This window comes from Legionella sp. km535 (genome assembly GCF_003990085.1).
GTDB lineage: Bacteria > Pseudomonadota > Gammaproteobacteria > Legionellales > Legionellaceae > Legionella > Legionella moravica.
Map to the genome: position 1 here is coordinate 1 of NZ_RZGU01000028.1, position 42192 is coordinate 42192.

Sequence of the window (42192 nt, forward strand, 5' to 3'; positions counted from 1 at the left end):
TAAAACTATTGTTTGTGCTGTAATGCGCAAATTAGCTCATATCATCTTTGGAGTTTTAAAAAGTAAACTGCCTTTTAATGAAAATTTATCTTGCGTTTAAAGACAGTATCTACGCCGGCTGTGAATTTAAATCAATAATTCAAAGTTCAAGCCCTGACCCTATATGTCCTTCACAAAAAAGGTATCGATCCCTCTGCTCGTTTCGACCCAACCTTGCTAATTCATATCAGCCTTAACTATTGAAGTATTATATCTCTTATATAGTCAGACATTTTATGAATATTAGTTAATACTACGTGAGCTTCTTTAATATCATAAATATGACTTCTCTCTAACTTAAATTGTTTTATTCTCAGTTTCGGAAATTTATAAGTCTTGTCATTGTTATGATTGCTGATTTCGCTATTAGTTAACACACTATTTTTCTTCAATATATTGAAATGCGTTACATCAGTAAACAAATAATTAAGCGCTTGCTGAAATTCAGAATCTACCCGCAGCTGATCGGCACCTTCCATCATCGCCTCATCTGTAAGTTCTACCAATCTCATCAACCGTTCTATTATAAAAAATCTCAATTCAGCAATAGATGACAGAATTTTTTGTTTTTCTGATTCATTATTAAGATACAGGCAATCAGTAATATCATTCTCATCAGCATTCTGATTAACAGAAGGTTTTACAAGCCAGTTTGATGTATCTTGTGCATCAGGAAGCTGCTGCTTAACAAGAGTGACTGCTCTCTCAATATCTTGAAGTGCCTTTTCAGCATTAGCCGTGGTCTTTAAATTTATCCCTTTTAGTCCCAGGCTATCCATATCAAGATGCTTCAGTGAAGTGAATACCCATTCACCAGTAGCTGTCTTCGTAGTTATTTCTATATTATTATCAGGTGAAGGAGTAAGATATAAGTGTTGATCTGCTTTTATAAGCTGTTTTAATGCCTCCAGTTTCGATTGATAATTTACATCAAACTCATATCGCTCATTTGTTGAATTTGATGCGTTCGCTGACTTTACGGCATCATCTTGCATTTTCATTAAAATATTATCAATCTCTATCAACTGTTTATAAGAAGAATAAATCATATCTTTAGAGAGATTTTTATTTGTATAACAAACAGTAATACTCCCTTGTACATGTCTATCAGCATACGCCAAAGGACATGTAAGCATAAAAAACAAAGCACCAGTAAAAATCCTTTTCATAGAGCCTCCAAAATAAATTTAAAATTGTATTATTTCATCTGAATTTCAAGACATCTGATAAAAAATAACCCTTCTATTTATATAGGGAATATGGAGGGTTGTCTACCTTGTGCTTTCTTCGTGAATTTTTGTGCCCTTTTTACAGGCTTGCAGAAAACACACAATTTTTTATTAAAATCGTCCTCATCAAATTTGTGAGATTCTCGGATGCACCAAAATACAAATTATTCTATGTATGCAGGACCAGAAAATACTAGAAAATAATTAGTCCCTACATAGCAATTGAAGTGGCTTGTAATCTCAGGATAGTTTTCTATTTCCGAGACAACTTGACTGTACTCCGACCAATCAGCTGGCGTAGCCTGGGAGCAGGCCCAAAGGGCCGTATCCCAGGGTTTCTTTTAAGTTGAAAATGGATTATTACCATAAAACTAGTGAAAGAGATTGGTCTAAGTGAGTTTGGAGAGTAAATGAGTGGCGCACTTAAGCTGGCATAACAATAAAACCTGGGATACGGCCCTTTGGGCCTACTCCCAGGCTACGCCGGCTATATGTTGTGAATACATAATAGGAATATTGAATTTGAAAATAATTGCTGCATACCAATATAATCCCAGACTGTAAGCAATAATATTTCTGTCTACCGAGGACATTCATGAAAAAGGGTAAAGACATCTCGGTAAGTTTTGATGGTCTATATCTGATTCATCAAAATCTTCCAGGAAAGCAGGTTCAGCAAATCACGTTGCAAGAAGCACTTTTATTTATCCCTTTGCAAGGAGAAATCAGCATTATTTTAGAGGAGAAAGCTCTGCAATTGGGTGTGGGTAAAATGTTATACCTGCCGCCGAATCTGACGCATTCATTTTCTTCCACTACTAAAAGTGGCGAGCGGCTAATTGCTTTGGTTGATTCTAGCAAATACAAAGTAAGCTTTCTTTCTTCAGTACCCTTAATTCTTTCAGTAGATCATTTGATAAAGGAGCTACTGTTTTATTTATTACTCCACCCGAAAACAAACAATGCGCAATCGTTAATTCAGGTATTTTGTGAAACGTTGCATGAGATATTTATGCAGGCTTCCTCCAATTACATACAATCAGTGGAGCATTTAGAAGCAAAAGCGAGCGATCCACGATTAAAAAAAGCCTTAAATTACATGCGGGAGCACTTAGCAGAAAATATTAATATGATTGATGTGGCACGTCATTCCGGATTAAGTACTCGTAGTCTTAATAGATTGGCAGTGATTGAAACGGGACTACAACCCAAGCAGTGGCTGATTCATTATCGAGTAGCAAAAGCAAAGGAACTTCTACGCCTATCTGGAAACTCCGTTACTCAGGTAGCCCTTGCGGTAGGCTATAACTCCTTAAGTCAATTCATTACAACCTTTCGTACTCATACCGGACAATTGCCTTCTGAATATCATAATATGGCTAAAAACTCAAAATTAATGGCGAGTTTTTAGAATCATTTCTTCCTCCATGCTCATAAACTGCCTAAGCGAAACAACAAACCGTGAGGAGAAAAGAAGATGATACAAAAACAAACAAGTAACTGGTCAAGAAATATAATTCTTTGCTTTACAATGATCTTTCAGAGCGTGGCTGCCCATGCTTACAATATTCCGAAGGCAACGCAGTCTGAAAGCGAAATTCAAATAGTACAAAAATATTTTGAAGCTCTAGCCACCAGTGACATGGTCTTGCTCGATAGCCTGCTTTCTGAAAATATCATTTGGCATCAACCTGGAAATGGTTCTTTGTCGAAAACTTATTACGGCAAACAGGAAGTATTTTCACTGTTTGGTCAATTTATGAAAATCAGTGAAAACACTTTCAAAATCGATGAAGTAAAAAATATCATGGCGAATAACTTCTTAGTAGCCGCTACCCTTCATTTCTCCGCCCATAAATCCAATGGCAGCAGACTGTCTATGGACGGAACTGACTTAATGAAAATTAAAAATGGTCAAATTGTCGAGGTCTATCTTTTTTCAGCAAACCAACCCGAAGAAGATGCTTTTTGGACATCTGAAACGAATTAAAACACTAGAGTCCGTTGGCAATTCGCCTAATGGTTATGCTCTGCTGCATGTCCTCAGGGTCCATTGATTCAGTGGACATGCAATGAAATCTAGCCGCGGTACGGTTTCTAGCGCAAATGTCAACTCATCACGAAGAAACGACATGTGTTTTTGAGACCTGAGATTGTTTAAGAGATTCATCAGGATCAGGTCTTGCTTTTTGCTTTTCTCTGTCTTAAAACAAAAGACAAGATCTGACCTCTTCTGTGCTGTTATCAATTTTAGAACCAAACAACGTGACATCCTCTTATATAAAAATGAGGATGTCCTTTTTTGCTAGTTTTTATATTTATCATAAAATTCACTCAAGGATGATAAATTTTTCTTTAGAATCCCGGCCGCCCCTCAAACTAATCAATCAGCAACCATTTGTTTCATAATGCGAGCTGTAGCTCCCCATATAAATTCTCTATTTGTAATAAATTCACATGTTCTTATGTGGATTCCATAGCGTTTAACAGTGATATCACGATAGTTTTTTGCCGCATGGACTAAGGGCATTGGAATGGAGATAAGACCAGTAACTTCATCAAGATTTAACTTATAGGGATCTACAGACTCTATTTGACCGAACCATGGATGGATAATAATACCCGATAAAGTGCGCTCTTCTCTGAGCTCCTTTATCAAAGTCACCCTTTCTTTTCTTATCCCTAATTCTTCATACAGCTCTCTTAAGGCCGTATTAGCGTATGTTAGGTCACTTTCTTCCCATTTGCCTCCAGGAAAACTGATTTCTCCAGGATGATTTCTTAATTGCTCGCTTCGTTTTGTTAAAATTAATGAATCCGTGGCGAGTTCATGTAAAACAAGGACTGCTGAATGAGTTGTATCATTTTGTGATAAGTTATTTAAGCCCATTAATTATCGCTGCAATTTTTGTATAACATTCACGATATTCATCTTCGCAATCCGAGTCAATAAGAATTCCACCTCCTGCTGCCAGATGCAATATGTTATTTTTGGCGGTGACGGTACGAATGGCAATGTTGGTATCAAATCGGCCATGGCTTGAAAAATAGCCTATGCTGCCACAATAGATACCGCGAGCGTACTGTTCTTGCTCATTAATAATGTTCATAGCTTCCAATTTTGGAGCGCCTGTTATTGAACCACCAGGAAAACAGGAGAGAAAAATATCAAATGGATTCAAATGATCCTGGCAGAGTGCATTGATATCGCTCACCAGATGATGTACTGAATTATAACTTTGTACTTCGCAAAGATTGCTCACTCTCACCGAGCCAGGTGTCGCAATTTTTCCTAAATCATTACGCATCAAATCAACAATCATCACATTTTCCGCGCGATTTTTTTCACAAGACATCAATTGATTTTTCAATTGCTCGTCTTTAGCGGGATCCGCTGATCGTCCGATTGTCCCTTTAATTGGAGATGCCAGGATAGATCCCTGATCGTATTGTAGGAATCGCTCCGGTGAAAAGCTGAGGATATCTGTATCATTATGTCTTATAAATGCAGAAAATGGGACTGGATTTTTAGCGCTAATTGTTCTGTAAATAGACCAGGAGTCCCCCGAAAAACCGGCATGAAATGGCTGAGTCAAATTAACCTGATAGGTTCTTCCTTCCTTTAAATACTGATTTATTGCGGTAAATGAATCGATATATTGCTGTTTTGAAATAAGAGGACGAAACTCGCCATCTAGTTTAAATGACTGTGGTTCACGTTGAGGCTCATTCCATAAACGAATCATTTTATCCACAATGTCTTTGGTCTCGGGTTGACGATTAGCTGCGAATAGCGTCACTTTTCTTAAGTGATGATCCGCAATGATAGACCAATCATATAATCCCATATCTAATAGTGGTACTTCGGATAGAGAGTATTGTGGTTTAGTTTTTAAACCGTATAACTGAGCACCAAAATCATAAGAAACATAACCTATAGCACCACCCTGAAAAGGAAGTTCATTAATTGACTGAGGTTCTGACATGAGTTCACGAATTCTATCTAAAGCAAAACATTCTGACTCCGGATGAGAGCTGATAACAACGCGATCATAAGGGTAAGCGCTTAAAATATCATAGCGTCCACGCACTCTGTCCTTACTTTCGAGCAGAACAAAACCTGGTAAATCACAGAACTTTTGATACAAATCCTGCAAACAAGGTTGGTAATTTAGATCCAGTGTCATATATTTGCTCAAAATACCCCCTAATAATACTATTTTTTTTGAATATATCTTTACATAAAAGTTAATAAATTGTACAGTGCTGTTTTCCTCAAACCCAGATTCTATAAGCCTCATGTACATTTTTTTCCAAGGTATAACCTATCATTCCAAACACATCGTCTGGTCACTCCCCGAAGCCTCCCCCTCTGCTGAATGCTGTTATAAATTGGCGGGCGAAAAAGAACCTGTCGATCACCTACTCATCAATGATGCTTTAGCTGGAATTGGCGGAATAGAAATTAAAGACGGTATCGCAATAGTTACTGATGTCGAAGTGTTTCGACTTCAACACCCATTTAATATACTTCTTCCATTGGAAGATCAAAAACCTTTGCAGCTCAATTTGAACCTGGTCAGAGGCCCCTCTTTTTTTAGAAGCGAAGCCGATCATAGTCTACAAATGCCTGCTTCATCCAGCACTTCACCCAGATCAGATGTAGCGCCACCACCCAGCACTCCCGGAACACCCCGATCACCCAGGGTTCATTTTGCATTGACATTTAGCTCTCTGCTAGCACCATTTCACGGAGAAACACTGGTCTATGATGCTGATGCTGAATTGAACATCCTAAGTAATAACGAGATTAATCTAAGAAAATTATCAACTCTTCAAGTTCATTCTGCTCTTTCGATCAATATAGCCATACACGTTATTAAAAATGTAACACTATATTTTCTTCGCCAACATCAAATCAGCATGGCGAAAAAGTTGTTCGATCAGGAACTAATACCAGCGATTCAGGAATTTCAGAAAGGCCAGCCAATACCCAAGTATGTTTTGGATTATTTTGCTCAGGCCGTACGAAAAATCATGGTTAATAGTAAATACAATTGTAAAGATACTCTTTTTGAAGAGTATTTCATTCAGGAACATGAGCCGATCCCGATACATTCCAACTATGAAGTTCGCGCCGCTTATGCAAGATCAATGTTATCTTATTTATTATCTTTAACTAAAGGCTATCCTCTTCCAGACACGAACAATCCTGAGTTAGACATGTGGCTTAAAGAGTTTAAAGCTCACCTTCATCTGGATGAAGAATCAATCAGAGAACGCTCACTTCGTACCAAGAATTGGGAGCTAATTCATTCGATTCTTGCCTTTCTAGAACAATCCATAACTTGCTCTGGTTTAATGGATCATGGCTACAAACCTCTTCAATTCAGTTCTATACTTCATAGCGGACAAGTACACTTCAGCTTGCTTGTTGCCGCAATTAAATCGATGCATGAAGGAAAAACAACACTCAATTACGCACTGAGCAAGTTAGATGGAGATTATAAACTACCTGAAACCAGCGAATTAAGCCTTCCACCTGTTTTAACACCACTGTCGACAATTATGTTTCACTGGTACCAAACAGCATTATCCCCAGAAAATAAAGTAAAAGTAAAAGAACACGGTATTACTGAGTTGATTACTGATACCATGAAATCAGTTCTGCCTTTATTTTTTGAGACGACTCAAGGAGACGCTCACTCGGCTTCTGCAAAGTATATTTCCCATACCATTCGTCCTGGTGACAATGAACTTTATATTAGTCCCCCATGGAAAAAGGCATTGGATGACAAATTTACCGATAAAACCCAATACTTGAATAGAAATAGAAAAGACAAGACGAAACCTAAAAAATTAAAAATGGAAATTTGTAGCGTAATTAAAGAGGTATTAGTCGAACAATTGGCTTTAATGTGTACAGCAGACGAACAGCGCAAAGAAGCCACGCTGTCTCAAACTCATGCATCATCGTCCAATTCGTTTTCATATTCAATGTGAGCCAGGGGATCCTGATTAGAGCAGAACAATAAATAGTGTAGCTCTTTAAAGAGAGATACACGCCCACCGCGAAGTGTTCCAAAGTCACTTCGTCAAGTTACGTAATTTCATTCTAATTCACTGGTTTTTAAATTAATTTGTGAGTATTCTATGGCAACGCGTTGTTGACAAGGAGCCATGTAATGACAACAGTTGCTCAATTTGATATTACTTTCACACAGTTTTTAAATGAGCAAGGCGAGTTAGTAGGTAAACTACCCTCCTTTGCAGAAGATCATTCAGCTTTAAAAGATTTATACAAAACAATGGTACTTACTCGTACCTTTGACAAGAAAGCAATTGCCTTGCAAAGAACTGGCAAAATGGGAACCTATGCTCCTATTAATGGCCAGGAAGCAATTTCTACGGCAATTGGCCACGCAATGAAACCCGATGATGTCTTCGTACCCTATTACCGTGATTATGCCGCTCAATTGCAGCGTGGCGTTAAAATGTCTGAAATTCTTGCATTTTGGGGTGGTGATGAGCGTGGAAGCAATTTTTCCGGCAACTCTCAGGATCTGCCGATCTGCGTGCCTATAGCCTCTCAATGCCTTCATGCAGCAGGTGTTGCCTTTGCATTTAAATACAGAAATCAAAATCGTGTTGCGGTTGTCTGTATTGGTGAAGGAGGAACATCTGAGGGCGATTTTTATGAAGCAATGAATGTCGCAGGAACCTGGAATTTACCCATAGTTTTTGTTGTTAATAACAATCAGTGGGCCATTTCCGTTCCTCGAGACAAGCAAACAGGCACTCAAACTATTGCTCAAAAAGCGATTGCAGCAGGATTCACGGGACTACAAATCGATGGCAATGACATGCTCGCAACACGTCAAATTATTGGTGAAGCTATAGAAAAAGCACGTCGAGGCGAAGGACCTACTTTGATAGAAGCGTTAACATACCGTCTCTGCGATCACACGACCGCTGATGATGCGACACGATACCAACCATCTGAAGAAGTTGAATGCGCAAAACCCAAAGAACCAATAGCCCGATTCAAAAATTTTCTGATGGGTCAGAAGCTATGGACTTCCGATGAAGAAGAACAGTTGGTTATGGAATGTTCCGAAAAAGTAGAACAAGCAGTTGATGAGTATTTAAGTACTGCCCCTCAACCTACAAGCAGTATATTCGATTATCACTATGCTGAGTTGCCTGAGTATCTTGTGGAACAACGTGCAATAGCCATGGAGGAAGCGGGTCATGCCTGATATCACCTTAATTGAAGCAGTAACTCAGGCTCTGGCTTATGAGTTAGCGCATGATGAAAACGTCGTCGTATTTGGAGAGGATGTAGGAAAAAACGGTGGGGTGTTCCGTGCCACAGCCGGATTGCAGGAACGTTTTGGTGAGAAACGTGTTTTTGATACTCCCCTTGCAGAATCCATGATAGCCGGTTTGGCAATAGGAATGTCACTTCAGGGTTTAAAACCTGTCGCTGAATTCCAGTTTATGGGTTTTATCTATCCTGCGATGAATCAGATAATTTCTCATGCAGCTCGTATGCGAAACAGAACTCGTGGACGATTACATTGCCCACTGGTTTATAGAGCCCCCTTTGGGGGAGGTATCAGAGCACCAGAGCATCATTCAGAAAGTACAGAGGCGTTATTCGCTCATATTCCCGGGTTGCAAGTGGTTATCCCTTCATCTCCCAAACGTGCGTATGGTTTATTACTTGCCGCAATGCGAAATCCTGATCCTGTTATTTTTCTGGAGCCTAAACGCATTTATCGCCTGGTGAAACAACCCGTTGCTGATGATGGACAGGCCTTACCCATAGGTAAATGTTTTACATTGCAACAAGGCGATGATCTGACGCTGATTAGTTGGGGGGCGAGCATGCACGAAACCCTGCAAGCCGCGAAACAATTGAGTGATGAAGGCATTTCCTGTGATGTGATTGATGTCGCGACTATCAAGCCATTAGATATTGAAACCATAATTGCTTCAGTAGAAAAAACAGGCCGCTGTGTCATTGTTCATGAAGGAGCAAAAACATGTGGCGTTGGAGCTGAGATATCTGCTCAAATTATGGAACAGTGTATGGCTGATCTTCTTGCACCGGTTCAGAGAGTCACTGGTTATGATACCGTTATGCCTTACTTCCAGCTTGAAAAACAGTACATACCAAGTGTTACACGCATTAAAAACAGTGTTATGAGCATAATGGAGTGATAATGAATATTTTTAATCTACCTGATTTAGGTGAAGGATTGCCTGATGCTGAAATTCATGAATGGTTTGTTAAAGAAGGAGACACCGTAAAAGCGGATCAACCGCTAGTCTCTATGGAAACAGCCAAAGCTGTAGTCGATGTGCCCTGCCCTCAGAGTGGTACAATTGGCAAATTATATGGTAAACCTGGTGATGTGATTAAAACTGGCGAACCGTTGGTTGCCTTCGTGTCGACAAGTTCCAAACCTGCTGATAAAGGTACTGTAGTGGGTAATCTTGAAGAAAGCACTGAAGTCAGTGAGGATAATTTTGTTATTGGCACACAAAACTCAAGTAGAACGCAAGTCAAGACAACTCCAGCTGTTCGAATGTTGGCGAAAAAACTGGGCGTGGATTTAACCACCTTAAAGGGAACTGGTGAACATGGTGTCATTACCCGGCATGATGTTCAGAGTCAGGCAGACAAAGACTCACAACCCCCTGTTGGGTTTGAACCATTGCGAGGGGTCAGAAGAGCCATGTTAAATAGTATGGTTCAATCGCATGCTGAAATAGTACCCGTCAGTATTTTTGATGAAGCAGACATTAACAACTGGAACTCTGGAACCGACATCACTGTTCGATTAATAAGAGCGATAATCCACGCATCTAAACTGGAACCAGCCCTTAATGCGTGGTTTGATACTCGACATGGTGCCCGTCAATGTTTTGAAGAAGTTCATCTGGGACTGGCAATGGATAATGACGAAGGTTTATTTGTTCCAGTTATTCACAACGCCGGCAAACATTCTGATAGTGAATTACGCCAAATAATAAATGAGTTCAAAGAATCGGTCAGGAATCGAGCCGTAACTGCGGATAAGTTGAAAGGTGCAACGATTACTTTATCTAACTTTGGAAAATTTGCAGGACGTTTTGCCAGCCCAATTATTGTTCCTCCTATGGTATCAATTCTGGCTGTTGGACGACTTTATAAAAGTGCTGTTGTGACCCCTGAGGGTTCAATAGAAGCACATAACATGCTCCCTCTCTCTCTCAGCTTTGATCACAGAGCCGTCACTGGAGGCGAGGCGACTCGATTCCTCGGTGCGGTCATCGAATCATTACAAAACCCTTGATTAGAAAATGCTCTCAATACCGGTTGGTACTGAGAGCAGCTGTCCACATCAAATTGAACCATAATCTATATTTCTACTACGGAATAATTCAAATACCAACCCACTCACCGCCATACCTTTTCTCTCACTTAAGTGAAAATTGATTTAGAGAAAACTATTGCACATATCGGTTAATATTTCTTTAATAATTGAAGTCTATAATCAACATATAAGTTAATTAATTGGTTTTCTCATATGAATCTAAATAAAGAACAGTTTGATATTTTATTTGGTCGTTACAGGAATAAAAATACCAATTATCCAAACAATGATGCTTCGAGAAAGCAATTTAAACTTGCCATTGAATTTCTAGAAAAGAAATTTCAATCTGAATTTATACACTTGGCTGGCCTAAGCAGTGCTAACGAACAAACTTTTGCTGACCATAAGTTAGATTGGGATTTAGCATGCCAAATACTGGACGCCAGTTTACCAGCTCAAAACAACTTTAAATTTGATTCAAACAGAGCAGAATTAGAAAAAATTAAAGTAGATCAAAAAATAGTTCGTACCTCCCTGATATCAATCCACGGGATGACCAGCAACCTGGGTTTAAGGGAAAAATTAATCAAAGGGAACTTAACACAATCAGAATGGCTAACAGATATTGATTTGCAACGAATGCTCGAGTTGACTCAAACACAGGATAAAGTTCATATCCTGAGCTTTAATGCCCCTTCAATTGGTACAGCGCTGCATTTTGAACGTGAACAACATACCAATGGTTTACCCTATACTATTCCTATTTTGCTTAATAAAGGAAGTAGCGGCACCAATCAGGGAGTACATTGGCTTGCAGCACAGATTACCGTAGATCCAACAGCTCGTACAGTATCTTATAAGATTACAGACAGTATGAAGCTATCAAAAGAACAAGAAAAAGCCTATAAAGAATTGATCGAAGAGGCCATTAATTATCAGGAAAATAACTCGCCGGATCTTATTTCATTCAAAGGTTTTCCCGCAAGCGAGGGATGGACCATTAAAAGAACCGACAAAGACGTAGTAAGTCAAAATCAAAATGATGGATTTTCTTGTGGATACAGAGCCTTACACAATCTATTTCAGATTGACGGACTTGTTGGTGATAATGAAGTTGCAGGCAGATACAAACAAATCAAAGGCAAAGATGGCATAGCACCAGAAAACAGTAGTGCTTTAGTACAGGCATTTTATGAAGCTCAACTGGAAAATTTAACAATCGATGAATCCGTCTTTGATGCAATTAATCACAAACAAAAAGGACTATTTGAACCTGATCAGGATAAAAAACGCATAAAAAAGGCGGCATTACAGGACATATTATCGCCACAACAACCCGTAACTACCGAAGATCCTGGATTTTTAGTCAATCCAGCGGTTAGTGAGGCGGTAAACAAATTAAATGGATTTTCAAAAGTTTTTTCATTCCCTGGCACAAGCGATCCCTCATTAACCGCAACAGACTATGAGTATTTATTCACTCAGCTTCAGGTAAAACTGGATAAATTAAATATTAATCTGGGCATATTGACCTTGACCCCCTGTAATTCCGAAATGTTGGATGGGTTAAATGCCTATTGTGGGTTAAATGCGGGAATAAGAGCCGATAAGCTAAAAATAGATCTCGATCCATCCGTTAACCCGGCTGTCTTTGTTGCCAAATTAAAATTAGCACTAAATAATCTTTCAGAAAATAATTTAGCAGAGATCGTAATCTCGGACAAAGGGAATGTTCTTAATGAAGAACACTGGCTGCAAATTTACGATTTTATTGAAAAGAAACACATATCAATTGCAATTACTCTCCCAGATAATTTTATCAATACAACATTACAACACCAAATTGATGATGTCGTTTCTGCAAACCAACGTTTAAAAAATGAAAAGGAACTGAATTCAGAACAAAAAGAAAGAATTGCATTGGAATTAGAAAACAAAGGGATTCGTAAAAGACCTAAACTAAAGGATGCGCGTTCCGGAATCAATATAGACATAGAACTCCAACAAGAACAACAAGTTGAGGTAGAAGTAGCGGTTCAAAAAACACGTGAGACAGAAGAGGAAGAAATAGGATTTGGCGAAATCCATGCTCTGGATTTTAACGGCTTAATGAACCTATTTATGAACAAAAGCGGATTGAGTCTTACCCCTGAAGCTCAATTAATCTCCAACAGCGAGTTAAAGAAAAACTGGCATGCATGGATGGGAAACATCGTTTATGTGGAGCACGATGGTGTCCGCTACGATCCGCTTAAAGCAGTCAACGTTCCCGAGGGAAAAGAAGTAATCATCCCTGGAACACAATTTGGCAAAATAAGCATAGAAGCTGCTGAACAACTGATGAATCATAGAGAGTTGTTCCAATACGGTTTGAACTCAGATTATCTCCCTCCTGGATTCGCGCTGGTTCCTGATCCGAGTGATTCAGAGAGCCTGGTGTTGCATTTTGATAGGAACGCTGCTGCAAACGTTAGTGTCATAGCACCTCAACTGCAAGAACATACGTCCCTAAAACCACCCTCAGCAGATGTTTTTGCTGAAATGCTCCTTACATTAAAACCAAATGAAAATGCACGGGATGAGCTTTTGTTGAAACAATGGAACGCACTCAATAGTTCCACCTATTCAAGAGAAGCTATTTTTGAGTTCCGAAGTCAATTTCCTAAATTGTTAATGCTGAATACAGCTCAACTGGATCAGGTATTCAATCTGTGTAATGCAGAAGGTACATTCAATGCTAAATTGCTGCATTACATTATGCAGAATACACAACGCACCGATTCACTTTTTAAAGGAAATGTGAACAGAACAGAAGACAACTCTGTTGCCCTGGACACTATAATTAAACAATTTCACGGTTCAGAAGAACTAGCCAAAAACTATATTGAGTTATCTCATGATATCTCAACTGCTGCTCCTGATAAAAATCCACATATTCTCTTGGCACTGTTAGCAGATAATCCTGAATTAAAAGGTCAAGTAGAAAGCTGGGCTAAGCAGCTGTCCTTTGATAACCAACAGATGAATGCACTACTCCAGGTGTATACTGAGTACTCAGGAGCAGGATTATCAAAATTATTCTCAGTATGGAACGATATAGATATAAGTTTACTAAAAGAATTAAACAATACCCTCTTCAAAAAAACAGACTCATTTGTTCCCATGTTTAAGAACGAAAAAATGCAAGAAGCATTAAAAGTTCTTAGTGGAATTAGTCAGGATAAAAACAAATATGCATGGTGGTCCAGATTGTTGGCACAACATGCTTCTGCTGTGGGTTATGATAGTTTGCCCGAACTCGTAAGTGCTTTTAATTCATTTGCCAAGCAAATAGATGACATGCACTTAACCTTTTACCCTGACGTATCATTCAACGATGTCAAAAGCATGCCGACTGCATTGGGTCGAATGCTGACGATACTTAAGAATACAGCTCCTGTAGACAGGGCGGAGCAATGGAAAGAAATAACGTCCATTTCATTAGAACCTAATGGCGCAGTACGAGAATTTACTCGACAGGAACAACTGGGTAAACAGGGAAAACTCCAGCCATTTGTTATCCCTGAAATGAGAGTTACTCCCCTTGAATACTCAGCTACTGATTATTCAACAAAAGGGAAATGGAAAACCATTGCGAAACAAGACAACCTGGCTGAAACGCGAAAAGAATTTTATCGCTATATCGCTCACCAGAAAGATCGTTTGCCTTTGAAATTTTATCAAGAAATGGATGCCAAAATTGTATCATCAAAATGTACTGATACAGAAAAAGCACAATTATTTGCTTTACTGGCAGACAGCACAACGGGTTTAACCAATACAGAATTAACCAGCAACATCGAGCAAGCAAAAGAAGATTGGAATCATATTGTTAATAGCTTAAACGATATACCTTTGCCTCTTATTTTAAAAGTACTTGAAAGTAAAATCAGAAAAGAACTTGTCGAGCGGTTATATGATTTAGGCAACGCACCTGCATTGCCTGTGTTAAAAAAACTACTGGATTTAATCAGTTCAGCCTTAAAGATTGAAGGCAGCTACCTCCAGGCAAAAAGCGAATTAGAAACAAAAGCTCAGCGTCTTGATAAAACGTGCTTTATTCTTGGGAGAATAACCGCTCTTTTCGGGGATTCAATCTATTCCGGTATGAGATTCTACACAGACACCACCTATAAAGAACCCGGCGAATCAATATTTTATCGGCACTTGGATACAGCAGTAGCACTTATTAACGGGCCTATGAACATAGGTTTCGATGACAACGAATACGGTAAAAAAATACTGGCGCTTATTAGTACTTTCGGGTTAGCAAATGGTGACAAAGAACAAAACCAAGCCAATGCATATAAAATTAGAATGATCTTCGATGCCGGGTTAGCAACCAGTAATGGGGCTGTTAATAAAGCACTGGATATGCTTCAATCTATGGATAAAAATGGTCCTCCACCATTAACGCCAGATAATTTGTATCTGTTTCTGAGTGCGTTTGCTGAGAAGTACATTAGTTCCAGAGACACCGCCCAAATTCAAAATGTGGTAAAACAACATTTTGAGGGTTACTTTCCGGATAACTATTTTAAATTACTGCAAGCAGAAGGAATACCTGAAGAGGCACAACAGCTACTCAATTCTAAATTCAGTGAGAATGAAAATGAGCGTAAATCAATTGAACAACTACTCTCTCATTATACTGAACCAGGTGACTCACTACAGTATTTGGATGTCATCAAAAAGCTTATAGCCATTACCCGGGATTTATCAAAATCAGAGCGTGAAACCTTTTTACAAAAATTAAATACTCCAGTACTTCTGGAACAAACTACTATAGATGATTTGACTCAGCTTTTAGAAGGCATTAAAAAAAGCGGCGCCCCAAATGACTTTTTGTTCTTCCTTAACAAGGCAGAGCATTTCCAGGGGAATGTACATGGTTTAATGCAAAAGTCTCAAGTTTATTTGAATACAATTCTGCCTTCAATGGATCAAACGAAGAGCAAAGTAGTATCCAAAATGGACTCTCTGAATCTCGTTATCGATCTGCTTTTATCAACAGATCCTGCAAAATTAGGCTCTGCACCTGAAGTTACGCGCCCTGATGATAACGATTATCTTGATTTTCAAAGGCAACTTGCTGTGTCACCTGACAGCGCAGATCCCAAACTTCTTGAAACACAAATTCAAACATTTATTGACAAGAATCCTGGGGCAAACAATCTTATTGCGCTCAAGAATTTACGCGACCATTTGCAAGAATTCAACAGACCCGAACCAGTTGATGCCCAACCGGAGCAGATACAACCTGTTGAGCAAAGCAATCCTGTCATAAGAACGGTGAAGGCAGTTGGTGGAGCTTTTAGTCGGGCAGTTGGTGGACTGTTTGGCTTTATGTATAAAACAATAGCTGGTGCCAAATCTGAGGAGACCCCAGTTGAAGACAGTCAAGAACAACAAATTCAACCTGTAACAGCTGTTGTCAAAAAACCTAAAACATTTGACACTGATTTGTTAACTAAAGCCAGTTCTGAACTCACAACAATTATTGAAAAACGAAAACAATTCGATCAGGTTTTTGCTGATTTATTTAAGAGCATCAATCAGGCAGCCGAACATTATCCTGGTGATAAAACCACGATTATTAACTATCTGAGACATTTTCTTTCTAATAATTACTCAGAACAGGATCAAATCGTTTTTTCATGGAATAACATTAACTTACTCAAAGATGAATTCATTGCTCTGGACGATCCTGATATTGTTCGCTCTCTATGCAATCACTTCAGTAATGAGGATGGAGAATTTACTCATGAATCACTCTTAAAATTATTGTCATCAAAAGAATATTCAGCATTTCCCAAAGAAGATAAAAAATTATTTTTAAATCTGTTAACTTCATTAATTAACAACGATAAACCCTGCACTCTTGATGAACTTAACAGTTTAATGGCTCGCTGTACCGATAAGGATAAAGGTCCAGTTCTTCTTCAAACTTTAAAAAACATCTATCAATCAGCACCATACCCTACTCTTGAACAGTTTCAAGAATGGGAAGACAATTGCCCAGAGAATGTTGATTTAGCGCAACATCTGGCTGAATGCTATGCACGGTTTGATAAAGCGCCTTGTGCACGAGAAAGTGTTAATGGATTTGACCTGGAATATGCAAAAGTTCAGGCAGCTCAAATGGGTGGAGTAGCCTACAGCGATGAAGAATTAGAAGCACTTGATAAAGAAGTTACGGCAGTAAAAAAATTATCTACTGATGAGATCAAAAATGAACTGCTGAGTCTAAGGAATAAAACTAGAGAATTAAGCACAGAACGTCTTGTTGCATTATCTGCTGAACTGATGCATCGCACTAAAGGTATGCCAGCCCTTTTTGATGAGAAAGGAAGGCAAAAACTGGGACGCTCTTTTGAAATTCATACAACCCAATATTTAGCAATTCACTCCATGCTAAAATCGGGTACTCACGTGACGAGCGAAATAGGTACCGGTGAAGGCAAGTCACGTATTATGATGCTCACGAATTTATGCCTATATGCACAAGGAAAGACAGTTGACTTCGTCACAGCTGATGTGCAACTGGCAACACGAGATTACTTGTCCTTCAGATCACTGTTTCAATCTCTGGGCGCCAAAACAAACCTGATTTATCAAAATACTCCGGCAAATGAATATGCTCTTGACGGTATTAATTTCTCTGATGCAGCCAACTTAAGTTTATTCCGTAATAAAGCACGAAGTGAAGGTAAAGCGCACCTCGTTATTGCTGAAAATCCTGAAGACAGAGCCATGACGCTGGACGAAGCAGATCGAACTTACTTCGATATGTCCGATACTCGATTTAATTATTCTGCAATGGCCGATGAAACCATTCGAGACATGCCATGGGCTTATGAGGTACTGGTTGGATTTTTCTCGCAGGATAACCCTGAAATTATGAGGTTATACCAGGAAGATATAGACGCATGTAATCGTTTATTAATACAGTATGCCTATAAAGAAGTGGGACCAGAAAAAGCAAAACGTCTGGAGTCAGTCGCTCAATCTCAACTGGAATCTTGGCAACAATCTGCCTTGACAGCATTAGTACTGGAGCTGGATAAGGACTTTGTGATTAAACCAGATATAGAAATTGAAACAGCGAAAGGCCCGCTGATGGTCAGTGAGGCACGCTTGTTAATCGGTAATCGTGAAGATCGCAGCTCGAAGTTTTCTTTTGGTGTACATCAATGCTTGCATGCGCGTTTGAATATGCTAAAAAACAAACCGGATGCGGCTCAACCTGGTGATGAGCAATTAATAGCACGTTTGAGTGAGTGTGAAAACGACTTTTTTATTGATAATGAAAAGCAAATCATTTATTCATCTACCAGTAAATCCATGATGGATGAATACGAAGAAGGTACGGTCTGTGCTGTTTCAGGAACAGTAGGTTCAATAAGGGAACAAGAAGAAGGAACAGCCTTATACGGAAACAGTAAAGCCAATGAAGAAATGCGTTTTATTTCGGTTCCAAGGCATAGAGGATTAAATCGAATGGATTACCCTCTTTACCTAGCTGCTAATAAGCAATCGCAACAAGAATTGTTTGCTCAACAAATACGTGAAGCACGAGCAGCCAATCAGCCTGTCGCGATCATTTGCGAAAATGATATAGAAAGTCAGGCAATGATGGACTATTTACAATCAATTTTCCCAAATGATCCCGCTATGGTTCGTATCAGCTCACAAACAAGCTCAACTGATGAAGCAGAGCATATAGAAAACCATGCCGGGCTTCCTGGAATGGTTACTGTATCTACAGGCATGATAGGTCGAGGAACAGACATCCCCTTAAAAGGTCAGGCTTCCGAACATGGATTAAAAGTACTTGTGAATTATTTACCACGTGAACGTGAGCTGAATCAAATAATAGGCCGTGCCGGTCGGTTTGGTGCAGAAGGAGATACCCGTATAATTCTTAATAAAGTAGATTTGAAAAAACTATTCGGAAAATCAAGTCTCAATGATGGTTTTTATACAGCTACAGAAGCTTACATCAAGCAACAACATGCCATTATGGATAGAAAAGCGCAGGTTGAACGTATAATAAAATTTACGGTTGCTGATTTCAGACGCGATTTAACCAATAATTATTTTGACCAATTTTTTAATGAAGTGGTTCCCCATCAACAACCACAGCTTAGTGCTCCATGGAAAAAATTCTTTGATGAAACGGATAAGAAATGGACTGAAACATGGCAAGCTATTAAAGGCGAAATGGATAATGTAAATCCTGATGTCCATGTCATTAACAAACATCTTGATAACTATCAAAAGGTAGTTCAGGCAAAATGGAATGACTTAAGAGATGAAACCAAATTATTGAATGTTACAGGCAAAACAATGGACTCCCCTGCCGATGTGTTGAAATCTGATATTGGCCCCTTGGCTTTGTCAGAGAAATCAAAAACCATATTGGCCGGATTCAGGCCTGAACGAATTGCTCCATTAAAAACGGCTGTGTATGAAAAATACGATCCAGCACACGATGGTAAGGCAGTATTATATACTCGACCCTTTGAAAAACTCCGTGCTGTCTTCCGAGGAGAGCGTTCTCTGTTTGCTGATTTTAACGCCTGGATGGATAATCGCGGAATATTGTTTCCTAATCTTCGTGCCTGGTGGAATGGACATATGACCTTTGGACAGCTTTTATTCGGTGGTGCAACGAAAGACAGCGTAATTATCTCTGATAAAGGCCGGGAGATAAGAGCAGAACAAGCTCCGCCTAAGATGACCAATAATGGTGGACCTTCTGCACTGGTTGCCGGTCTTGGAGTAAAAGCGGTACCGACTACGAAGACTACTGACCTGGACAACGACGTTCAGAGCGAACTGTCATCCACTGCTGCTGTGGCTAAAACATCAGTAAGGTCCATAACAGAACCAACTGATATACCACCAGTGCATGAACATGAACCAGAATCACAGAGATCGTTAACACATTGAATAAAATGAGTGCTTGGTTATAATGAGCAAATAAGGTTTAACACTTTATGTACCTAAATAACAGGACTTTTCTATGAAAGAAACAATCATAAAATTAGCACAAGATGGGAATGAATCTACCTTGTTGGAATTACTGGTAGGTACTCGCTTTTATTATGATGCCATCAAAGAGGCAGCTAAATTTAATCATACCCTGCTTGTAAACAAACTATTTAAACAGTTAAACTTTGATCCATACAATGTAGTAAGCATGAGTATTGGCCAACTGGCTTTGCTTAATAATGCACTTGAAGGGTACACATCCGGTTTACATTTTGATCATGTAAAACAGATGGTGTCTTTGGGCGGCAATATTTTTTACGGTTTAAATGCATTGGTATCAGAGGACCTCTTAACCAAAGAAAATGCCTTAAAGCTTATTGATTGTGCTAAAGATGAAGTACAAAAAACCGCATTATGCGACAGAATTGAACAAACTTTCGACATACCCTGTCATCAGGGTACAGAACCATCTGAAATCAGGGACACTTCCGTTAGAGTAAATCATTAATCTGCTGTGCCGCAATACTATTAAGTACTGTGGCAAGGCGACATCCCGCCAACGCTATTTGCTTTTGAGATATATTCTGAGCTTCCAATTGATATCGTTTACCAGGAACTCTATTCTGAGCAGTCTTGTAGACCTTGCTTAAGGCAAGTTGATGCGATTGATTGATCCATTTTCTGGGATTAATTTTTTTAACTTCATTAGAACAGGCCCAATTATGTTCCAATTGACGGGCTTTATTTTTTATCTGAAAAGACTTACCTTGTCCGGTCAGACTTCCTGCTCCATTGTCCCAATACTTATGTAAATTATCACCAATTGAATTATGGGCTAATGGAAACAGGTTTCCTCCCAAATCTCCTTTTGGAAAATGCTTACTGACTTTGGTAACGGTATGTAGGGGTTGGTGTACATCACCAATTAAATGAGTCAGTATACGAAGGCTTAGGCCTTTGTCAGCCAGACTTGATTTATCGGAAGACAAAACTTTTATTGCCTGCTTGATACCCCATAAAGCATTCACTTCCTGTACAGGAGGAAGCGGTGTTTCATCTAGTGAAAAGGGTTTGTCCATATAATGCAATGAATCGAACCAATGAACATCATTTGCTCGTATCGCATCCAACCAGGTAGCTGCCTGAATAAAACTGGATGCTGATCCGCTTAAATTATTATAAGCACTAGTATATTTATTACACATTTTTTTTGCCGCAGGGGATAAATTGTCGTAAGCGATTTGAGCGACCAATTGATGTCCAATAGCATTCCATGCAAAGCCAATACAACTATTGAACACCAGAACAAATGTGATAATTATTCGCATTGTAATTAACTCAGATAAGGGGACCATGCCGGCTCTTGAACGTCACCCTCACGAGCAGGAAGCTTCATTCGTATTCTACCGTCTATAGAAACAATGCCTAATACCCCTTTATCCTGAATTCGTGTCGCATAAAGAACCAATCGACTGTTTGGAGATACTGAGGGAGATTCATCCAGACCAGAGAATGTCAGGCTGGCAATTGGACCACCTGAAGCATTTTGCAAACCAATATTAAAATTACGATCGTCTCGATGCAGCATCACAATGTTTTTCATATCCGGTGTGAATGATGCACGAGCATTATAATTTCCTTCAAAGGTTACTCGGCTTACCTGTCCATCAGCAAGTGATAAACGATAAACCTGAGGAGATCCCCCTCTTCCCGACGTAAACAGTAAACTGCGTCCATCCGGTGCAAAGCGAGGCTCTGTATCAATGGCATCACCAAAAGTGAGTTGTTTCATTGAACCAGAACTTAAATCAATACTGTAAATTTTGGGCGTGCCGGTCTTGGATAAAACAACTGCTAATTGGCGTCCATCGGGCGACCAGGCAGGTGCACCATTAATTCCAGGGAAACTGGTGATTAGACGACGCTGGCCTGATTCAACAGAAACAGTAAATATCTGTGCGCGTTTCTTTTCAAAAGAGACATAAGATATTGATCGGCCATCAGGAGACCACGAAGGAGACATTATCGGTTCGGAGGACACCAGCAAACTTTGAGGATTATGTCCATCTGCATCTGCTACCTCAAGTGAATAACGACTTCTTTGTCCGCCTCTTTGAACGGAAATGTAAGCAATGCGAGTAGAAAATATTCCGCGCTCACCAGTTAACTTCTGATACACTTCATCACTAATGTGATGTGCCAGTGGCCTGATCTCGTTAGCGCCTATCTGGTATGTTTTGGTAAGAAGGACATTCCCATTTGCAACCGCATCAGCAAGAGTAAAGCTGACTTCATAACGGTTACCCACTCTATTCACTCGACCTGTAACGACACTATCAGCACCCAGTTGGCGCAATACACCAATAGAGGATTGAGAATTGGCACCTTGTGGGCCGGAAACAATTTTAAATTGCCCCGACAGCGTCAAATCGTTTTCAATTACATGGGATATTTCTTCTGCGCCAGCATCTGATCCAAATGAATTAATCGCAATAGGTAAGGCAGAATTAATACCCTGAGTAAGTTCCAGATCCAGAGCATAAATCTGACTGGTACATAACATGAAAATAAGTGTTATCAATCGGTTAATCACGAGTTTTATCCCCTAACTTGTTCTGGTCGAACGGTTAAACTGATTTCACGAAACAAATTAAATGTTTCTGCGTCTGTTGGTACAGGAAGCGGTGATGCTTTATATATTGCTGTTTGTGCGGATCGGTCCAAAAGCGGATCGCCACTGCCACGAGTTAAAGTGACTTCTAACACTGTTCCATCAGGAGCAAGCCGAATTCGGAATTGGCTTGACATACTGCTGTCAGCATTTTCTGGTAAAATCCAGTTTTTACCAATCGCATTAACAATGAGTGCTTTATATTTATCAACTTCTCCGGCGATACGCGCCTGATTTTCTGCATTTTGTGCTGCTTGTTGCGCAGCCGCTGCCTCCGATTGTTTTTTTCGCTCCATATCCGCTTTTGCTTGTGCAGCACGTGCCTGATCGGCTCGAAGTTTCTCTGCTTTTGCTTGTTCTGATTTTAATTGCTCTGCTTTGGCTTTTTCTTCCAGTTTTTTCTTATTCAACTCTGCGAGCTTTTTTGCTTCCAGTGCTTGCTGCTTTACCAAAGCTTCTTTCTGTTTTTTTAGTTCTTCGATTCGTTTTGCTTCTAGAGCCTTTTGTTCAGCAAGTTCTTTTAAACGCTTCTTTTCTTCCTCTGCTTGCTTTTTACGTGCAATTGCAATTTTATTAGCCTCTTCCTTTAGCTTGGCAAGATGCTGTTGTTCTTTGATTCGTTGTTGTTTTGCGGCTTCAGCCTGACGTTTAAGCTCATTTTGGTGTTTTATTTCAGCTCTTTGCTTTTGTTCACGTTCCTGTTTTAATCGATTCACGGTATCCATTATTTCTTTATTATCAACACTCACTGCTTTTACCGCTTCCTGTTGCGGAACATTTGCCACAGGAAGCTGCATACCGGGAGTGGTTTTATGTTCAGCAGTTAACACGGGGCGCTGAGTTGATGAATCAGTCAATAATAAAATCACTAAAAAAAGATGAAGTGTTACTGCTGAAATGAATGCGTTACGATAACTGTTTGTGCCTATCATGCTTGACCCTCTGAAGGTTCATCCGATGAGTCAGTTAATAATCCAACTTGTTCTGCACCCGCCTGCTTGAGTAATGCCATTGCCTGAACAACTTTACCGTAAGCGACCCCTTGATCTCCCTTGACTAATACATTGAGCTTTTGACCCGATTGTTTCGCGAGCTCTAATTCTGCAGCAACCCGCACCACCAGCGCTTGAGCCTCTATTGGATCCGCAGGAGTACTGCTGATATTCAGGAAATAGGTACCTTGCTGGTTTACAGATACAATAATAGGTTCTCTGTCAGTTGGTTGCAGATTTTGGCTGGCTGCCTTGGGTAAGTCAACGGTCACTCCTTGAGTCAACATAGGCGCAGTAATCATAAAGATAACTAACAAAACCAACATAACATCAATATAAGGTACAACATTGATTTCTGAAATAGGACGGTCACGTTTGGTTTTTGCTTTAATCATTTGAGAATTATCCTCTTGAGGTACCCGATGTTTGTTGCTCAATCAGGGAAATAAGCTCTTCCTGGAATAAATCGAATCGGTTTAACAAGGTATTTGCTCGAGTAGTATAACGGTTGTATGCAATTACCGCAGGAATCGCCGTAAATAATCCAAGTGCAGTGGCAACCAGTGCCTCAGAAATACCAGGAGCCACCATGGCAATCGTAGCCTGCTGTGCATGCCCCAAAGCCTGGAACGAGGTCATGATCCCCCATACAGTGCCAAATAATCCGACATAGGGGGAAATAGAACCGACAGAAGCAAAAAAGGGTAAATGCTGCTCTAGTTTTTCGGCTTCTTTTGCATGGCTGATTTGCATAACCCGCTGAATTGGTTCAATTGCCACAGTTCCCTGCTTCCTAGCGCGAACAAACTCTTTAAATCCCGCATGAAATATTGCGGCCATTCCCTGATTTTCTTCAGAGTTGCTGTCGACATCAGCATAGAGTTTGCTTAGATCACTGCTGTCCCAAAACCTTCTGTTAAATGCATCAGTCAGTTGTTTCTTTCGGTTAAAAAACCATGCTCGTTGAAATATTAATGTCCATGATACGATCGATGCAGTGAGCAAGATGAGCATTACTGATTTAACGACCAGACCCGCCTGCATGAAATACATCAATACATTTGCTTGATTTCCCACTTTTTATCTCCAGTATCGAAGTTTTTTGTTATTCATTTCGTGTTGCAAATAAGTCGGGAAGTCGTTTTGGTTTTAAAAGACCATCAACACAGACTACTTTAATATTTGCCTCACAAATTAAATTGTTGTCTTCATTGTGTATCGTTTGATTAAACACGAAACTGCATTTATTTTGTTCACTAATTTGTGTTGATAGAGTCAATAAATCATCCAATCGTGCCGGGTACAGATATTTTATATTCAACTCACTAATAGCAAAAAGAACATTCTCATTCATCAGTTCGCTTAACAATAATCCGTTATGCCGCAACATTTCTGTTCTGGCTCGTTCAAAATAACGCAAATAATTTGGATGATAAACAATTCCCATATAATCCACGTCTTCAGCATAGACTCTTACACTGCTTTGATGTTTCGTTATATGATTCATTCATACTTCCTGTTGTTGTATCACTTCCAGGCCAAAATGCTGATACGCTCTGGGAGTCGCCATTCTACCGCGTGGAGTGCGCATTAGGAATCCTTGTTGTATTAAAAAAGGCTCTAAAACATCCTCAATAGTCCCTTTTTCTTCTCCAATAGCTGCTGCAATGCTGTCAACGCCCACCGGACCACCATTAAAACGCTCAATAACGGCTAACAGTAATTTTCTGTCCATCAGATCAAAACCATGTTGATCTACCTCCAACATTTCCAATGCTTTTTGGGCAATATCAAGGCTAATTATGCCACGCCCTTTAACTTCTGCATAATCTCGAACCCGCCTTAATAATCTATTAGCAATTCGTGGAGTCCCCCTTGAGCGCATGGCAATTTCTCTGGCACCCTCGGGTTCTGTCACCACATTCAATAATTCTGCAGATCGCGTGACAATTTGGGTTAGCGAATCTATAGAGTAATATTCAAGTCTCTGGACAATACCAAAACGGTCTCTTAATGGGGAAGTAAGCAATCCTGCCCGGGTTGTAGCTCCGATCAAAGTAAAAGGTGGCAGCTCCAGTTTTATTGAGCGCGCAGCCGGTCCCTCTCCAATCATAATATCGAGCTTATAATCCTCCATTGCAGGATAGAGAATTTCCTCTATTACAGGACTAAGTCGATGAATTTCATCAATAAAAAGAACATCATTCTGTTGAAGATTGGTTAATATCGCTGCAATATCTCCAGCGCGTTCGATAACAGGACCTGATGTCTGGCGAATATTGACACCCATTTCATGAGCAATAATATTGGCCAAAGTTGTTTTACCCAAGCCCGGCGGCCCAAAGATCAGCACATGATCCAATGCATCTTTTCTTCTTTTAGCTGCATCAATGAATATCTGCATCTGAGAGCTTACTGCATCCTGCCCAATGTATTCCTTTAGACTTAAAGGACGAATTGCCCGATCTATTGCTTCTTCAGAGGCAATACTCTGGGTACTGATTAAGCGATCACTTTCCAGCATAAGAGTCTTATTAGATTCACCCGAATTGAAAACATTTTAACATAGGTTTTTTTAATATCAGCTTTCTTTTATTAATTATTTCGTAATCAGCCACCAATCAGGATTAAGCGAGGTTATTGCCGATTATCTTTTAAAATAACATCACATCGTCTGTTTTGACACCTAATGCCTGACAAAAGTTCAATGACTCGTGCAATCACACGGTGATTATCTACCCTGACAAGGGTATTGATGCGGCCATAGATTGTTGAGTTGACACTGCATTGAATCGTTCTTGCCAACTCAGGATTACATTGCGTTTTAAAATAGTATCGGTTTGTCGATGTGGCAATGATGCCATATTTTTTTAAAAGCGTTCCAAATGGAATATTTGAACTCGTGATTTCGCCAACAAGTTCCTGAGGTAATTCCTTAAAATCGATTGTGATAAACGCCAGTTCCGCAATGAGCGACTCATTTAGTTCCTGAGCCATTTGTGGGTCATTACGCTGTTTATTCGAATCCAATAGCATCGTAATCAAACGAGAGTAGGTATGGCTACCCTGATTTTGATGAGCTTGTATGACACGAATAATTGCCTTTCTTTTATAATAGTTTTCAAGAGCCGGGGTTAATAATTGCTGCGTCAATAGGTCATTATAAGGTGCTGGCAAATGTTCTTGATTGATCTTTTGACTATTCCAATCACTCGTGTTCAAAAGCGAAGAAAACACATTCAGCTCACGCTGAATACTGTGGGGAGCCGATGGCTCTGATGTGGCATTCACACACTGTATTGTGCTAACCATCAATATTGAAATTAGAAAAAAATGAAACTTTCGATGCATGATATGTCCTTTTACCTAATGATAATTACTCTCACAAATGGAGAGAGCTACCTGCATTTATAGCTCAACCGCAGAACAATGACTTATAATCCTGATTCAGTTTATCAACAATTAATTATAAATTGCCTGTTCCGTATTTTTAGTTCATATTAATGTCTGTTACAAAAGTTCTGTAACTCCTGACTTAATTTAAAAATTTCATGATTATAGGATATTTAATGACCCCTACTGTTTATCTAAGCAATCAATTTATTCAACCAATTTTACCCCTTCTACTCCCCGAATGGCAGGTTATATCAGGTTGGGAGGAAAAATCTCACCTCGATAAAATAAAGGTTACAGCCTTGGCAACCACCGTCTGGGATCGCATCGATGAATCGTTCTTGTCTCAATTCCCAAATTTACAATTCATCAGCCACCTGGGTATAGGCACTGATAATATAGACAAAAACTATTTAAAAAAATACCAAATTACCCTTGTATCACAACCCCATGCAGGCGTTCACGATACCGCAGAGCTGGCAATCACATTAATGTTATCTTTGTCCAGAAAAATTATTGCGAACGATCGCTATACTCGTGCAAACCATTGGATTGATGGGAAGCCTCGATTTCTGGGAAACCATGTCTCTGGAAAACGATTGGGGCTGGTTGGTTTAGGCCAAATTGGGCTAACAATAGCTAAATTTGCTGATGCCCTGAACATGAATATTGCCTATACTGCGCGAAATAAGAAAGAATGTGCGTATTATTACTATCCTGATGTCAAAGCCCTCGCCAGTAACAGTGACATTCTCATACTCTGCTGTTCGGCCAATGCGGATTCACATCATCTGATCGATAAAACGGTTTTGGAACATTTAGGCCCACAGGGTTATCTTATTAATGTTGCCCGAGGAAGCATAGTCGATCAAAATGCCCTTATTGACGCGCTGACCAATAATATCATCGCCGGGGCTGGACTGGATGTATTCAGCAATGAACCAGAAGTTCCCCTGAGATTGCGTCAATTGGATAATGTGATTTTATCACCCCATATGGGTAGTTCGACTCGAGAGAATTTGAATAGCATGTTTCAATTACAAGCACAGCAGTTAAATCACTACATGGAGAGTGCTTCTTCTCAAAGAATCGCAATAGATAGCCCCGTTTAACTTTAATGTAACATCGACTCAATAATAAAGGACTATTATGACCACAACTTATATTCTCAACACCAACGATAAAGCAAGGGATCGCCTTTCGTTACAGCATCAACTCTATGCACAAAGCAGTAAAAACCTGATTCAGGAGGCTGGAATCAAACAAGGAATGAGCGGACTTGAAATTGGCTGCGGATCAGGAGCGATGACTCTTGAATTAGCCAAACTGATTGGACGCGAAGGATCTCTTCTCGCGATTGATTTAAGCCAATCACAACTGGATTATGTTCAAAATATCACCCGTGATTACTCTACAGTACGATTCAAGTTATGGGACGTTAATCACCTTTCAGATCTGGGCGAACAATTTGACTTTATATATTGCCGCATGGTACTTCATCATGTTGCAGATGCTCATTCAGTAATAGATCATATGGGGCAATGCCTGAAGCCAGGCGGTATAATCATTTGCGAGGAACCGTCTATATTTGACTCAACTTTTTGTTATCCGCCTTCCAAAGCATATGAGCAGTTTACTCAGTGGGTCAGAGCGTGTTTCGCAAAGAACAATCGTGATTATGAAGTGGCGCACCGTCTCGAACAGGAATTTGAATCATGTCATCTTTCAGTCACACATCATTCACTTTACCAACCCTTACTGAGAACAGCTCAAGAAAAATTGATTTACTCAATGGCATTAAACGATCTCATGCCCCAACTCATCGATATGCAGATTGCATCACAAGAAGAGATTGATGCCTTATCCCACGAACTAATCAATTTAGCTCAAACAGGAAACACCATGACCTGGATTCGGATGCATAAAATTATCGCTAAATTAAATTGATTTCAGTTTCTATTGGGCTATTCGGTTGAGTCTCTATTAAACCTGAATAGTCCAATAGTTCCAGCATTGAGATCTTTTTACCCGGCTACATTCTTATTTCGCCTTTCCACAAAATTAGTCACCAGCTTCCTTGCTCTATGAATTCGAGATCGCACTGTTCCAATCGGACAATTTAACTCTTGCGCAATATGCTCATAAGTGCACCCCTCAAAGACATGCATTCCGTAGCAAAGCCGTAAGTCCTCTGATAATTGAGAGACAGCAGACTCGATTTGATCTGTGATCTCAGTCGTCATTAGTTGATGCTCAGGTGAATTGTAAAATGAGGAATATTGTTCATCAACGAAATGAGCTTCAGAATCCAGACGCAAACTGGCTGAACGATAATAATTTTTAATCGTATTTTGAGTGATTTTATAAAGCCAGGTGGAGAACTGGCTCTTATCTTTAAAAAAATGCAAATTTCGGTACACTTTAAGTAATACTTCCTGAGCCAAATCTTTAGCATACGCCTGATCATTAATATAAAAATAAATAACTCGTTGCACTTTATGATCATATCGCTCAAGCAGTTGATTGTACGCGACAGAATTTCCATCTCTAGCCAGCTCAACTAAATACTCATCAGTATAAGCGTTGTCTCTATTCATAATATCCTCTTTAATCCTTTATACAATGCTTATCATGAACATAAAATAACAGTATGATTGAAGATTGGTCTTATAATTATCCATTTTGTATAATTATATACTATCTATTTGAAGATATATGATGAAGTTGTCGTAATTGATGTTCTGGAATCTGATCATTAAATAAAATAAATAATTTCTTTTTATCCAGAATGGATATTTGAATCAGTTGAAATAAGGTATTGTGGATGATAATGCGAAGCTCATCACAATCCTCTGTAACTCCATTTTTTGTTGTGATATACCATTTTTTGTTGCGGTAAATCATCGCAATAATGAAATTACTTGGATTTTTATTGATGAACTCCGGTATCATGTATATCGAAAGAGCAGCGCTTAAAGCCAGTTTGATGAGACTGAATAAAGAAGAATAAATAATTAAAGCCACTGTAAGAAAATATAAAATTAAAATCAAACGAAAATAAACTTTTGATTTAGTGGGTTTAAGTATTATTTCTGATGATAGTGACAATTTCATTTAGCTCAGCATCTTGTGGATCGGTATGTCCCATAAACCACGAAAATAATTCAGGATCCGTACAACTCAATAACCGATCAAACAACTTGAGTTCATACTCACTCAACAAATCCAAACCATGTTCCAAAAAACGCTGCAAAATAAGATCCAGCTCCAGCATACCGCGTCGGCAATGCCAGGTAATCCTCGCCCTTTCTCGTGAATCAAGCATGAAATATCTCAAAAATAGTAGTTGATTGTATTGTTATCATTATTGAATCTTAAATTCTAAAATGACTCTAAAATTATCCGTGCTGATGATACACTACTCGAATAATAAACGGAAACTTTGATATAACCATGAGCTTATTCCAAAATCACACTATAAATAATCGAATTTTGACAACAAACACTAATAATTGCCCTATTGAGCCACTTAAAAACTACTTTTTTGATTTATCATATCTTGGTTTAATCCAAATGGATGGAGAAAATGCCGTAGATTTTCTTCAAGGCCAATTAACCTGTGATTTAAACGCAGTATCAGACATACAAATGATACAAGGTGCACAATGCAACCTAAAAGGCCGCATCCTTTCACTTATGGATGTCATCAAATGGAATGGAATTAAATTAATTCTTCCCCAGGATATGATTGAGGCTACAGCTATTTCATTGAATAAAACGGCTCAACTGTCCAGAGTAACTCTAAAAGAATGTAATGAATTCAAAATTGCTGGATTTTATTTACAAAATTCTCAGGACATTGTACCTGATACCGATTTTTTCCCATCTGAATTCTACGCACTGTCTTATACGTCCAATTATTGCTATTACCACTTAGGTGATGGGTTTTACCTATTCATAGTGCCACAGAATGAATTCATTAATTTATCTGAATTATTTAAAGAGCGAGATCAGTATTTAGGCTCGATGACTTGGCATACCCTAAGATTAATGCACAAACAAATCGATATATATCCTGAATCCAGAGGACTGTTTCTACCTCATAGACTGGGTTTACATGAAACAAAATACATCAGCTTTAACAAAGGATGCTATAAAGGACAAGAAATTATAGCCAGAACGCAATACCGTGCGACTATAAAACATGAATTAAAAATCTTTATTATCCATACAGATGACACGATTTACTCAGGCCAAAAATTATTTCATTGCACTGATGAAATTGAAATTGGAGAATTAATCGATTATTCCAATTTAGGTACCAATCGATATTTGATCGCAGTAAGCATGCTTAAAGAACCCTTCGTCTCAGTTCGGTTTGAAGGTCAAAACAAAGAGGTTAGGCTTGAAATACCTACTATTTAAATATGTATACAGCAAACTGCATCGATAAACTGTGGCAATAAAACTAAGTGTAAGTGATACACACCGAAGTTCCTTAGCTTTGCTCAAGGAATACCGAACACCAGCGTAAATTCATAAGATCCCGCGGTCGAAGCCGCGGGAATTCGGGGGAAGTGCGAGCAAGAGATACACGCCAAGGTTCTGCGGTTTTGCTCGCGGAATCCAGAACACCAGCGTAAATTCATAAGATCCCGCGGTCGAAGCTGCGGGAATTCGGGTGAAGTGCGAGCAAAGGATACACGCCAAGGTTCTGCGGCTTTGCTCACGGAATCCAGAACACCAGCGTAAATTCATAAGATCCCGCGGTCGAAGCCGCGGGAATTCGGGGGAAGTGCGAGCAAGAGATACACGCCAAGGTTCTGCGGCTTTGCTCGCGGAATCCAGAACACCAGCGTAAATTTATTAGATCCCTTAGTCCCACCGCGGGAATTCGAAGCATGGTATTTGCTAACAACTCTACCGAATTCCCGCGGCTTCGACCGCGGGATCCATTGTTCTAGGGCTGTTTTCTGGATTTTGTGGTTAAAACCGTGGGACGTAAACTAGATGTGACCAAGAGACAATTGCAAGCAACCAGGCTAATGCCAAAATATTGATGATCCAGTGTGTCGAGATAAACCGGTTAAAAGATATATAAAATATTCAGCACAGTGCAGCAACAGGAGCGCCCTTCTTACTCGGGATGACGTAACCAAAAGAATATCAGCGTCTGATTTGTCTTATGCTTCTATATCTTAAAATCACAAAATTTACTGCTTTTGTCCCGGTAACATTCGTTTTAATATATTGTTTTTATCAATAAAATGATGTTTCAAAGCGCCAAGAACATGCAGGCAAATAAAAACAATTAAAATCCAGGCAATAACCTCATGTGATTCATTCATAAATTCAGCAAGGGATTTATCTGGTGTTATCCAGGGCAAGGGCATTTTAAAAAGACCAAAATAAGTGGGGATACGATCAGCAGCAACCGACATGATCCAGCCACTCATAGGCATAATAATTAAAAGAACATAAAAACTGTATTGCACGAAACGTGACAATACTTTTTCCCAAGATTTAACTGATTCAGGTAATGGGGGTTTTCCTTTGGCATGAACCCAAATAAAACGAATGAGCATCAAAAATAAAACGGTAATGCCAGTCGATTTATGGAGCATATACGCAGAACCCTGATATTGTTCTGGAATTTCATCTAGAAAAAAACCCATAAACAACATTCCAATAACGATCAGAGCAATACCCCAATGAAACCATTTAGACGTTGCCGAATACCCTGAATCACTTTTGCTTTCCACTAAATCACTCCTTGAATTATAAGTTAAATCAACCAAATGAATCTTAAAAATCCCATGTCATAATTAAATGTCTATGACATGGGATAATAATGATTTAAGACGCTTTTTCTGGTTTTGCATATGCTTGCAATGTGGTCTGCGTTAAATCCAGCAACTCCCTTATCGCAACAAAGAACATCGTGTAATTTAAAACCGTACTGGATTTTAAATCAGTCAGAATAAAACGCCAGCGCTCGATTAAAGCAGCATGAACAGTTCCCCAGGATTCCAACCGGGCTGCAAAATCCTTATTTTTAGCATCAAAACACATAATTCCTGAGGTTAATTGACGCTGTTGCCAATCCAGGTCATCTCGTAGGGCTTCCCTAGATAATGATTCCCAATGATTTTCAGTTGGATGAATAATAACTTGCGTTCTAATCCAGGATAAATCAAGGAACTCACCAATTCCAAAATATATTTCTGCAACTTTTTCAATACTCACATTGTTAGTATGTGCGAGTTCAATAATATCCGTGGCAGCAAATAATCCACGAGTAACTGTTAGTTCATGGGCCAAAGAAGGAGGTACTCCATCCTTAATCCGTTCTTCATACTGTTCTTGATATTGAGCTCGACCATGCTCCCCAAATACAGCAGGCATTGATTTTTTGAATTCAACAACCCCTTTGGAATACAGTTTGATCGTATGACTTACATCTAAAGATCTGCGTTGATTACGTAAAAACCACCGCGTGACTCTTCTTGAAAGACGTACATAAAGCATCATCATATCAATCTGTTGTTGCGCGCTGATTTTTGTTCCCAACTCCTCAATTTGTTTCCAGATGGATTCCAAATCAAGAACTGTACGTGCAATCATATAGGCTCTGACGATAGCAGATACGGGAGCACCAGTCTCATCCTGAAGTCTATACACATAAGTAAAGCCCATTTCATTGACGATAATATTGCTTAAACGAGTAGCAATAATTTCCCGTCTCAATGGGTGATCTTGCATTTGCTTGCTGAATCGCTCCTGCAATGGCTTGGGAAATGAATTAATCAAAATTTCATTCATGTAACTTTCTTCAGGAACATCAGACGCTAGAATTTGCTCCTTTAAGAGAGTCTTACTGTAACACATCAATACAGCAATACCTGGTCTACCCAGACCCTGCCCCATTAATTTACGTTCCGTTAATGCTTTATCATCAGGTAAAAATTCAAGATTACGATCTAATTTACCGGTCCTTTCGAGTTCATTCATATAACGTGACTGAAGCTCCAGCGAACGAAGCGCCTGTGATGCAGACAAGCTAATAGCTCGAGTTTGTAAAAAATTATCTCGAAGTACTAATTTTGACACTTCATCAGTCATTTCACCTAATAACTCATTTCGCTGTTTGGGAGTAAGATCTCCTGAAGCAACAATGGTATTCAGTAAAATTTTAATATTCACTTCTTTGTCAGAACAGTTCACCCCACCTGAGTTATCAATAAAATCTGTATAAACCATTCCGCCATGCAAGGTATATTCTACTCGAGCTAATTGAGTCAAACCCAAATTACCGCCCTCACCAATTACTTTACATCGCAATTGTTTGGCATTCACACGGGTTGAGTCATTGGTTCTATCGCCAACACTGGCATTTGATTCCAGACTTGATTTGACATAAGTACCGATACCACCACTCCAGAGCAAATCAACCTTGGCTTTTAAAATCGTTTTAATCAATTCATTAGGCTCAATTTCTGTTTGCTTTATGCCAAACACTTTTTGCATTTCTGGACTGACAGGAATTGATTTAGCGCTGCGATTGAATACACCGCCGCCCTTTGAAATCAATTTTTTATCGTAATCGGTCCAATTCGAGCGTGGTAAGTTAAATAATCGCTTTCGCTCATTATAACTGATAGCCGCATCTGGATTAGGATCGATAAAAATATGAAGATGGTTGAATGCACCAACTAACTTGATGTGGTTGGATAACAGCATACCATTACCAAATACATCTCCTGCCATATCGCCAATTCCAACAACAGTAAAATCGTTATTGTGAATATCAATATCCAGTTCATAGAAATGGCGTTTAACTGATTCCCATGCTCCCTTGGCTGTGATACCCATTTTTTTATGGTCGTATCCGACTGATCCGCCTGAAGCGAAAGCATCTCCAAGCCAGAAACCGTATTCCAATGAAATAGAATTGGCAATATCTGAAAATGTTGCAGTTCCTTTATCCGCCGCAACGACCAGATAGGGATCATCTTCATCATAGAACACAACATTTTGAGGTTTAACAATATGACCGTCTTTATAATTATCGGTAATATCCAGTAAACCTCGGATAAACAATTGATAGCAGCTAATGCCTTCGGCCATGATTTCTTCACGGGTTCCATTAACTGGTAAATGTTTGGGAACAAATCCGCCTTTAGCACCACTAGGGACAATAACGGAATTTTTAACCTGTTGCGCTTTCATTAAGCCAAGAATTTCAGTACGGAAATCTTCTCTACGATCCGACCAACGAAGTCCCCCGCGAGCAACTTTTCCACAACGTAAATGTACCCCTTCAAAACGTGGAGAATAGACAAATATCTCAAACATTGGATGAGGTTTAGGAACACCTGGAATAATTTTACTGTTTAATTTAATGGATATATAACTCTTGGAATTTCCATTCGAATCTACTTGATAAAAGTTAGTACGAAGAGTGGCATTAATTGCCTGAACGTATTGTCTGATAATTTTGTCTTCATCAAGATTCGAGACGTTATCAAGATCGTTTAAAATTTCAGCGGTCAGATCATTAAAGCGAGATTCTCTTTTATTATTTTCAAGAGGATTACATCGGATTTCAAAGAGTCTCACCAGTTTCTTCGCAATGTTTACATTGTTGTTTAACGCCATTTCCATATAGTCCTGGCTGAATGTAAAACCTATTTGCTTAAAGTATTTCGCATAAGTTCTTAAGATGGCCACTTCACGCCAATTAAGTCCAGCTGCTAAAACGAGTTGATTAAATCCATCATTTTCTGCATCACCAAACCAAACACGGGCAAATGCATTCTGGAATAACTCCTTGATTTCATCGACATTAAATTCAAACTCTTTATTATACTGCATGGCAAAATCGTTAATCCATGTCACTTTGCCATTTTCAAATTTAAGTACGTAAGGTCTTTCACTAATTGCCCTTAATCCCAGGTTTTCCAATATAGGCAATACATCAGATAATGCTATGGTACTGTCATGTTGATAGACCTTTAATCTGAAATTATTCTCGGATTCATCCAGAGGGCGATAAAAATTAATCCCTAAAGGATGTTCAGCGCAAAGACCATCGATATGCTTAATATCATATACAGCAGTACGTGGAGAAAAATTATCCCGATACGATATAGGAAAGGCGTTTTTGTATAATGCAAAATAGGCGTTTGCCTGTTCCTCACCATATGCTTCATGTAAATAATGTTGCAGATCGTCGGTCCATGAACGTCCTACATCAATCAACTTCTGTTCGATTTCCTTCAAATCATATTCTGGGCATTCCTGTGGGTTCACCTTAACAATAAAATGAATACGAGCCAGAACTGATTCCCCGAATAACGTAGAGAATGTAATTTCTTCAGCATGAAAACTCTCTGCCAATATGTTTTGCATGGCATGTCTTAACTCGGTATTAAAGCGATCTTTGGGTACATAAACCAGACACGAAATAAATCGTCTGTATACATCCTTGCGCGCAAACAGTCGAATTCTTTTTCTATCCTGCATGTAAAAAATACCCATAGCAATTTCAAGAAGTTCATCTTCTGAACCCTGAATCAAATCATCCCTGGGTAAGGTTTCAAGAATATTCAGTAAGACTTTTCCTGCATGACTACGTGGATTTAATTTAGAGTTCTCCATAATTAACGCCACTTTATGACGCAAAAATGGGATATGTCTGGGATTGGTGTGATAGGCCGCAGAAGTATATAAACCTATAATTCGCCGCTCTCCAATGACCTGCCCTTTAGAGTTAAATCGTTTAATACCGATATAATCCGTATAGGCATCTCTATGAACGCTAGCCAAAGTATTTGTTTTTGACATGACTAAGATTCGTGGAGATAAGGTTAATTCTCTAGCCTCCGGAGTCATTGCTGAGATACTGCGAGTTGAAGCTTTATTTGTAGATTCCCGTAATACGCCCAGACCGGTTTCAGGAATAGCCTGCAATATGGTTTCTTTACCTTTCTGGATTAATTCGTAATCTCGAATTCCGAGGAAAGTAAAATGATGATCTTCTATCCAGGTCAGAAAAGCTTTGGTTTCTTCAAGCTCGTCAGGATCGACCACCTTGGATACGTGATCCAGTTCTTTGATTGCTTCCCTGACTTCAGCTCTCATTTTTTCCCAATCTTCAAACACAGCCCTATTATCGTCTAGTACTCGTTCAAAGTTTTTATGCAATTCCTCAAGTACTAAAGGATCAGTCTGACGGTCAATTTCTATAAATATAGGCGCTTCATGCAGCACATTTTTTTCTTCAACAGCCAGTCCATTGCGCGGTAAAATATCGCACACGTGATTGTGGCTATCTCTTTTAACCCGGATGCCGCCCATATGAATTATAAGATGAGAAGTCAGCCCCATTCGATTTATTACCATACGCAATGAATCAACAATAAAGGGCATGTCATCGCAAATAATTTCCACAACAGTATGCGTTGTCTGCCAACCGTGGCGCTCAAAATCCGGATTATAAATTTTAATCTTGGTTTCCCTTGGGGAACGTTCAACGATTAACGACCAAAAATTGACTACCGCACCATACAGATCATCGATATCCCATTCACGAAGATCTTCCAGGGCAACAGTTCCATATAATTGTTTGGAAAACTCAGCACAAAATCCTGCCTGCTCACCGGTCATAGAATGTTTTATTTTTTCTACAACAGCGTCAATTATTACGTCTTTACCCTCTTCAAATTTATAGGACATTAGTTCACCCCGTCAGATTTTTATATGCTCTGCAGCATTAATTATTGTTTAAATTATTGAATATATACCAATGTATCCGTTGTAACCCAGTTTGCCAGCTCAATCACTGCATTGTTATTTAAACGGATGCAGCCATGAGAGCCTGGTATGCCCAATCGCGTTGAATCAGGAGTACCATGAATGTAGATATATCGCTCCAGAGTATCTACATTGCCACCTTTATTTCGTCCTGGCTCCAAGCCTTCCAGTTGTATTATTCGCGTTAATATCCAGTCTCTGCCAGGAAATTGTTCAGCTAATTGCTCTGAGTACATTTCCCCCGTCCATTTTCTTGCAACCAATACACTATTAACCTGATGTTCCAATCCAATAATAGAATAGACTCTGTGCCATCCTCTCGGAGTGCACTCGCTATTTTTCATTTCTCCTGCGCCATTCTTTCCAGTAGACACTGGGTAAGTAAAAGTCAGGTTTTTATTTTCAAAACCATTCATTTCCTGTTGAGCAATAGAAATATAAATTGTTTTGCCGTTTTTTTTCATCTTATGCATCACTGATCGCAATTGTTTTTGTATTAACGAATTCTAAAATCCCTTCACGCGACAACTCTCTACCATAACCGGAGTGTTTTATTCCTCCAAACGGTAATCGAGGGTCAGATGCAACAAAACTGTTTACAAAACAGACGCCTGCTTCAATCTCATTTGCAGCAATCCATTCACCTTTGCTTACATCTCGTGTAAATACAGCAGCCCCCAAACCGTACTTACCGCTGTTAGCAAAAGAAATGGCTTCTTCCTCATTTTCAACAGCACAGATTGAAATTACCGGGCCAAACAGTTCTTCATCGAAAGCAGTCATACCTGGTTTAATACCTGTTAATACTGTAGGAGGATAATAAAAACCCTTACCATCGGGAATTATACCACCTAGCAATAATTTAGCACCTTGTTTAATCGATTTTTCTACTTGATTGTGAAGATTATCACGCAAATCCTTGCGAGCGAGCGGACCAAGATTGGTTTCAGGATCCAGTGGGTTCCCCATTTTATATGAAGGTATGTGTTCCATGATCTTATGAACTAATTCATTTTCGATAATGTTCACTACAATTACGCGCTTTGCTGCTATACACACCTGGCCGGAATTATTTAACCTTGAAGCCACTATAGCTCGAGCGGCCAAATCAGTATCAGCATCTTCGAGGATTAAATACGGATCCGATCCACCCAGTTCCAGCACAGATTTTTTTAAATATTTACCGGCTTGTGATGCAACAGCACTTCCTGCCAGTTCACTTCCAGTAAGGGTAATTCCGGAAACATATGGATTTTGAATGACTTTAGCCGCACCCTCATTATCAACAATAAGGTGTTGAAAAAGATTCATCGGAAAATCAGCTTCTTTGAATAAGCGTTCAATTTGTTTACCAGTACCAGACGATATGGGTGCATGTTTTAGGATTGCAGCATTGCCAGCCATTATCGTTGGGACTGAAAAACGAAATACCTGCCAAAAGGGAAAATTCCATGGCATTATTCCAAAAACGATTCCTAAAGGCCTGTAACAGACTTTTGCGGTACATTTTTCAGTGCCAATAATTCTCGAGGCGAGATAGGATTCAGCATGTTCCGCATAGTGTGAGCATACCCAGGCACATTTTTCAATTTCAGCTATACCCGCAGTAATTGGCTTCCCCATTTCCAAGCTCATCAAATGAGCCAACTCCTCCTTATTGATTTTCAATCGTTCGGCCAACTGGAGCATTAATTTTCGTCTCAAACTAAATGGCGTCTTTTTCCAGGATAAATACGCATTATGCCCAGCTTCTAATTTAGAGTTAATTGCATCATCATCAAGACATTCATATTCTGCTAAAATGTGCTCAGTTGCTGGATTAATAGTCTGAATTTTCATTTAGTCACCATGTGTAAGAAACATTATTAAAGTTTTACATCATCCACTACATACTATTTTAGCTAAAGTGAGCAACACTCCTTGCACTTTACTTTTGATTGTTGATACTATTTTTATATTCTATGCTGTTTTACTGTATTGAACAGCATTATAGTTCAATAAGTTAATTTAATTAATTAACCCCGGGATAATTAATGAATCAGATCAAACCACCATTTAGTCCAATGCAATATATGGCAGCATGGGCTGTGCATCTATTTACTGCCAGTGGCGCGTTTATTGGGGTTGTTACCTTAGCAAAAATCTATCAACAGGAATATGTGATTGCATTGTGGCTCATGGCATTAACGGTGTTTATTGACGCTGTCGATGGCACGTTTGCCCGTTTATCTCATGTCAAAACAGTATTACCCAAAATTGATGGGGCTTTGTTGGATAATATTGTAGATTACCTAAATTATGTCATAACACCTTGTTTTTTCTTATTCGTGAAACCTGGTATGCTGCCTACTGACTATGCCGCATTCATCATTGGAGCGATCACCATCACTTCCGCGTACCAGTTTTGCCAGGATGATGCGAAAACCCCTGATCACTTTTTTAAAGGGTTCCCTTGTTACTGGAATATTGCCGTTTTTTACATGTTTATTTTTAATACATCAATGACATTAAACGCTATTCTTTTATCAATATTTTGTGTGTTAATCTTTGTACCAGTCAAATACGTCTACCCTTCAAGACTTGATTATCTCACTGACTCAAGAGTACTTAAAATCCTGATGCATTGCTGCTCGGCAATTTACGGCGTCAGCTCAGCATGTCTGCTTATTTATTATCCTGATACCAGTACTATCTGGCTGACATTGTCTCTGGGTTACATAGCCATGTATTTATTTTTAAGTTTTTATAGAACTTATTCACCTATGATAAAAGCAAAAATATCTGCAAATAGAGATTTATAGTTCAATTTTTTCATTCCAGGATAGACTTTGCTCCTATTATGATTAAAATAGCAACTAAAGTGTTTTTCTAGAGGAAATTATGACATTATTTAACCAAATTAATAAAATACTATTATTATCCCTATTATTTATCAATTCTGCTCACTCTGTTTCTGTATTTCCAAGAGGGTGTGAAGTATCAGGTTTCGGATACCAACAAAACTTTTTAATTTTAAATGAAACTGGTCAGCAATCTTATTATTTAATTCAAAACCGATCTGACGCTAAAATTGAATTGGAGCGTCATGAAACTGGTGATGTATTTATGAGCCCTCCCTTGCAAGCAACTCTCGAACCAATGAATTGGGCAGCTTTTGCTTCTGATGTTAAAAATTTAAATTTCAAGTGCTATAAACATATAGAAGAAAATACTACAACCGTTGATTGTCGTGATGTGCTTGAAGTATGCCAGTATCCAAGAGTCAGATTTGCATTGAGTAATATGGGCAACTACTGGATTTCTTCAAATAAATCTCAAAATGATGTGATCCAGGATTCTGTAGCTAAAGGAATCTATTTAAAATGGTGATCAGTGTCTAAAAATAACTACGATATTCACTTCATTATTTTTGGTATTGTTGGAGCGCTGATCATATTGTATGGGCACAATCAGGTTTACCCCCAGCCCTTCTATATTTTCGGCTCTCTGGCCTTGTTATTCACTGCAATACATTTCAAGCTCATTTATTTTATTGCTTTAGAGTTAATACTGGCCGCAGGACATTCGGCTATTTTATTGGATATTGGACCTAACACCCAATTTGCTCTTCCCATCTTTCTATGCGTCCAACTCTTCATTTTTTATTTAATGATTGGTAAAGAAAACATTTTTTTATTACTTATTGGAATTACTGGAATTGCCCTTCTTTCATTTGGATTTGCTTACAATAATCAATGGATATTTTTTTCAGGTAGTTCATTTGTCGCAATTTATGCATATTACAACGCGATTGGCGGGCAATATGCTTCTTATATTTGGGCTGTACTGAATACTTTATTTTCGTTTATAGCCTTGTATAAATTAATTTTTTATTAATCTGGAATTATTATGAGTCGAACTGAATCAACTATGTTGGAATTGGGAACAAAAGCACCTGCTTTTAAGCTATTGGATGTATTATCAGGGCAGGATGTTACATTAAGACAGTCTTCAGATTACAAAGCCACTGTGATTATGTTCATCTGCAATCATTGTCCTTATGTAAAACACATTAATGCTGAGCTTACCCGCTTGGCTAACGATTATTTACCCAAAGGAGTACAGTTTTTAGCGATTAATTCAAATGATGTCGAAAACTATCCCGATGATTCACCTGAAAATATGATTACTACCGCCCAAGCTCATCACTTTCCTTTTCCTTATCTTTATGATGAAACTCAGGAAGTAGCGACTGCATATCACGCAGCATGTACACCCGACTTTTTTGTATTTGATCAGAGTTTGTCTCTCATATACAGAGGACAATTGGATGATTCAAGGCCAGGTAATTCTATTCCAGTAACTGGAGATTCCATTCGAATGGCTCTGGACTGTCTGCTCGCAGACAAACCTTTAAATTTTGTCCAAAAACCCAGCCTCGGATGCAATATCAAGTGGAAGTCAATTTAGAGATGAAATTAAATTACATCAAGACTAACATCGATTCAAAACCAAAAATGTTCACAATTGCGCTATTATCGATACTTGGCGTGGTAATCCCCCCGAAAAATAATTGATGCCAAAAATAGAATTTTCTCATAATCTATGCTGGAGGAGATTCTGCATGAAAAGATCAAAATTTAGTGACAATCAAATACTATCGATTCTAAAAC

General features: G+C 39.0%; 33 protein-coding genes. 15 read left to right on the top strand and 18 right to left on the bottom strand.

The features are described from left to right. Positions 1-236: 236 nt before the first annotated feature. The gene (locus ELY21_RS13840) at positions 237-1208 is read right to left on the bottom strand and encodes a hypothetical protein (RefSeq protein WP_127110401.1); all 972 of its coding nucleotides are present in this window, start codon (positions 1206-1208) and stop codon (positions 237-239) included. Positions 1209-1863: 655 nt separating this feature from the next. Here ELY21_RS13840 and ELY21_RS13845 point away from each other — a divergent pair. Both ELY21_RS13845 and ELY21_RS13850 read left to right on the top strand, forming a co-directional pair. After that, positions 1864-2679, top strand: coding sequence for an AraC family transcriptional regulator (locus ELY21_RS13845; RefSeq protein WP_127110403.1), 816 nt, complete (start codon positions 1864-1866; stop codon positions 2677-2679). Positions 2680-2745: 66 nt separating this feature from the next. Then, positions 2746-3258 (top strand): nuclear transport factor 2 family protein, encoded by a 513-nt coding sequence (locus ELY21_RS13850; protein ID WP_127110405.1) that lies wholly within the window; start codon positions 2746-2748, stop codon positions 3256-3258. 393 nt (positions 3259-3651) lie between these two features. On the opposite strand, the gene ELY21_RS13855 is transcribed toward ELY21_RS13850, so the two are convergent. Together ELY21_RS13855 and pabB are read right to left on the bottom strand one after the other, a co-directional pair. Then, positions 3652-4158 carry a CoA pyrophosphatase gene (locus ELY21_RS13855; RefSeq protein ID WP_127110407.1) on the bottom strand — a complete coding sequence of 169 codons (507 nt, stop codon included), beginning with the start codon at positions 4156-4158 and terminating at the stop codon, positions 3652-3654. Next, positions 4145-5455 carry an aminodeoxychorismate synthase component I gene (pabB, locus tag ELY21_RS13860; protein ID WP_127110456.1) on the bottom strand — a complete coding sequence of 437 codons (1311 nt, stop codon included), beginning with the start codon at positions 5453-5455 and terminating at the stop codon, positions 4145-4147. Before pabB ends, ELY21_RS13855 begins: the two co-directional genes overlap by 14 nt. Positions 5456-5567: 112 nt before the next feature. On the opposite strand from pabB, the gene ELY21_RS13865 reads away from it, so the two are divergent. The 6 genes from ELY21_RS13865 (at position 5568) to ELY21_RS13890 (ending at position 20177) form a co-directional block, all read left to right on the top strand. Next, entirely contained in the window at positions 5568-7271 is a 1704-nt protein-coding gene (locus ELY21_RS13865; protein WP_127110409.1) for a hypothetical protein, read from the top strand. A 182-nt stretch (positions 7272-7453) separates the two neighbouring features. Next, positions 7454-8527: a pyruvate dehydrogenase (acetyl-transferring) E1 component subunit alpha gene (gene pdhA, locus ELY21_RS13870; RefSeq protein ID WP_199741724.1), complete on the top strand. Its 1074-nt coding sequence runs from the start codon at positions 7454-7456 to the stop codon at positions 8525-8527. Continuing rightward, the gene (locus ELY21_RS13875) at positions 8520-9494 is read left to right on the top strand and encodes an alpha-ketoacid dehydrogenase subunit beta (protein WP_127110413.1); all 975 of its coding nucleotides are present in this window, start codon (positions 8520-8522) and stop codon (positions 9492-9494) included. The genes pdhA and ELY21_RS13875 overlap by 8 nt, the downstream gene beginning before the upstream one ends. A 2-nt stretch (positions 9495-9496) precedes the next feature. Continuing rightward, on the top strand, positions 9497-10612 hold the full coding sequence (locus tag ELY21_RS13880; protein WP_127110415.1) for a dihydrolipoamide acetyltransferase family protein: 1116 nt from the start codon (positions 9497-9499) through the stop codon (positions 10610-10612). Positions 10613-10846: 234 nt separating this feature from the next. Next, entirely contained in the window at positions 10847-19627 is an 8781-nt protein-coding gene (locus tag ELY21_RS13885; protein WP_127110417.1) for a hypothetical protein, read from the top strand. Between the two features lie 73 nt (positions 19628-19700). Further along, entirely contained in the window at positions 19701-20177 is a 477-nt protein-coding gene (locus ELY21_RS13890; RefSeq protein WP_127110419.1) for a hypothetical protein, read from the top strand. On the opposite strand, the gene ELY21_RS13895 is transcribed toward ELY21_RS13890, so the two are convergent. The 8 genes from ELY21_RS13895 to ELY21_RS13930 all read right to left on the bottom strand — a co-directional run bounded on the left by ELY21_RS13895 (position 20161) and on the right by ELY21_RS13930 (position 26683). Next, positions 20161-20997, bottom strand: a complete 837-nt coding sequence (locus tag ELY21_RS13895; RefSeq protein WP_370272683.1) for a S1/P1 nuclease — start codon at positions 20995-20997, stop codon at positions 20161-20163. The genes ELY21_RS13890 and ELY21_RS13895 overlap by 17 nt on opposite strands. 5 nt (positions 20998-21002) lie before the next feature. Further along, a complete protein-coding gene (gene tolB / locus ELY21_RS13900) occupies positions 21003-22262 on the bottom strand; it encodes a Tol-Pal system beta propeller repeat protein TolB (RefSeq protein ID WP_127110423.1) in 1260 nt (419 codons plus the stop codon). A gap of 5 nt (positions 22263-22267) precedes the next feature. Beyond that, positions 22268-23272 carry a cell envelope integrity protein TolA gene (tolA, locus tag ELY21_RS13905; RefSeq protein ID WP_127110425.1) on the bottom strand — a complete coding sequence of 335 codons (1005 nt, stop codon included), beginning with the start codon at positions 23270-23272 and terminating at the stop codon, positions 22268-22270. Further along, entirely contained in the window at positions 23269-23727 is a 459-nt protein-coding gene (gene tolR, locus ELY21_RS13910) for a protein TolR (protein ID WP_028384702.1), read from the bottom strand. Before tolR ends, tolA begins: the two co-directional genes overlap by 4 nt. Positions 23728-23734: 7 nt before the next feature. Further along, on the bottom strand, positions 23735-24409 hold the full coding sequence (gene tolQ, locus ELY21_RS13915; protein ID WP_199741725.1) for a protein TolQ: 675 nt from the start codon (positions 24407-24409) through the stop codon (positions 23735-23737). A 28-nt stretch (positions 24410-24437) separates the two neighbouring features. Further along, a complete protein-coding gene (locus tag ELY21_RS13920; RefSeq protein WP_127110427.1) occupies positions 24438-24839 on the bottom strand; it encodes a YbgC/FadM family acyl-CoA thioesterase in 402 nt (133 codons plus the stop codon). Beyond that, entirely contained in the window at positions 24840-25856 is a 1017-nt protein-coding gene (gene ruvB / locus ELY21_RS13925) for a Holliday junction branch migration DNA helicase RuvB (RefSeq protein WP_127110428.1), read from the bottom strand. 113 nt (positions 25857-25969) lie between these two features. Next, positions 25970-26683 carry a hypothetical protein gene (locus ELY21_RS13930; protein ID WP_127110430.1) on the bottom strand — a complete coding sequence of 238 codons (714 nt, stop codon included), beginning with the start codon at positions 26681-26683 and terminating at the stop codon, positions 25970-25972. 218 nt (positions 26684-26901) lie between these two features. On the opposite strand from ELY21_RS13930, the gene ELY21_RS13935 reads away from it, so the two are divergent. Together ELY21_RS13935 and ELY21_RS13940 are read left to right on the top strand one after the other, a co-directional pair. Next, complete coding sequence (locus tag ELY21_RS13935) at positions 26902-27837, top strand: NAD(P)-dependent oxidoreductase (protein WP_127110432.1); 936 nt, start codon at positions 26902-26904, stop codon at positions 27835-27837. A gap of 37 nt (positions 27838-27874) precedes the next feature. After that, positions 27875-28672 (top strand): bifunctional 2-polyprenyl-6-hydroxyphenol methylase/3-demethylubiquinol 3-O-methyltransferase UbiG, encoded by a 798-nt coding sequence (locus ELY21_RS13940; protein ID WP_127110433.1) that lies wholly within the window; start codon positions 27875-27877, stop codon positions 28670-28672. 77 nt (positions 28673-28749) lie between these two features. On the opposite strand, the gene ELY21_RS13945 is transcribed toward ELY21_RS13940, so the two are convergent. The 3 genes from ELY21_RS13945 to ELY21_RS13955 form a co-directional block, all read right to left on the bottom strand. Then, positions 28750-29322, bottom strand: a complete 573-nt coding sequence (locus ELY21_RS13945; protein WP_127110435.1) for a sigma-70 family RNA polymerase sigma factor — start codon at positions 29320-29322, stop codon at positions 28750-28752. 100 nt (positions 29323-29422) lie between these two features. After that, positions 29423-29839, bottom strand: coding sequence for a hypothetical protein (locus tag ELY21_RS13950; protein WP_127110436.1), 417 nt, complete (start codon positions 29837-29839; stop codon positions 29423-29425). After that, entirely contained in the window at positions 29805-30050 is a 246-nt protein-coding gene (locus ELY21_RS13955) for a succinate dehydrogenase assembly factor 2 (RefSeq protein ID WP_127110438.1), read from the bottom strand. Before ELY21_RS13955 ends, ELY21_RS13950 begins: the two co-directional genes overlap by 35 nt. Positions 30051-30178: 128 nt before the next feature. Between ELY21_RS13955 and ELY21_RS13960 the strand changes: the two genes are divergently transcribed. Beyond that, the gene (locus ELY21_RS13960) at positions 30179-31150 is read left to right on the top strand and encodes a folate-binding protein YgfZ (RefSeq protein ID WP_127110440.1); all 972 of its coding nucleotides are present in this window, start codon (positions 30179-30181) and stop codon (positions 31148-31150) included. A gap of 788 nt (positions 31151-31938) precedes the next feature. Here the strand turns inward: ELY21_RS13960 and ELY21_RS13965 are convergent. The 4 genes from ELY21_RS13965 to ELY21_RS13980 all read right to left on the bottom strand — a co-directional run bounded on the left by ELY21_RS13965 (position 31939) and on the right by ELY21_RS13980 (position 39379). After that, positions 31939-32487, bottom strand: a complete 549-nt coding sequence (locus ELY21_RS13965; protein WP_127110442.1) for a cytochrome b — start codon at positions 32485-32487, stop codon at positions 31939-31941. A gap of 94 nt (positions 32488-32581) precedes the next feature. Continuing rightward, a complete protein-coding gene (locus ELY21_RS13970; RefSeq protein ID WP_127110444.1) occupies positions 32582-37462 on the bottom strand; it encodes an NAD-glutamate dehydrogenase in 4881 nt (1626 codons plus the stop codon). A 53-nt stretch (positions 37463-37515) separates the two neighbouring features. After that, positions 37516-38004, bottom strand: a complete 489-nt coding sequence (locus ELY21_RS13975) for a L,D-transpeptidase (protein WP_127110446.1) — start codon at positions 38002-38004, stop codon at positions 37516-37518. 1 nt (position 38005) lies between these two features. After that, on the bottom strand, positions 38006-39379 hold the full coding sequence (locus ELY21_RS13980; RefSeq protein WP_127110448.1) for an NAD-dependent succinate-semialdehyde dehydrogenase: 1374 nt from the start codon (positions 39377-39379) through the stop codon (positions 38006-38008). A 194-nt stretch (positions 39380-39573) separates the two neighbouring features. On the opposite strand from ELY21_RS13980, the gene pcsA reads away from it, so the two are divergent. The 4 genes from pcsA (at position 39574) to ELY21_RS14000 (ending at position 41989) form a co-directional block, all read left to right on the top strand. Further along, on the top strand, positions 39574-40341 hold the full coding sequence (gene pcsA / locus ELY21_RS13985) for a phosphatidylcholine synthase (RefSeq protein WP_127110450.1): 768 nt from the start codon (positions 39574-39576) through the stop codon (positions 40339-40341). Between the two features lie 79 nt (positions 40342-40420). Beyond that, positions 40421-40909 (top strand): enhanced entry protein EnhB, encoded by a 489-nt coding sequence (locus ELY21_RS13990; RefSeq protein WP_127110452.1) that lies wholly within the window; start codon positions 40421-40423, stop codon positions 40907-40909. Positions 40910-40912: 3 nt separating this feature from the next. Next, a complete protein-coding gene (locus ELY21_RS13995; RefSeq protein ID WP_199741726.1) occupies positions 40913-41416 on the top strand; it encodes a hypothetical protein in 504 nt (167 codons plus the stop codon). 12 nt (positions 41417-41428) lie between these two features. Beyond that, positions 41429-41989 carry a thioredoxin family protein gene (locus ELY21_RS14000; RefSeq protein ID WP_127110454.1) on the top strand — a complete coding sequence of 187 codons (561 nt, stop codon included), beginning with the start codon at positions 41429-41431 and terminating at the stop codon, positions 41987-41989. The last annotated feature ends 203 nt before the right edge of the window (positions 41990-42192 follow it).

Coding starts and splice junctions, on each gene's coding strand:
- ELY21_RS13840 (WP_127110401.1), bottom strand. CDS start 1,208: ATGAAAAGGATTTTTACTGGTGCTTTGTTTTTTATGCTTACATGTCCT.
- ELY21_RS13845 (WP_127110403.1), top strand. CDS start 1,864: ATGAAAAAGGGTAAAGACATCTCGGTAAGTTTTGATGGTCTATATCTG.
- ELY21_RS13850 (WP_127110405.1), top strand. CDS start 2,746: ATGATACAAAAACAAACAAGTAACTGGTCAAGAAATATAATTCTTTGC.
- ELY21_RS13855 (WP_127110407.1), bottom strand. CDS start 4,158: ATGGGCTTAAATAACTTATCACAAAATGATACAACTCATTCAGCAGTC.
- pabB (WP_127110456.1), bottom strand. CDS start 5,455: ATGACACTGGATCTAAATTACCAACCTTGTTTGCAGGATTTGTATCAA.
- ELY21_RS13865 (WP_127110409.1), top strand. CDS start 5,568: ATGTACATTTTTTTCCAAGGTATAACCTATCATTCCAAACACATCGTC.
- pdhA (WP_199741724.1), top strand. CDS start 7,454: ATGACAACAGTTGCTCAATTTGATATTACTTTCACACAGTTTTTAAAT.
- ELY21_RS13875 (WP_127110413.1), top strand. CDS start 8,520: ATGCCTGATATCACCTTAATTGAAGCAGTAACTCAGGCTCTGGCTTAT.
- ELY21_RS13880 (WP_127110415.1), top strand. CDS start 9,497: ATGAATATTTTTAATCTACCTGATTTAGGTGAAGGATTGCCTGATGCT.
- ELY21_RS13885 (WP_127110417.1), top strand. CDS start 10,847: ATGAATCTAAATAAAGAACAGTTTGATATTTTATTTGGTCGTTACAGG.
- ELY21_RS13890 (WP_127110419.1), top strand. CDS start 19,701: ATGAAAGAAACAATCATAAAATTAGCACAAGATGGGAATGAATCTACC.
- ELY21_RS13895 (WP_370272683.1), bottom strand. CDS start 20,997: ATGCGAATAATTATCACATTTGTTCTGGTGTTCAATAGTTGTATTGGC.
- tolA (WP_127110425.1), bottom strand. CDS start 23,272: ATGATAGGCACAAACAGTTATCGTAACGCATTCATTTCAGCAGTAACA.
- tolR (WP_028384702.1), bottom strand. CDS start 23,727: ATGATTAAAGCAAAAACCAAACGTGACCGTCCTATTTCAGAAATCAAT.
- ELY21_RS13920 (WP_127110427.1), bottom strand. CDS start 24,839: ATGAATCATATAACGAAACATCAAAGCAGTGTAAGAGTCTATGCTGAA.
- ruvB (WP_127110428.1), bottom strand. CDS start 25,856: ATGCTGGAAAGTGATCGCTTAATCAGTACCCAGAGTATTGCCTCTGAA.
- ELY21_RS13930 (WP_127110430.1), bottom strand. CDS start 26,683: ATGCATCGAAAGTTTCATTTTTTTCTAATTTCAATATTGATGGTTAGC.
- ELY21_RS13935 (WP_127110432.1), top strand. CDS start 26,902: ATGACCCCTACTGTTTATCTAAGCAATCAATTTATTCAACCAATTTTA.
- ELY21_RS13940 (WP_127110433.1), top strand. CDS start 27,875: ATGACCACAACTTATATTCTCAACACCAACGATAAAGCAAGGGATCGC.
- ELY21_RS13945 (WP_127110435.1), bottom strand. CDS start 29,322: ATGAATAGAGACAACGCTTATACTGATGAGTATTTAGTTGAGCTGGCT.
- ELY21_RS13950 (WP_127110436.1), bottom strand. CDS start 29,839: ATGAAATTGTCACTATCATCAGAAATAATACTTAAACCCACTAAATCA.
- ELY21_RS13955 (WP_127110438.1), bottom strand. CDS start 30,050: ATGCTTGATTCACGAGAAAGGGCGAGGATTACCTGGCATTGCCGACGC.
- ELY21_RS13960 (WP_127110440.1), top strand. CDS start 30,179: ATGAGCTTATTCCAAAATCACACTATAAATAATCGAATTTTGACAACA.
- ELY21_RS13970 (WP_127110444.1), bottom strand. CDS start 37,462: ATGTCCTATAAATTTGAAGAGGGTAAAGACGTAATAATTGACGCTGTT.
- ELY21_RS13975 (WP_127110446.1), bottom strand. CDS start 38,004: ATGAAAAAAAACGGCAAAACAATTTATATTTCTATTGCTCAACAGGAA.
- ELY21_RS13980 (WP_127110448.1), bottom strand. CDS start 39,379: ATGAAAATTCAGACTATTAATCCAGCAACTGAGCACATTTTAGCAGAA.
- pcsA (WP_127110450.1), top strand. CDS start 39,574: ATGAATCAGATCAAACCACCATTTAGTCCAATGCAATATATGGCAGCA.
- ELY21_RS13990 (WP_127110452.1), top strand. CDS start 40,421: ATGACATTATTTAACCAAATTAATAAAATACTATTATTATCCCTATTA.
- ELY21_RS14000 (WP_127110454.1), top strand. CDS start 41,429: ATGAGTCGAACTGAATCAACTATGTTGGAATTGGGAACAAAAGCACCT.